This is a genomic window from Pseudomonas sp. 57B-090624, from assembly GCF_003234055.1.
Classification (GTDB): Bacteria; Pseudomonadota; Gammaproteobacteria; order Pseudomonadales; family Pseudomonadaceae; genus Metapseudomonas; species Metapseudomonas tohonis.
In genome coordinates this window covers 1-55897 of sequence record NZ_QKRU01000019.1, presented here as the reverse complement: position 1 = coordinate 55897, position 55897 = coordinate 1, and the positions used below count along the sequence as shown (strand labels likewise).

54 protein-coding genes, 1 other RNA gene, 1 pseudogene and 1 riboswitch (1 of these 57 cut by a window edge) are annotated in these 55897 nt (G+C 67.5%); of the genes and pseudogenes, 42 read left to right on the top strand and 14 right to left on the bottom strand.

The genetic code is table 11. The features are described 5' to 3' along the window. Together DMX10_RS11895 and DMX10_RS11890 are read left to right on the top strand one after the other, a co-directional pair. Positions 1-1141: the 3' end of a retention module-containing protein gene (locus DMX10_RS11895; protein ID WP_111261257.1), read on the top strand. Its footprint begins 14603 nt before the window's first position; only the last 1141 of its 15744 coding nucleotides appear in the window; its start codon lies beyond the left edge, outside the window; its stop codon occupies positions 1139-1141. Between the two features lie 133 nt (positions 1142-1274). Continuing rightward, positions 1275-1613, top strand: coding sequence for a tryptophan synthase subunit beta (locus tag DMX10_RS11890; RefSeq protein WP_111261256.1), 339 nt, complete (start codon positions 1275-1277; stop codon positions 1611-1613). Here DMX10_RS11890 and DMX10_RS11885 read toward each other — a convergent pair. The 6 genes from DMX10_RS11885 to DMX10_RS11860 form a co-directional block, all read right to left on the bottom strand. Continuing rightward, positions 1606-2625: an aldo/keto reductase gene (locus tag DMX10_RS11885; RefSeq protein WP_111261255.1), complete on the bottom strand. Its 1020-nt coding sequence runs from the start codon at positions 2623-2625 to the stop codon at positions 1606-1608. The genes DMX10_RS11890 and DMX10_RS11885 overlap by 8 nt on opposite strands. Before the next feature lie 111 nt (positions 2626-2736). Continuing rightward, positions 2737-4686 carry a cyclic di-GMP receptor LapD gene (lapD, locus tag DMX10_RS11880; RefSeq protein WP_111261254.1) on the bottom strand — a complete coding sequence of 650 codons (1950 nt, stop codon included), beginning with the start codon at positions 4684-4686 and terminating at the stop codon, positions 2737-2739. A gap of 10 nt (positions 4687-4696) precedes the next feature. Then, the gene (gene lapG / locus DMX10_RS11875) at positions 4697-5329 is read right to left on the bottom strand and encodes a cysteine protease LapG (protein WP_111261292.1); all 633 of its coding nucleotides are present in this window, start codon (positions 5327-5329) and stop codon (positions 4697-4699) included. Positions 5330-5886: 557 nt separating this feature from the next. Then, positions 5887-6132, bottom strand: a complete 246-nt coding sequence (locus DMX10_RS11870) for a DUF1145 domain-containing protein (RefSeq protein ID WP_111261253.1) — start codon at positions 6130-6132, stop codon at positions 5887-5889. A 97-nt stretch (positions 6133-6229) separates the two neighbouring features. Further along, positions 6230-7603, bottom strand: a complete 1374-nt coding sequence (locus tag DMX10_RS11865; protein ID WP_111261252.1) for a DUF1254 domain-containing protein — start codon at positions 7601-7603, stop codon at positions 6230-6232. A 48-nt stretch (positions 7604-7651) separates the two neighbouring features. Next, a complete protein-coding gene (locus DMX10_RS11860) occupies positions 7652-9439 on the bottom strand; it encodes an alkyl/aryl-sulfatase (RefSeq protein WP_111261251.1) in 1788 nt (595 codons plus the stop codon). Between the two features lie 96 nt (positions 9440-9535). On the opposite strand from DMX10_RS11860, the gene DMX10_RS11855 reads away from it, so the two are divergent. Beyond that, a complete protein-coding gene (locus DMX10_RS11855) occupies positions 9536-10441 on the top strand; it encodes a LysR family transcriptional regulator (protein ID WP_111261250.1) in 906 nt (301 codons plus the stop codon). 129 nt (positions 10442-10570) lie between these two features. Here DMX10_RS11855 and DMX10_RS11850 read toward each other — a convergent pair whose 3' ends face one another. Further along, positions 10571-11092 (bottom strand): hypothetical protein, encoded by a 522-nt coding sequence (locus DMX10_RS11850; protein WP_111261249.1) that lies wholly within the window; start codon positions 11090-11092, stop codon positions 10571-10573. A 320-nt stretch (positions 11093-11412) separates the two neighbouring features. After that, positions 11413-11512: riboswitch (guanidine-I (ykkC/yxkD leader) on the top strand. Positions 11513-11578: 66 nt separating this feature from the next. Here DMX10_RS11850 and DMX10_RS11845 point away from each other — a divergent pair. The 9 genes from DMX10_RS11845 (at position 11579) to DMX10_RS11800 (ending at position 23366) form a co-directional block, all read left to right on the top strand. Then, positions 11579-12646, top strand: coding sequence for a putative urea ABC transporter substrate-binding protein (locus DMX10_RS11845; protein ID WP_111261248.1), 1068 nt, complete (start codon positions 11579-11581; stop codon positions 12644-12646). A 108-nt stretch (positions 12647-12754) separates the two neighbouring features. Further along, entirely contained in the window at positions 12755-13570 is an 816-nt protein-coding gene (locus DMX10_RS11840) for an ABC transporter permease (RefSeq protein WP_111261247.1), read from the top strand. Beyond that, positions 13567-14367 carry an ABC transporter ATP-binding protein gene (locus DMX10_RS11835; RefSeq protein ID WP_111261246.1) on the top strand — a complete coding sequence of 267 codons (801 nt, stop codon included), beginning with the start codon at positions 13567-13569 and terminating at the stop codon, positions 14365-14367. Before DMX10_RS11840 ends, DMX10_RS11835 begins: the two co-directional genes overlap by 4 nt. A gap of 13 nt (positions 14368-14380) precedes the next feature. After that, complete coding sequence (locus DMX10_RS11830; protein ID WP_111261245.1) at positions 14381-15109, top strand: urea amidolyase associated protein UAAP1; 729 nt, start codon at positions 14381-14383, stop codon at positions 15107-15109. A 10-nt stretch (positions 15110-15119) separates the two neighbouring features. Continuing rightward, positions 15120-15755 carry an urea amidolyase associated protein UAAP2 gene (locus DMX10_RS11825; RefSeq protein WP_111261244.1) on the top strand — a complete coding sequence of 212 codons (636 nt, stop codon included), beginning with the start codon at positions 15120-15122 and terminating at the stop codon, positions 15753-15755. Between the two features lie 275 nt (positions 15756-16030). Continuing rightward, positions 16031-19672: an urea carboxylase gene (gene uca, locus DMX10_RS11815; RefSeq protein WP_111261242.1), complete on the top strand. Its 3642-nt coding sequence runs from the start codon at positions 16031-16033 to the stop codon at positions 19670-19672. A gap of 235 nt (positions 19673-19907) precedes the next feature. Then, entirely contained in the window at positions 19908-20981 is a 1074-nt protein-coding gene (locus DMX10_RS11810; protein ID WP_111261241.1) for a DUF2157 domain-containing protein, read from the top strand. Further along, entirely contained in the window at positions 20978-21802 is an 825-nt protein-coding gene (locus tag DMX10_RS11805) for a DUF4824 family protein (RefSeq protein ID WP_111261240.1), read from the top strand. The genes DMX10_RS11810 and DMX10_RS11805 overlap by 4 nt, the downstream gene beginning before the upstream one ends. A gap of 79 nt (positions 21803-21881) precedes the next feature. Beyond that, a complete protein-coding gene (locus tag DMX10_RS11800; RefSeq protein WP_111261239.1) occupies positions 21882-23366 on the top strand; it encodes a sensor domain-containing diguanylate cyclase in 1485 nt (494 codons plus the stop codon). 40 nt (positions 23367-23406) lie between these two features. Here the strand turns inward: DMX10_RS11800 and DMX10_RS11795 are convergent, their stop codons facing one another. The 4 genes from DMX10_RS11795 to DMX10_RS11780 all read right to left on the bottom strand — a co-directional run bounded on the left by DMX10_RS11795 (position 23407) and on the right by DMX10_RS11780 (position 30031). Next, a complete protein-coding gene (locus tag DMX10_RS11795) occupies positions 23407-23595 on the bottom strand; it encodes a YjfB family protein (protein WP_111261238.1) in 189 nt (62 codons plus the stop codon). 375 nt (positions 23596-23970) lie between these two features. Then, complete coding sequence (locus DMX10_RS11790; RefSeq protein WP_111261237.1) at positions 23971-27615, bottom strand: translocation/assembly module TamB domain-containing protein; 3645 nt, start codon at positions 27613-27615, stop codon at positions 23971-23973. Further along, a complete protein-coding gene (locus DMX10_RS11785; protein ID WP_111261236.1) occupies positions 27612-29342 on the bottom strand; it encodes an autotransporter assembly complex family protein in 1731 nt (576 codons plus the stop codon). The genes DMX10_RS11790 and DMX10_RS11785 overlap by 4 nt, the downstream gene beginning before the upstream one ends. Positions 29343-29377: 35 nt before the next feature. Then, positions 29378-30031 carry an N-acetyltransferase gene (locus DMX10_RS11780; RefSeq protein ID WP_111261235.1) on the bottom strand — a complete coding sequence of 218 codons (654 nt, stop codon included), beginning with the start codon at positions 30029-30031 and terminating at the stop codon, positions 29378-29380. A 134-nt stretch (positions 30032-30165) separates the two neighbouring features. Here DMX10_RS11780 and xthA point away from each other — a divergent pair, with 134 nt between their 5' ends. After that, the gene (gene xthA / locus DMX10_RS11775; RefSeq protein ID WP_111261234.1) at positions 30166-30978 is read left to right on the top strand and encodes an exodeoxyribonuclease III; all 813 of its coding nucleotides are present in this window, start codon (positions 30166-30168) and stop codon (positions 30976-30978) included. 67 nt (positions 30979-31045) lie between these two features. Here the strand turns inward: xthA and DMX10_RS11770 are convergent, their stop codons facing one another. Beyond that, a complete protein-coding gene (locus tag DMX10_RS11770; protein ID WP_111261233.1) occupies positions 31046-31372 on the bottom strand; it encodes a YegP family protein in 327 nt (108 codons plus the stop codon). Between the two features lie 294 nt (positions 31373-31666). Between DMX10_RS11770 and DMX10_RS11765 the strand changes: the two genes are divergently transcribed. From DMX10_RS11765 to DMX10_RS11750, 4 genes are all read left to right on the top strand, one after another. Beyond that, the gene (locus DMX10_RS11765; RefSeq protein ID WP_111261232.1) at positions 31667-33037 is read left to right on the top strand and encodes a substrate-binding domain-containing protein; all 1371 of its coding nucleotides are present in this window, start codon (positions 31667-31669) and stop codon (positions 33035-33037) included. Between the two features lie 465 nt (positions 33038-33502). Next, entirely contained in the window at positions 33503-34498 is a 996-nt protein-coding gene (locus tag DMX10_RS11760; protein WP_111261231.1) for a TerC family protein, read from the top strand. Between the two features lie 81 nt (positions 34499-34579). Further along, positions 34580-34711: a hypothetical protein gene (locus DMX10_RS33585; protein WP_276575295.1), complete on the top strand. Its 132-nt coding sequence runs from the start codon at positions 34580-34582 to the stop codon at positions 34709-34711. 74 nt (positions 34712-34785) lie between these two features. Next, positions 34786-35814, top strand: coding sequence for a MerR family transcriptional regulator (locus DMX10_RS11750; protein ID WP_111261229.1), 1029 nt, complete (start codon positions 34786-34788; stop codon positions 35812-35814). Between the two features lie 73 nt (positions 35815-35887). Here the strand turns inward: DMX10_RS11750 and DMX10_RS11745 are convergent, their stop codons facing one another. Beyond that, a complete protein-coding gene (locus tag DMX10_RS11745) occupies positions 35888-37117 on the bottom strand; it encodes an acyl-CoA dehydrogenase (protein ID WP_111261228.1) in 1230 nt (409 codons plus the stop codon). A 161-nt stretch (positions 37118-37278) separates the two neighbouring features. Between DMX10_RS11745 and DMX10_RS11740 the strand changes: the two genes are divergently transcribed. After that, the gene (locus tag DMX10_RS11740) at positions 37279-38214 is read left to right on the top strand and encodes a LysR family transcriptional regulator (protein ID WP_111261227.1); all 936 of its coding nucleotides are present in this window, start codon (positions 37279-37281) and stop codon (positions 38212-38214) included. A 22-nt stretch (positions 38215-38236) separates the two neighbouring features. Continuing rightward, positions 38237-40318, top strand: coding sequence for a TonB-dependent receptor (locus DMX10_RS11735; protein WP_111261226.1), 2082 nt, complete (start codon positions 38237-38239; stop codon positions 40316-40318). 570 nt (positions 40319-40888) lie between these two features. On the opposite strand, the gene DMX10_RS11730 is transcribed toward DMX10_RS11735, so the two are convergent. Beyond that, on the bottom strand, positions 40889-41551 hold the full coding sequence (locus DMX10_RS11730; RefSeq protein ID WP_111261225.1) for a helix-turn-helix transcriptional regulator: 663 nt from the start codon (positions 41549-41551) through the stop codon (positions 40889-40891). A gap of 232 nt (positions 41552-41783) precedes the next feature. Between DMX10_RS11730 and DMX10_RS11725 the strand changes: the two genes are divergently transcribed. The 23 genes and pseudogenes from DMX10_RS11725 to DMX10_RS11610 form a co-directional block, all read left to right on the top strand. Further along, positions 41784-42122, top strand: a complete 339-nt coding sequence (locus DMX10_RS11725) for a helix-turn-helix domain-containing protein (protein WP_111261224.1) — start codon at positions 41784-41786, stop codon at positions 42120-42122. A gap of 2 nt (positions 42123-42124) precedes the next feature. Continuing rightward, on the top strand, positions 42125-42565 hold the full coding sequence (locus DMX10_RS11720) for a hypothetical protein (RefSeq protein ID WP_111261223.1): 441 nt from the start codon (positions 42125-42127) through the stop codon (positions 42563-42565). Further along, on the top strand, positions 42552-44612 hold the full coding sequence (locus DMX10_RS11715) for a DNA-binding protein (protein ID WP_178082943.1): 2061 nt from the start codon (positions 42552-42554) through the stop codon (positions 44610-44612). The genes DMX10_RS11720 and DMX10_RS11715 overlap by 14 nt, the downstream gene beginning before the upstream one ends. A gap of 16 nt (positions 44613-44628) precedes the next feature. Further along, complete coding sequence (locus tag DMX10_RS11710) at positions 44629-45348, top strand: AAA family ATPase (RefSeq protein ID WP_069559785.1); 720 nt, start codon at positions 44629-44631, stop codon at positions 45346-45348. After that, positions 45348-46088, top strand: coding sequence for a hypothetical protein (locus DMX10_RS11705; protein ID WP_178082942.1), 741 nt, complete (start codon positions 45348-45350; stop codon positions 46086-46088). Before DMX10_RS11710 ends, DMX10_RS11705 begins: the two co-directional genes overlap by 1 nt. Beyond that, positions 46085-46465, top strand: coding sequence for a hypothetical protein (locus DMX10_RS11700; RefSeq protein ID WP_111261222.1), 381 nt, complete (start codon positions 46085-46087; stop codon positions 46463-46465). The genes DMX10_RS11705 and DMX10_RS11700 overlap by 4 nt, the downstream gene beginning before the upstream one ends. Then, positions 46452-46754, top strand: coding sequence for a hypothetical protein (locus DMX10_RS11695; RefSeq protein ID WP_111261221.1), 303 nt, complete (start codon positions 46452-46454; stop codon positions 46752-46754). Before DMX10_RS11700 ends, DMX10_RS11695 begins: the two co-directional genes overlap by 14 nt. Before the next feature lie 16 nt (positions 46755-46770). Next, on the top strand, positions 46771-47406 hold the full coding sequence (locus DMX10_RS11690) for a DUF3164 family protein (RefSeq protein ID WP_111261220.1): 636 nt from the start codon (positions 46771-46773) through the stop codon (positions 47404-47406). After that, positions 47406-47612: a hypothetical protein gene (locus DMX10_RS11685; RefSeq protein WP_111261219.1), complete on the top strand. Its 207-nt coding sequence runs from the start codon at positions 47406-47408 to the stop codon at positions 47610-47612. Before DMX10_RS11690 ends, DMX10_RS11685 begins: the two co-directional genes overlap by 1 nt. A 1-nt stretch (position 47613) precedes the next feature. Next, positions 47614-48024, top strand: a complete 411-nt coding sequence (locus tag DMX10_RS32945) for a hypothetical protein (protein ID WP_178082941.1) — start codon at positions 47614-47616, stop codon at positions 48022-48024. Continuing rightward, on the top strand, positions 48024-48500 hold the full coding sequence (locus tag DMX10_RS11675) for a hypothetical protein (RefSeq protein WP_111261218.1): 477 nt from the start codon (positions 48024-48026) through the stop codon (positions 48498-48500). Before DMX10_RS32945 ends, DMX10_RS11675 begins: the two co-directional genes overlap by 1 nt. An 11-nt stretch (positions 48501-48511) precedes the next feature. Then, positions 48512-48754, top strand: coding sequence for a hypothetical protein (locus DMX10_RS11670; protein WP_111261217.1), 243 nt, complete (start codon positions 48512-48514; stop codon positions 48752-48754). Then, an RNA gene (locus tag DMX10_RS11665) (hammerhead ribozyme type II) lies at positions 48753-48825 on the top strand. Before DMX10_RS11670 ends, DMX10_RS11665 begins: the two co-directional genes overlap by 2 nt. 15 nt (positions 48826-48840) lie before the next feature. Next, positions 48841-49260: a gp16 family protein gene (locus tag DMX10_RS11660; protein WP_111261216.1), complete on the top strand. Its 420-nt coding sequence runs from the start codon at positions 48841-48843 to the stop codon at positions 49258-49260. Continuing rightward, complete coding sequence (locus tag DMX10_RS11655; RefSeq protein ID WP_111261215.1) at positions 49257-49706, top strand: Mor transcription activator family protein; 450 nt, start codon at positions 49257-49259, stop codon at positions 49704-49706. Before DMX10_RS11660 ends, DMX10_RS11655 begins: the two co-directional genes overlap by 4 nt. A gap of 397 nt (positions 49707-50103) precedes the next feature. Beyond that, a complete protein-coding gene (locus DMX10_RS11645) occupies positions 50104-50607 on the top strand; it encodes a lysozyme (RefSeq protein ID WP_111261213.1) in 504 nt (167 codons plus the stop codon). Then, complete coding sequence (locus tag DMX10_RS11640) at positions 50604-51221, top strand: DNA-packaging protein (RefSeq protein ID WP_111261212.1); 618 nt, start codon at positions 50604-50606, stop codon at positions 51219-51221. The genes DMX10_RS11645 and DMX10_RS11640 overlap by 4 nt, the downstream gene beginning before the upstream one ends. Further along, complete coding sequence (locus DMX10_RS11635; RefSeq protein WP_256604794.1) at positions 51221-51541, top strand: hypothetical protein; 321 nt, start codon at positions 51221-51223, stop codon at positions 51539-51541. The genes DMX10_RS11640 and DMX10_RS11635 overlap by 1 nt, the downstream gene beginning before the upstream one ends. Then, positions 51534-51842, top strand: coding sequence for a hypothetical protein (locus DMX10_RS11630; protein WP_111261211.1), 309 nt, complete (start codon positions 51534-51536; stop codon positions 51840-51842). Before DMX10_RS11635 ends, DMX10_RS11630 begins: the two co-directional genes overlap by 8 nt. Before the next feature lie 4 nt (positions 51843-51846). Further along, complete coding sequence (locus DMX10_RS11625) at positions 51847-52359, top strand: DUF3486 family protein (protein ID WP_111261210.1); 513 nt, start codon at positions 51847-51849, stop codon at positions 52357-52359. Beyond that, positions 52356-53930, top strand: a complete 1575-nt coding sequence (locus DMX10_RS11620) for a hypothetical protein (protein ID WP_256604793.1) — start codon at positions 52356-52358, stop codon at positions 53928-53930. Before DMX10_RS11625 ends, DMX10_RS11620 begins: the two co-directional genes overlap by 4 nt. Continuing rightward, a complete protein-coding gene (locus DMX10_RS11615) occupies positions 53930-55498 on the top strand; it encodes a DUF935 domain-containing protein (RefSeq protein WP_111261209.1) in 1569 nt (522 codons plus the stop codon). Before DMX10_RS11620 ends, DMX10_RS11615 begins: the two co-directional genes overlap by 1 nt. Then, positions 55495-55897, top strand: a pseudogene (locus tag DMX10_RS11610) (phage head morphogenesis protein); the annotation flags it as partial. The gene DMX10_RS11615 and the pseudogene DMX10_RS11610, both read left to right, overlap by 4 nt.

Here is a 55897-nt window from a genome sequence, read left to right as displayed (position 1 = left end):
CAACAGCAGCCTGGTGGGTTCCAACACCAACGCGGCGAACGGCTCGGTCAATGCCACCTTCATCGCCAATGCCATCGACTACGGCCTGAAGAACGGCAGCCCGGTGTTCAGCGACGACCTGGGTGACAACCGCAACGTCAACAATGGCACCACCATCGGCACATCCAACAACAGCCAGAACAACCTGTACGACTTCCTCACGGCAGCCAGTACCGGCAACGTCTCCAGCCTCAAGGCCGGCGGGGCGAACCTGGGTGACACCAGCGACGCCATCATCCGCGCCCACGGCTTCATCGACGTCGGCAACGGCGGAACCTACGACATCCGCATCACCGCGGACGACGGGTACCGCCTGCTGATCGACGGCCAGGACGTCGCCAACGCCGACAAGATCCAGTCCACCACCACCGACACCTACAAGAACGTCAGCCTCACCGGCGGCTTGCAGGCGCTGGAACTGCTGTACTGGGACCAGGGCGGCTCCGCCACCCTGAAGATCGAGCTCAAGCCCAGCGGCAGTGATGACTCGGCGTACAAGACCCTCGGTACCGGCGATTACCAGCTGTTCCAGACCACCACCCTGTCCAGCGGCCAGGAATTCGTGGAAACCAGCACCGGCTGGGCGGTCCACACCATCCAGACCACCACCGGCACCGAAGCCAGCGACCTGATCAATGGCAGCAAGTACTCCGACATCATCAACGGCGGCAACGGCCACGACGTGCTCTATGGCAACGGTGGCCACGACCTGCTCAACGGTGGTGACGGCAACGACCTGCTGATCGGCGGCATCGGCAACGACACCCTCACCGGTGGCGCGGGCGCGGACGTCTTCATGTGGAAGGCGGGCGATGTCGGCAACGACGTGATCAAGGACTTCAACGCCTCCCAGGGCGACCGCATCGACCTCAGCGACCTGCTGCCCGATGCCGCGCACTCCGGCAACCTCCTCGATTACCTCAAGGTCGACACCGCCACCAGCACCCTGCAGGTGAGCACCACCGGCAACGTCAACAGCAGTGCCGATGTGACCATCAAGCTCGAAGGCGTGGACCTGACCCAGTACGGGTCCTCCTCCTCGCAGATCGTCAGCTCCCTGGTGGCCGGCTCCGATCCGCTGGTGAAGACCGAGCACCACTGATCCGCAGCCCCCCTCCCCGTCGCCGCGAACCGGCGGCGGGGAGGCGCTCGGATCGCCACTGCCATTTTCCCCGCCCGCCTGCGCGTGTAGATTGCGCAGGTCTGCTCATGTCCTCAAGAAAAGGGGGGTTCCCATGCTCTACGTGCAACAAGACGACCAGGGTCAACTGGTGCGTGTGGAAGCGGCCGAGTTCGAAGGCTCCACCGGCATGCTCCCCGCCGACGACCAGCGCGTGCTGGCCTGGTACTCCAACCAGACCGTCGAAGCCAGCCTGATGCAGCTCAAGCAGAGCGACCAGGAAATGATCCGCGTGCTGGAAGACCTCATCGGCCTGCTGATGACCAAGGGCGTGATCCGCATCACCGACCTGCCCCAGGCCGCGCAATCCAAGCTGCTCAGCCGCAACCAGGCCCGCGAGGCCCTGGGCGGCCTGAACCGCCTGATCAACGACGAGGAGTCCGGGGTCATCTGACCCGGTCCCCGCATCTCCCTTCGCAGCCGCTGCGCCGGTCCTGCACCGGCAACGGCACATCCGCGCCAACCAGCTCCTCCTCCCGTAGTGCCTGCCAGAACGCCCGAGGCACCTCGGCCTGCAGTTGCGCCATGTACTGCGCCGGGCGTGCCGGCGTCGCGGTGCCGGGAATCACCGACAGCACCGCCGGGTGGGCCAGGCAGAACTGCAGCGCCGCCGCCCGCGAATCGATGCCGAAGCGCGCGCACAGCGCCATCAGCCGCTGCGCACGGCCCCTCACCTCATCGGGAACGCGGTCGTACTCGTAGTGATCGCCCCCGGCCAGCACGCCGGAATTGAACGGCCCGCCGACGACGATGCCCACGCCGCGTTCGATACAGACAGGGAATAGCGTCTCCAGCGCCTCGCGGTGGTCCAGCAGGCTGTAGCGCCCGGCCAGCAGGAACAGGTCCGGGTCGGCCTGCTCCAGCGCCAGCCGGCAGGGCTCAACAAGGTTCACACCCAGCCCCCAGCCCCGGATCAGGCCCTCCTCGCGCATCGCCGTCAGCTCCTTCGCAGCCCCCGCCATCGCCTCGGCGAAGTACTCGCGCCAGCGCGGGCCATGCTGGTCCTCGGATACGTCATGGATGAACACCAGGTCGATGCGCTCCACCCCCATGCGCACCAGGCTGTCCTCCAGGGAGCGCCGCGCGCCGGCGGCGGAGTAATCGAGGATGCGCCGGTTGGGCAGCTCGTCGACGAAGGGCCGGGCGTTCTCCGGCGCGGCGGCGGGCTCCAGCACCCGACCCACCTTGGTGCTGAGCAGGTACTCGTTGCGTGGGCGGGAGCGCAGCAGCCGTCCGAAGCGCTCCTCCGCAAGGCCGGCGCCGTAGTGGGGAGAGGTGTCGAAATAGCGGAAACCGGCCTGCCAGGCCGCCACCAGCGTGGCGTCGGCCTGCTCCTCGGTGACCGGGTGGAACATGTTGCCGAGCGGCGCGCCGCCCAGCCCGATACGCGGCAGGTTGATACGCATGGGGCCCCCTGAAGTCCGTGATCCGGTGTACTTCAGGGGACCGGGTGAAACGCGGGATGGTTCAAGGCAACGGCCGGAAGGCGGGGCCGCGGCACCCGCCTCCGCCCGGGATCAGCGCCAGGGAGCGGGAGCGCCGAACAGCTGGCCCTGTACGCCCTGGATGCCCATTTCCTGCAGCACCCGCAGCTCGCCCTCGGTCTCGACGCGCTCGGCGATCAGCGGCAGGTCGATGCTGTGGGCGGCGCGCTGCATGGCCTCGATGAACAGGCGCTTGTCGTTCTCCGCATCGATGGCGCGGATGTGGCTGCCGTCCACCTTCAGGTACGCCAGGCCCAGGCGCGCCAGGTTGCCGATCATGCTGAAACGGCCACCGAAGTGCTGCAGGCTGAGGGCGAAGCCCAGCTCGCGCAGGCGCCGGGTCAGGTCCTCCAGCACCGCCTGCTCGGGCAACTGGTCTTCCTCCAGTTCCAGGGTCAGGCGCGGGCCCAGCTGCGGGTTCTGGCGCAGCAGGTCGAGGGCACGGTTCAGCGCCTTCTCGTCACGCAGCAGCGCGCCGGAGAGATTCAGCGCCAGCATCTGGTCGTGGCCGGCCATCTGCGCCAGCACCAGCTCCAGCATCACCAGGTCGAGGCGCGCGGACCAGCCGAAGCGCTCCAGCCAGGGCAGGAAGCGCCCGGCGGGAATGCTCGCGCCCTGCTCGTCCGGCAGGCGCGAGAGCACCTTGTAGTGCAGCACCCGCGAGGGGTCGCGACTGGCCACCACCGGCTGGAAGAACAGCTGGAAGCGACCCTGGGCCAGGGCCTTGTCCAGCAGCGCGTGCCAGGCGTGACGGTCATCGCCGACGCTGCCGGCGCGGGTCTGCTCGATGCACGCCCAGGCGCGATCGGCCTGGCGCTCGGCCTGGGCCAGGGCCTCGTCGGCGAGCATCATCAGGTCCTGCTGCGCTTCGCCCGGGGCGAAGGGCACCAGGCCCATATGCGCCACCGGATGGGTGTCGGTGGCGCCGGTGCTGGCCAGGCTGGCCAGGGCGCCATCGAGGCGGCTGGCCAGTTGCTCGGCCTCCTCGCGCACCAGGCCCGGCGCCAGCAGGATGAACTCGCCACCACGGCTGCGTGCCAGCAACTGGCCCGCGCCCTGCCCCGCGCTGTTGCGCACCAGTTGCTCGGCCACGGCCTTGAGCAACCGGTCGGTGCGCTGGCCACCCAGGCGCTGGTTGAGGCCGGCCAGGTCGTTGACCCGCAGCAGCAGCAGGTAGCCGCTGCTGGCCTGGTCCTCGGCGCTCAGGCGCGCGTGCAGCTGCATCTCGAAATAGCGGCGGTTGCCGAGGCCCGTGAGGCTGTCCTGGTAGGCCTCGTCGCGCAGGCGCTCGCTGCGCTCGGCCTGCTCCTGGAACAGCGCCTTGAGCTTCTCCACCATCTGGTTCATCGCCTGCACCACACGGCGCAGCTCCGGCGTGCGCGGCAGCTGCGGCAGGCTGAGGAACTCGCGGCGGGCGATGGCGTGGGACTGCTCCACCATGTAGTCCAGCGGGCGCAGCTGGCGGCGCAGCAGCACGGCACCGAGGCCGGCGCTGACCAGGCCGCAGAGCAGCAGCCAGCCGAGGCTGCCCAGGGCGCTCTGCCACAGCTTGGCGATGGCGAACATCGGGTGGCTCTGCACCTCGACCCGGGCCGCCTGGGTCCAGCCACGGCTGACGATGGCGTCGCCACCGGCCGACTCCAGGCCGATCAGCGAGACGAACCACTGGGGCACCTGGGCCGCCACCGCATCGGGCACGCCGGTACGCTCGACCATCACCTTGCCGGTGGCCATGTCGATCACGCGGATGCGCTCGAAATAGCCGCTGTCGAAGATCGAGCTGACCATCAGCTCGACCATCGCCGCATCGTCGATGTGCGGCGTCAGCGACAGGCCCAGCGCCGTCGCCGCATCCTGCGCATGGGAACGCAGCTGGTTGACGTACTGCTCGCGCGAGCTTTCCAGGCTGACCATGAAGCTGCCGCTGAAGGCGACGACCAGGAACAGGCAGATAGCGATCAACAACTGTTTGAACAGGGACATCTCGACTCCGCTATTCGCTCGTGGGAAAGCCTTCGGCTTTCATCTTTTTCAACAGGTCCTGCCAGCGGGACAGACGCTTGGCGTCGCCCACCTTCTTGCCGCCACCCTGGTTGCTCAGCCACAGGCCCTCGCCGTTGAAGGCGTAGACCGGCAACAGGTCACTGCGCTGGGAGGCCGGCAGGATGCTGCCGATCAGGTTGTCCAGCACCAGGGGCACCGCATCGGGCTTCTCGTAATAGGTCAGCACCATGTGCGCCTGGTTCAGGCGCAGCGCCTTGACGTAGGTGATGCGCAGCTTTTCCGCCGGCACCCCGAGGTGACGCAGGCTGATGTACTTGGCGATGGCGTAGTCCTCGCAATCGCCCGCGCCCCGGCGCAACGCCTCCACCGGCGTGGCCCAGTAGTCCACCTGATTCCACAGGGCGAGGTCGTCGGTGAAGCGCAGCTTGGCGTTGAAGAAGCGGTTGACCTCCTTCAACTGCTCCGCCTCGCTGGCCCCCACCTGGCTGGCCAGCAGGCGCTGCCAGTCATCGATGCGCTGCTTGCCATCGCCCAGGGGACCATAGAGGGATTCGGCGCGACGGCTGATCAGGGTGAAATCCCAATCCGCCTGCAGGGCTCCGGCCAGCAGGGTGAGCAGCAACAGCGAAACCGGGACCAGAACGCCCGGCGTACCGCCACTCCGCCATTTGCCGACACTGCTGAGCAAAATCCGATTTCCTGCCGATGGCGCCGCCACGCGGCCGCCGATAACGAGGCGCGAATGGTGCGGGCTGGAAGCGGAAAAAACAATGGCACAGTGCCCCTATCGGATCTGCGCCGTGCTCACCGCCATAGGGGTTTCAGTGCCATCGGAAAACACGGAGCCTCCGTAGGTTGGGTTGAGGTACGAAGCCCAACGCAGCAGGGTCGGGTGAGGCGATCGCCGGAAGAACGTGCAGGGTCGGGTGCACCGATTGGTGGAGGTAAAAAGCGACCTCCACCCTACGACATGCACAACACCGTGCCGGTGTAGGTCGGGTGCAACCCGACAAGGGCGTCGCACAACAACATCGCGGGCTTCACCCGCCCTACCGCCATATCCCAACCACCGTGCTGACCGGTGTGTAGGGTGGACGACGCTCTTTTCGTCCACCAGCGGTGCCACCGGGAGCACCCAGAGGTAGCCCGGGCTTCAGCCCGGGAACGGTGGAGGCAGAATCAGCGCAACCCGCGCAGGTGCAGGAAGCCGAACAGCAGCACCTGGGTGCGGTCCAGCCAGGGGAAGGGACGGGCCTTGAGCTTGCGGTTGAACAGCGCGGCTTCGGCGACGTGGGCCACCAGCATCACCCCGGCGACCAGCAGCAGCGGGCGATGCAGCGGCTCGCCGAAGGGGTAGATGACATTGAGGATCGCCACCAGCCAGAACATGGCCAGGGCGCCCTTGGCGAACGACAGGACGTGCATAGGGGTTCTCCATTGCATGGGTTGAGCCCCGCAGTGTGCCGACTCCGGCCGCGCTCGCCTTCCGCACTTTCGTTGGGCAGGCGGCGCTGCCGGGCGATCAGTCGCCCTGCACCTGGATCGGCGGCATGCGCCAGCGCCCGTCGAGAATCTCCGCCTTCGGCCAGTACAGTCGGCCGGTGACGCTGAACGCGCCCTGCCCGGGAATCGGCAGCCAGTTGCCCTGCAATGCGCCGTCGGGTGCATCGCTTTGCAGCAGGATGTCGAGGGAGCCGTCGGGGTTGAAGGCCAGCGCATCGCGATCCCCCAGGGCGAAGCGGTTCAACGGGTTGGCCACCAGGAAGCCGTCGCCGTCGTAGACGGTCAGCGACCAGAAGGCACGTACCGGAGGCAGCGCGTCGGCGGCGAAGTGCAGGCGGTAGCGCCTGCCGCCCTGCAACGCTTCGCCCCGGCCATCCTTCACCGCGTTGGGGTAGATGGCGTCCTCCGCCAGGTTGGCGCCGAAACCGCCCATCGCCACCGCCGCGCGCAGGCCATGGTCCTCGCCGTAGCGACCGACCTGCATCGGCGGCACGCGCCAGCCGTCCTGCAACTGGGTCGGGTTGGCCAGGGCGTCGCGCACGCGGCGCTCGGCCAGCCAGATACCCAGGTTCACCGCCTGGTGCCGCCACCAGGGCCACTCCGCCACCGGCTGGCCCGGCTCGACACCGAGTGCCTGCAACTGCCGGAGCATGGGTGCATCGGCAGCGGCCGGCGGGTTGTCGGCCATCAGCACCGCCAGGCGCTGGAAGAAGGCGCGGCCATCCAGCGCGCGCATCTGGAACAGCGGCGGCATCGACTTGCGCCCAGCGGCGGCCGGCGCCAGCGAGGCCTGTACCTGCCCGGGGCGCCATTGCGCCAGCGGCGTGAGGCTGATGCCGGCCTGGATCGCGTGGACGGTCGGGTAGTCCGCTACGCCGTTGGTCTGCACCCGGCCCAGCAACCAGGCCATGCGCGTGGGCGCACGCAGCAGGCTGAAGCCCTCCGGCACCTGGCCCTGCCAGCGTGGCCCCACCAGCAGGTAGCGGCCGGCGGCATTGCCGGTGGTACGCGGCCCGAGGGAAGCGAAGACGTTGGTCCAGGCATCGAGGAACTGCATGACGTTGTAGCGCCCGGTGGCCGGTAGTTCGAACACCAGCGGCCCCTGTTCCAGGTCCAGCCAGGCCACCGAATAGAGGGTGTCGACGTTGGGCCGGACGATCTCGCGGAAGCCCGCATCGGGAAAGCGCGGCACGTGCATCAGGCGGTTGATCGGCGCCATGTCGGCGGTGAAGTTGTCGCGGGTGATCTCGGTGAGCACCAGCGGGTAGCCGTACAGGTAGCCCTGGGCGGCGGTGCGGATCAGCTCGCGCTGGCTGAACAGCAGCAGCGCGGGCAGGACGATGAGCAGGGTCAGCGCCAACAGTGCGCGACGAAGCAACGGAGAGGTCTTCATGGCGATCTCGTGGGCGGCGCCTGGCACGGCGCCGCCGGGTCGGGTGGGTCAGCGCACCGTCAGGGCGATGGGGGCGTCCTCGAAGTCGAAGCAACCGAGGAAGGTCTTGATGTCCAGCAGGTTGCCGTCGACCTTCACATCGCCCAGCAGCGCGCCCTTGAGCAGGCCGTTCTCGCCGCTGATCACGGTGTCGAGGTAGGTCTTGTCGAAGGTCAGCTTCAGCGTGGTGCCCTCGGGGATGCCACGGTGCAGCTGGGCCACGCCACGGCGCACTTCCAGCGCCCACTCCTCGCCGATGTCGGGGAAGACGAAGCCCAGGGTGAGGTTCACGTCGGTGCTCTTCTCCGGGTCGATGCGGGTCACCCAGTTCTGCAGGAAGATGCGCGCCGGCAGGTTCTTCAGCATGTCCGGCGAGAGGAAGGCGTTGCGCAGGCCCTGGGACATCTGCAGCGCGGCATCGCCGTCGAGCTTGCCCTCCAGCTCCATGGCGCTCATCAGATACCAGTTGCGCCAGTTGATGTTCATGCTGGCGTAGCCCAGGCGACGGAAGCTGCGGGCCTTGATGTCGCGGGCGAGCGTGTCGTCGTGGTCGACGCGGATGGCGTAGCCGGCCAGCTCCGCCGCCCATTGCCAGTCCCCCTTCAGGTAGGCGTCGCCGGCGGCCAGCAGCAGCTTGTCGCGCCCGCCCATGAGGGCGATCAGGCGCTTGGCCTTCTCCGCCGGCGGGATCGGGTCGAGGTCCACCGGGTCGCCCTGGAACCAGCCCAGGTAGCCCTGGTAGATCTGCCGCACGCTGTGCTTCACGGTGCCGTAGTACTCGCGCAGGTAGGGCGTGTAGCCGGCCAGGTGCGGCGGCAGCTTGACCTTCTCCACCAGCTCGTCGGGGGTCAGGCCCTTGTTCATCCAGCGCACGGTCTGGTCATGGATGTAGGCGATGGCGTCGCGGGTCATGCGCAGCACCTCCTCCACCTTGTCGCGCCCGGACACCGGCTGGCCGTGCAGCGGCACCATGTAGTCGGCCTGGAAGGCGCGCAGCTTGTCGAGGCTCTGCACCCACACCACCGGGTCGCGGAACTTGGTGCCGCGCAGGGTGTGGACGTTGGGCAGGGTCGGGCCCTGGGTCACCTCGGCGCTGATCAGCACGCGGTTGTCTGGCAGGTAGAGGACGATCTCGTCCGGCGCCTCGCTGGGCACGTGGAGGAACTGCACCTTCAGCCCGGCGATGGTGGTATCGAGGGACTCCTTGAAGGTGATGGTCGGCGCGATGAAGGTGGAGGCGCCGCCGTGGGCCAGCGGGCCGAGGCCGGCGTTCATGTCCTTCTGGTCCGCCGGCGGCAGGGCCACGCCGAAGCTGTAGCCCGAGCGCATGCTGAGGATCGGGCCCACCAGCGCGCCCTGGGTCACCACGTTGTCCAGCAGAGTCTCCTGGGCGTAGATCTGCACCTCGCCGCTCCTGACCTGCTCCTCGCTGACGAAGCCCTTCACGCCGTTGATGTGGTCCGGGTGGAAGTGGGTGTAGACGATGGCCCTGATCGGCTTGGCGCTGATCTTGCGGAACTCCGCCAGCACCTTGCGCGACTGCTCGGCGGACTCGCCCGTATCGACGATGATCAGCCCCTCCGGCGCCTCGATCATCACGCTGTTGGCGAGGTTCCACCCCACCGCCGACCAGACGTTGTCGGCGATCTTGTAGACCTTCTCGTCGAAGTGGCGGGTGTGCTCGGCGAGCTCGGCGTTGATGCTCGGTTCCAGGGTCTCGTCGGGCAGCGCGGCGTCGGCGGCCCACGGCAGGGTGGCGGCCAGCAGCAGGCCGCCGAAGCGGGTGATGATGCGCATGGTGTCGGCTCGTTGTTGTTATGGGAGGCGACAGGCTGGCAGGCGCCGATCAATAATTCCAATGCATTCCCCTACCGGATTCGATGCGGAACACGCATGAACGACCTACGCCAGCTCCGCCACTTCGTCGCCCTCGCCGAACACGGCCACTTCGCCCGCGCGGCCGAGGCGGTCAACCTCAGCCAGCCGGCCCTGAGCCGCAGCATCCAGGCCCTGGAGGCCAGCCTCGGCTGCAGCCTGCTGGATCGCGGGCCACGGCAGATCACCCTCACCGCCCACGGCCGCCTGGTACTGGAGCACGCCCGGCGCCTGCTGGACGGCCGCCGGGCCCTGCACAGCGCCGTGGCCCAACTGGAGAACCTCGACAGCGGCGAGCTGCGCCTGGGTGCAGGCCCCTATCCCGCCGCGCGCCTGGTGCCGCGCGTGCTCGGCCGCTTCGCCGGGGCCCATCCGGGCGTGCAGGTGCAGTTGCGCATCGAGGACTGGCACGGCCTGCGCCACCAGTTGCTGGGGGACGCCATCGAGCTGTTCGTGGCGGATGTGCGCGAGTTCGAGGGCGACCCGCTGCTGCACATCACGCCCCTGCGGCGCCATGCCGGCACCCTCTTCTGCCGGCCGGGCCACCCGCTGCTGCGGCGGCCACGGCTAAGGGTCGAAGACCTGGCGGCCTACCCGCTGGCCGGCACCCAGCTGCCCGCAGAGGTGGCGCGGACCCTGGGCGCGCTGAACGACAAGGCGCAACCGCTGGGTATCGAGTGCAACAACTTCATGGTGCTCAAGGCGCTGGTGGCCGACAGCGAGGTGATCAGCATGGCGCCCTGGGACGTGCTCGCCGAAGACGTCGCCGCCGGCCGCCTGGCGGTTCTGCTGCCGGTGGACAACCAGGCCGCACGCTCGGCCTATGGCATCGTCAGCCACGCCGGGCGCAGCCTGTCGCCGGCGGCGCGGGCGATGGTGGAGTACCTGCTGGAAGAAGACGCCCAGCCCATTACCGGCTACTGACAACTCTCTGCGTTGCCATCGCTGCGTTGAAAACAGGCTCAAGACGCTCATCTACGGCTCGTAGACTCCGCTCTCTCACCTGTTTTCGCCTTGCGCTGACGGCCTCGCCGACGTTTCAGAGACCCCGCACTAGCGGCGGTTCTGCAGCGACCAGTCACTGCGGTGCGGGCGGATGGGGTTTTCGTGCGGGCGCACCTGGTAGGCCGGCGGCACGGCGTAGTTCGGGCGGCCGCCACCCTGGTTCCAGCCCTGCTGGGGCGGGCGGTTGCCGCCCCAGTTCTGCAGGCGCGGGGTGTAGTCGTGACGGCGCTCGTTCCAGTCCTGCCGGGGTTGGTTGCGGTTGTCCCAGCGACGCGAGTCGTGGCGGTCGTCATGGCGGTCGTAGCGATGGTCGTTGCGGCCGTCGTAGCGGCGGTCATGGCGCGGCGGCTGGTAGGGCTGCGGGCGCACCGGGTAGTAGCGCGGCTGATAGATGCGCTCGGTGCGGTAGTAGTAGGTCGGGGTGCCCTGGTAGTAGGTCGGCTGCTGCACCACATAGCCCCCACCGCCATAGCTGCGCGGATAGCCACGGTAATCGTCGTCGTAGTCGTAGACGGCACAACCACCCAGGGACAGGCCCAGCACAGCGATCAACATCGTTCGATAGGACATGGCGGCCTCCTTCGACCGCTGGGACGGTGCCAACGAATGTCGGCACCCGGGATTTCTCCCACAATCTTCGACACCGATTCCTACTGCCGGTGTGCATCCCTCCGTCGGCAAAATCCATTTCCAGTTATTACCGCGCACCAGCTTGAAGCGCCTCGCCCCAGAGGCGGGCACGCCAGGCGCCCGCAGATCACCCCATCTTCCCCCCGGCTCCCGCGCAGGCCCCGTCGCGCCTGGGCCTTCTGGTTTTGGCACGGCCTTCGCTAGGAGTCAGGCGTGCAAGAGCAACCCGGTGGAAGCCGGGGCACGCGGCACCACAATTTGCAATGGCTGGCTAGGGTTCCGGCTCGCGAAAGCGGGTGGCTGGTCCGAGAGCCGGCGACCTCCTCCGAGGTTACACGGCGGGACAAAAGCCCGGGAGAACGCGCCCCTGAATGCAGGGAAGTGCCGCGCCGCTCCTGCTGTCCCTAACCGAACTGGAGGTCATCCATGCGCAAGCCCCGTCTGTTCGCCGTACTCGCTGCCGGCCTAGCCGCCGCCATCAGCCTCACCTCCCACGCAGCGCAGAAGGACAGTTTCAACGTCTGCTGGACGATCTACGCCGGCTGGATGCCATGGGAATACGGTGCCACCCAGGGCATCGTCGACAAATGGGCGAAGAAGTACGGGATCGACATCAAGGTCACCCAGCTCAACGACTACGTCGAATCGATCAACCAGTACACCGCCGGCCAGTTCGACGGCTGCACCATGACCAACATGGATGCCCTGACCATCCCCGCCGCCGGTGGCGTTGACTCCACCGCGCTGATCGTCGGCGACTTCTCCAACGGCAACGACGGCCTGGTGATCAAGGGCGAGGGCAAGACCCTGGCCGACCTCAAGGGCATGTCGATCAACCTGGTGGAACTCTCGGTCTCCCACTACTTCCTGGCCCGCGCCCTGGAGCGCGCCGACCTCAGCGAGAAGGATGTGAAGGTGGTCAACACCTCCGACGCCGACATCGCCGCCGCCTTCGACACCGACGACGTCCAGGCCGTCGCCACCTGGAACCCGATGCTCGCCGACATCAAGGCCAAGCCGGGCAGCACCGAGGTCTTCGACTCCAGCAAGATCCCCGGCGAGATCATGGACATGATGGTGGTCAACAGCGAGACGCTGAAAGACAACCCCGCCCTGGGCAAGGCCCTGACCGGTGCCTGGTTCGAGATCATGGCGCTGATGTCCAGCGACAGCGCCGAGGGCCGTGCCGCCCTGGAGCACATGGCCAAGGCCTCCGGCACCGATCTCGCCGGCTACCGCTCGCAGCTCGCCACCACCCGCCTCTTCTACACCCCCAAGGACGCCCTGGAGTTCGCCACCAGCCCGAAACTGCCGGCGACCATGGACAAGGTGGCGCAGTTCTCCTTCAGCCACGGCCTGCTGGGTGAAGGCGCCAAGGATGCCGAGGCTGTCGGCATGAGCTTCGCCAAGGGCGTGGTCACCGGCGACAAGGGCAACGTCAAGCTGCGCTTCGACCCGACCTACGTGCAGATGGCCGCCGAAGGGAAGCTCTGAGCCACGTCGAACCGTAGGTTGGCGCAGAGCGCAGCGAAGCCCAACACCGCGATGTTGGGCCTCGTACCTCGGCCCAACCTACGACGCCCCACCGAACGAGACCTCGCCATGCGCCTGATCAACCGCCACCCCGACCGCGCCGGCCGGCTGATGCTGGTCCTGCTGCCCTTCGCCCTGCTGCTGTTCGCCTACTTCACCGGCTCGGCATCGCGTCTGGCGCAGAACCCCAACGACAAGCTGCTGCCCAGCGCCACGCAGATGGTCGAGGCGGTGCAGCGCCTGGCCTTCACCGAGGACAAGCGCTCCGGCGACTACCTGTTCTGGCAGGACAGCGCCTCCAGCCTCAAGCGCCTGGCCACGGGGCTGGCCATCGCCGCGCTGCTGGGCCTGTGCCTGGGCATCGCCGCCGGCACCCTGCCGCTGTTCGGCGCGCCGCTGTCGCCGCTGCTCACAGTGCTGTCGATGGTGCCGCCGCTGGCGATCCTGCCGATCCTGTTCATCGTCTTCGGCCTCGGCGAGCTGTCCAAGGTGATGCTGATCGTCATCGGCATCACCCCGGTACTGGCCCGCGACCTGGAGCAGCGCGCCCGGGAAATCCCCCGCGAACTGCTGATCAAGGCGCAGACCCTGGGCGCCAACACCTGGACCCTGGTGCTGCGCGTGGTGCTGCCGCAGCTGCTGCCGCGCCTGCTCATCTCCCTGCGCCTGGTGCTGGGCTCGGCCTGGTTGTTCCTCATCGCCGCCGAGGCCATCGCCTCCACCGACGGCCTCGGCTACCGCATCTTCCTGGTCCGCCGCTACCTGGCCATGGACGTGATCCTGCCGTACGTGGTGTGGATCACCCTGCTCGCCTGGCTGATGGACCTGGGCCTGCGCCAGCTCACCCGCCTGGCCTTCCCCTGGTACGAAGGAGCCAAGGCATGAGCGCCTTCATCGAAGTGAAGAACCTGTGGCAGGAATACGGCGACCAGGTGGTGCTGGAGAACCTCAGCCTGAGCGTCGCCGAAGGCGAGTTCTGCACCCTGGTCGGCGCCTCGGGCTGCGGCAAGTCCACCTTCCTGCGCATGCTGCTGGGCCAGGAAACGCCCAGCCGCGGCCAACTGCTGCTGGACGGCCAGCCCATGGTGGCCGAACCCGATGCCAGCCGCGGCGTGGTGTTCCAGCGCTACTCGGTGTTCCCCCACCTCTCGGTGCTGGACAACGTCGCCCTCGGCCTGGAGCTGCCCCGCGCACCGCTGTTCGGCCGCCTGTTCGGCGCAGCCAAGCGTGAGGCCCGCGAACAGGCCGCCGTGATGCTGGAGAAGGTCGGCCTCGGCCACGCCCTCGGCAAGTACCCCGCGCAGCTCTCCGGCGGCATGCAGCAACGCCTGGCCATCGCCCAGGCCCTGGTGATGAAGCCCCGCGTGCTGCTGCTCGACGAGCCCTTCGGCGCCCTCGACCCGGGCATCCGCAAGGACATGCACGACCTGCTGCTGGGCCTCTGGCAGGAAACCCGGCTGACCGTGTTCATGGTCACCCACGACCTGGCCGAAGGCTTCAGCCTCGGCACCCGGCTGATGGTCTTCGACAAGGTCCGCCACGACCCGCAGGCGCCCGGCGCCTATGGCGCGCGCATCACCTACGACATCCCCCTGAACAGCGACCGCCGCGCCGCGCGCGCCGCCGTCGAAGCCCTGCCGGAGCGCGTCACCCGTGCCCTGCAGCCCGCCCCGGCCCATTGAAAGGAGCCTGCCCATGACCGCATCCCTGGCCCTGCGCCCCACCCTCTATGAAGAAACCGTCCCCGGCGGCGGCCACACCTCCTTCGTCCTCAAGCGCGGCCAGCTGCTGCGCATCAGCGACATCGAGGGCGGCGCCAACGTCAGCCTGCTGCTGTTCAACGCCGCCGAGAAAAGCGAGCGCCTGAACCTGCCGGACAGCCTCAAGTGCCAACACACCGCCAAGCTCACCGCCGGCCATTGCCTGTACTCGGACATGGGCCGCGTGCTCGCCGCCATCACCGCCGACAGCTGCGGCTGGCACGACAGCTTCGGCGGCGTGCTCAACGCCGAGGAAGTGCGCGAGAAGTACGGCCAGGGCCGCTACCAGGAGTTGCGCAACGGCTTCTTCCGCAACGGCGTCGACAACCTGCTGGTGGAAATGGGCAAGTGGGACCTGAACCTGCAGGACCTGCTGATGTGCCTGAACCTGTTCAGCAAGGTCACCGTGGACGCCGACGGCGGCTTCCACTTCCAGCCCGGCCACTCGAAAGCCGGCGACCATGTCGAGCTGTACGCGCCGATGGACACCCTGGTGGTGCTCACCGCCCTGCAGCACCCCATGGACCCCGACCCCGTCTACGCGCCCAAGCCCGTGCAGCTGACCTGGCACAGGGTCGAGAGCGACGGCATCACCCTGCTCTGCCGCACCTCGCGCCCGGAAAACGGCCGTGGCTTCCACAACACCGAACGCCTGTACATCTGAGGGCCGCCCGATGAACCCGACTCCCAGCGACAAACACCCCGAAGCCGCCATCTACACCGCCGTGATCGCCGCCGGCGAACCCTTCATGACCGACGTGAAGGCCGGCCAGACCCTGCGTCTGCTCGACCTGGAGGGCAACCAGGCGGTGGACACCCTCTTCTACAGCGCGCGCAACCCCCGCGAGCGCTATGACGTGCAACGCACCCTGCGCAAGCAAAACCGCGTCTACCTCGGCCCCGGCAGCGTGCTCTATTCGAACCTCGGCAACCCCATGCTGAGCATCGTCGCCGACACCTGCGGCCGCCACGACACCCTCGGCGGCGCCTGCGCCCAGGAAAGCAACACCGTGCGCTACGCCCTCGGCACCCGCTACATGCACAGCTGCCGCGACAACTTCCTGCGCGCCAGCCTGCACGACGGCCGCCTGGCCAAGCGCGACATCAGCGCCAACATCAACTTCTTCATGAACGTGCCGGTCACCCCGGAAGGCGGCCTCACCTTCGAGGACGGCATCTCCGCCCCCGGCAAGTACGTCGAGCTGCTGGCGCACATGGACGTCATCGTCCTCATCTCCAACTGCCCGCAGCTCAACAACCCCTGCAACGGCTGGAACCCGACCCCGGCGCAGGTGTTGGTATGGGAGTGAAAGAGCAGCTGGAAGCGGGAAGCCGGAAGCGGGAAGCCTTTCGGCGCTGGCTGTTCCGCCTGTGCCAGAGCCGCTCAGGGCAATGCCTGCAAACACCGCCGAAAAAATCGGAGCCGACGCTCTAGCTTCTGGCTTCTGGCTTCTGGCTTCTGGCTTCTGGCTTCTGGCTTCTGGCTTCCAGCTTCCAGCTTCCAGCTTCCAACTGATGCTCCGCGGACGACCGTGGTGCAGACCCAATCCCGGCGGGACGGCCCGCCACCCATGAGGCCGACCTCATGTTCGAGAAATTGCTGATCGCCAACCGCGGCGCCATCGCCTGCCGCATCCTCCGCACCCTGCGCCAGCTCGACGTGCGCGGCGTCGCCGTGTACGCCGAGGCGGATGTCGCCAGCCTGCACGTCCAGCAGGCCGACGAGGCCCACAGCCTGGGCGACGGCCCGGCCGCCAGCACCTACCTGGTGGTGGAGAAGATCCTCGCCGTGGCCCGTGAGAGCGGCGCCCAGGCGATCCACCCGGGCTATGGCTTCCTCTCCGAGAACGCCGCCTTCGCCGAAGCCTGCGAGGCGGCCGGCATCGCCTTCGTCGGGCCGACGCCGGCGCAGCTGCGCGTGTTCGGCCTCAAGCACACCGCCCGTGCCCTGGCCAAGGCCGAGGGCGTGCCCATGCTCGAAGGCACCGAACTGCTGGAAAGCCTCGACGCGGCGCTGGTGGCCGGCGAGCAGGTGGGCTACCCGGTGATGCTGAAAAGCACCGCCGGCGGTGGCGGCATCGGCATGCGCGTATGCCGTTCGGCCAGCGAGTTGAGCGAAGCCTTCGAGGCGGTGAAGCGCCTGGGGCAGAACAACTTCAGCGACGCCGGGGTGTTCATCGAGAAGTACATCCAGCGCGCCCGCCACCTGGAAGTGCAGGTGTTCGGCGACGGCCGGGGCGAGGTGATCGCCCTCGGCGTGCGCGACTGCTCGGTGCAGCGGCGCAACCAGAAGGTGCTGGAGGAAACCCCCGCGCCCAACCTGCCCGCCGGCATGGCCGAGGACCTCTGCGCCGCCGCCATCCAGCTGGCCAAGGCGGTCGACTACCGCAGCGCCGGCACCGTGGAGTTCGTCTACGACAGCGAGGCCGAGCGCTTCTACTTCCTCGAAGTGAACACCCGCCTGCAGGTGGAGCACGGCGTCACCGAACAGGTCTGGGGCGTCGACCTGGTGCGCTGGATGGTCGAACTGGCCGCCGGCACCCTGCCCCCGCTCGCCGAGCTGGCGAAAGAGCTACGCCCCAGCGGCCACGCCATCCAGGCGCGCCTCTACGCCGAGGACCCGGGCCGCGACTTCCAGCCCAGCCCCGGGCTGCTCACCGCCGTGCGCTTCCCCGAGGCGGACGGCCGCGCCCTGCGCATCGACACCTGGGTGGAAGCCGGCTGCGAGATCCCGCCCTACTTCGACCCGATGATCGCCAAGCTGATCACCTGGGCACCGACCCGTGACGAGGCCAGCGCCACCCTCGACTGTGCCCTGGCCGACACGCTGCTCTACGGCGTGGAAAGCAACCGCGACTACCTGCGGCAGATCCTGGTCGACGCGCCTTTCGCCAGCGGCCAGCCCTGGACCCGCTGCCTGGAACACCTCGCCTACCGCGCCCACACCTTCGAAGTGCTCGGCGCCGGCACCCAAACCACGGTGCAGGACTACCCCGGCCGCCTCGGCTACTGGGCCGTGGGCGTGCCGCCATCCGGCCCCATGGACAGCCGCGCCCTGCGCCTGGGCAACCGCCTGCTGGGCAACGCGGAAGGCGCCGCCGCGCTGGAAATCACCATGAGCGGCCCCAGCCTGCGCTTCAACACCGACGCGGTGGTGGCCGTCACCGGCGCGTCGATCCCGCTCACCCTCGACGGTCAGCCGCAGCCTCTGAACACCGCGCTGCGGGTGCCAGCCGGTTCTATCTTGGCCCTCGGCACCATCGCCGGCGCCGGTGCGCGCAGCTACCTGTGCCTGCGCGGCGGCCTGCAGCTGCCGGACTACCTGGGCAGCAAGAGCACCTTCACCCTTGGCCAGTTCGGCGGCCATGGCGGCCGCGCCCTGCGCGCCGGCGACGTGCTGCACCTGCCGCCCCTGGCCGACCATGCAGCCGGCGCCAGCCTGCCCGAGGCCCTGTACCCACCGCTGCCCGAGGTGCGCCGCCTGCGCGTGATCTACGGCCCCCACGGCGCGCCGGAATACTTCACCCCGGCCTCGATCGAAACCTTCTTCGCCACCGCCTGGGAAGTGCACTTCAACTCCAGCCGCACCGGCGTGCGCCTGATCGGCCCGAAGCCGGAATGGGTACGCGAAAGCGGCGGCGAAGCCGGCCTGCACCCCTCCAATATCCACGACAACCCCTACGCCATCGGCGCGGTGGACTTCACCGGCGACATGCCGGTGATCCTCGGCCCGGACGGCCCCAGCCTGGGCGGCTTCGTCTGCCCGGTGACGGTGATCGAGGCCGACCTCTGGCAGCTCGGCCAGCTCAAGGCCGGCGACAAGGTGCGCTTCGAGCCGGTGGATGTCGCCACGGCGCGGGAGCTGGCCAAGGCAGGTGACCGCGAATGCACCACCCTCCGTGGGAGCGAATTCATTCGCGATGCGGGTAGCAGCCAAATCGCGGGTGAATCCGCTCCTACAAGTACGGCCAAGCTGTCGAGCCCCATCGTCCTCGACCTCGGCCAGGACGCCACACGCCTGGTCGCGCGCCTCTCCGGCGACACCCACCTGCTGTTGGAGATCGGCGCGGCGGAGCTGGACCTGGTGCTGCGCTTCCGGGGCCACGCGCTGATGCAGGCGCTGGAGGCCGAGGCGCTGCAAGGCGTCATCGACCTCACCCCCGGCATCCGCTCGCTGCAGGTGCACTACCAGCCGGAGACCCTGCCCCTGGAACGCCTGCTGCAAGTGGTCGCGGGGCTCTGGGACGGCGTCTGCGCCGCTGGCGACCTCACCGTGCCGTCGCGCATCGTCCACCTGCCGCTGTCCTGGGACGACCCGGCCTGCCAGCTGGCCATCGAGAAGTACATGACCACGGTGCGCAAGGACGCACCCTGGTGCCCGAGCAACCTGGAGTTCATCCGCCGCATCAACGACCTGCCCAACCTCGACGAAGTGCAGCGCACCGTGTTCGACGCCCGCTACCTGGTGATGGGCCTGGGCGACGTCTACCTCGGCGCACCGGTGGCCACGCCGCTGGACCCGCGCCACCGGCTGGTGACCACCAAGTACAACCCGGCGCGCACCTGGACGGCGGAGAACTCGGTGGGCATCGGCGGCGCCTACATGTGCGTGTATGGCATGGAAGGCCCCGGCGGCTACCAGTTCGTCGGCCGCACCCTGCAGATGTGGAACCGCTACCGCGAGGTGGCCGCCTTCGACGGCAAGCCCTGGCTGCTGCGCTTCTTCGACCAGATCCGCTTCTACCCGGTGAGCGCCGAGGAGCTGCTGCGCATCCGCCGCGATTTCCCCCTGGGCCGCTTCCCGCTACGCATCGAGCACAGCGAGCTGCGCCTGGCGGACTACCAGGCCTTCCTCGCCGCCGAGGCCGAGGGCATCGCCGCCTTCCGTGCCCAGCAGCAGGCGGCGTTCAACGCCGAGCGGGAACGCTGGATCGCCTCCGGCCAGGCGCATTTCGACAGCGAGGACCCGGCGCCGGAGCTGGGCGAGGACGCCCCGCTGGGCGCCGGCCAGCACGCCATCGAAAGCCATATCGCCGGCAACCTCTGGCAGGTGCAGGTGGAAGCCGGCGCCAGCGTGAAGGCCGGCGACGTGCTGGTGATCCTGGAGTCGATGAAGATGGAAATCCCCCTCACCGCCCCGCGCGATGGCGTCGTCCGCGAAGTCCGCGTGCAACCCGGTTCCCCGGTGCGCGCCGGCCAGCGGGTGGTGGTGATGGAAGAGGCGTAGGGGCCACACACGGCACGCCCCTCTCCATATTGTGGGAGCGAATTCATTCGCGATGGATCATCCGGCCGCTCGCAGCAAGGTGCCGGCGGCGGGTCTTTCGCGACTGAAGCCGCTCCTACAAGGCTGTGCCCGTTGCCATAAAGCGATCCATGTCGCGCGCCCGCACGCTGCGCATTGCCCATCCACCGCGACGGTTTTAGAGTGCGAGGCGGCAACGCACGCAAAAGGACCCGCCATGCAGCCGCAGAACCGCGATCAGGCGCAGCAACGCGCTGACGACATCCAGGCCTTCCAGCGTGAAGCGGAACGCCTGCGCCAGGAGCAGGCGCTGCCCCTGGACGACGCGCAGATGGCGCGCCTGGGCGAGCACCATCGCCGGGTGCTGGCCGACTTCCACGGCCGCTTCGATATCGACCCCGACAAGCAGGCCCGCCGCCTGTCCCTGAGCATGCGCATCGCCTCGCTGCTGGGTGCCCTGGCCCTGGGCGCCAGCCTGCTGTTCTTCTTCTACCAGTTCTGGGGCCTGCTGCCGGAGAGCGCGCAGGTGGTGATCCTGGTCGCTGCCCCGCTGATCGGCCTGGTGCTGACCTGGCAGGTGCGCCGTCGCGACCCGTCCGGCTACTTCAGCAAGCTGGCGGCGATGCTCACCTTCGTCGCCTTCGTGCTCAACCTGGTGATGCTCGGGCAGGTGTTCAACATCACGCCCTCCGACCGCGCCTTCCTGGCCTGGGGCGCCTTCGCCCTGCTGCTGGCCTACGGCTGCGATGCGCGCCTGCTGCTGGTGGCCGGGCTGATCTGCCTGATGGGCTTCATCTCCGCGCGGGTCGGCAGCTGGGGCGGCTGCTACTGGCTGCAGGTGGGTGAGCGCCCGGAAAACTTCCTCCCCGCCGCGCTGGCGGTGTTCCTGATCCCGCAGTTCGTCTCCCAGGCCGGCTACGCCGGTTTCGCCGCCACCTACCGCCTGGTGGGGCTGATCACCCTGTTCCTCACCCTGCTGGTCCTCGCCAACTGGGGCAGCGCCAGCTACCTGCCCGGCAGCCACGACCTGATCGAGGGCGGCTACCAGCTGGCCGGCTTCGTGCTCGCGGCCCTGGGCATCTGGCTGGGCACCCGCCGCGACTGGCCCGAAGTGGTCAACGGCGCCCTGACCTTCTTCATCATTTTCCTCTACACCAAGCTCTTCGACTGGTGGTGGGAGCTGATGCCCAAGTACCTGTTCTTCCTGCTGCTCGGCCTGATCGCCGTGCTCATCCTGCTGGTCCTGGGCCGCCTGCGCCGCAGCTGGCTGAAAGAGGAGGAACGCCCATGAGCGCCTTCGACCGCACCTACGCCCTGCCCGCCGCCCTGGCCCTGGTGCTGGCCACCAATGCCGTGGTGCTCGGCGGCGCCTGGTACAACCGCTCGGGCGAGCCCGAAAGCAGCCTGCGCCTGACCCAGCGGGAAGTGCACCGCGACTACAACGGTTTCGGCTGGGGCAACGACGAGAACAGCGGCCTGGCGCTGGACCTTGACTGGCGCGTGCTGCCCCTCGACGAGGAGACCGGGCGCTACCGCGGCGACTGGCTGGAGGCCGACCGCCTCGTCGAGCTCGGCTTCCCGCCCTACGCGGCGGGCGAGGAAATCGACCTGAACACCCGCGAAGCCTTCCTGGTCCTGGAGTTGGACGGCCCCGCCCACCAGCAGGCCCTGCGACGCGCCGAGGAGCAGCTGCGCGAGGCCGGCGAGGCCCTGGCCCGCGACCCCGGCGACGAGGAACGCCAGGAACGCGAAGCGGACGCCCGCCAGGCCCTGGAAGAAGAGCGCGAGACCGCCAGCCGGCTGTTCGTGGTGGACGTCGGCCTCGATGCCGAGGCGCTGCGCGCGCGCCACCCCGATCGCCAGCGCTATGCCGTGGTGCGTGGCGAGATCTACGCCTGGCTGCGTACCGACGGCAGCAAAACGCGCATGGTGGGCCAGGTCTCGCGGCTCGCAGTGCCGGCCGTGCAGGTGCCCCTGCGCTGGCGCGAGGCGCTGGAGAGCCAGGTGCGCGACAGCGCCTACCTGCCGTCCAAGGGGCCGCTGGAACTGCAGCTGAACTTCGGCAAGCGCCTGGAGCCGTGGATCAGCGAGGTGGTCGTACCCGCAGGATGAAAGACGGGGCACGCCGCCCGTGACGCGGCCCCGACGAGTGGATAGCATAGTGCCATTCGATCAGGGACCCCCTCGCCCGATGCCTTCCAGCCCCCGTTCCAGAAAGAGCCAGCACCTGCTGGTGGTGCTGCTCGTGCTGCTGCTCGCCAGCGGCTTCCTCGTCACCTCGCTGGTGAGCTACTACGCCTCCCTGGAGTCGATCCGCGACAGCATCGTCAACACCGAGCTGCCGCTGACCTCGGACAACGTCTACTCGGAGATCCAGAAGGACCTGGTACGGCCGATCCTCATCTCTTCGATGATGAGCCGCGACACCTTCCTGCGCGACTGGGCCATGCAGGGCGAGCAGGACCCGGGGCAGATGACCCGCTACCTGCGCGAGGTGCAGGAACACTACGGGGCCTTCACCAGCTTCTACATCTCCGAGCGCACCCAGACCTACTACCAGGCCAAGGGCGTGCTGAAGAAGGTGCGCGAGGACGAGCCACGCGACGTCTGGTACTACCGCGTGCGTGACATGAAGGAGCCCTACGAGATCAATGTCGACGTCGACATGGCCAACCAGGATCGCCTGACCATCTTCATCAACTACAAGGTGCTGGACTACGACGGTCGCTTCATCGGCGCCACCGGCGTAGGCCTGACGGTGGATGCGGTGGTCAAGCTGATCGATGCCTACCAGGAACGCTACGAGCGCTCCATCTACTTCGTCGACACCAGCGGCAAGCTGGTGCTGACCAGTGCCCAGGGCGGGCCGATGGGCGCGCAGGTCGGGCAGAACCTGGCGGATATCGATGGCATGCGCGACCTGGTGGCCAAGTTGCCGCGCCCCCAGGGCGGCGACTTCACCTGGAGCGAAAAGGGCGACAGCCACTACCTGAACGTGCGCTTCATTCCCGAACTGGACTGGTACCTGTTCGTCGACAAGGCCGAGGAAGGCGCCCTGTCGCACATCCGCAACACGCTCTACCTCAACCTGCTCATCTGCCTGGCGGTCACCACTGTGGTGCTGATCCTGCTCAACCTGCTGGTGCGCCGCTACCAGCTGCGCATCGCCGCGCTGGCCACCACCGACGTGCTCACCGGCCTGCCCAACCGCCGGGGCTTCGACATCCTCGCCGGCCAGGCACTGCAGGAGGCACGCCGCGAGCAGCGCCCGCTCACCGCCCTGCTGCTGGACCTCGACCACTTCAAACTGCTCAACGACAGCCACGGCCACCTGGCCGGCGACCAGGTGCTGCAGGGTTTCGCGCAGAACCTGAAAAGCGGCCTGCGCCAGTCGGACATCATCTGCCGCTGGGGTGGCGAGGAATTCATCCTGCTGCTCAAGGACACCGGCACCGCCACGGCCTTCGAACTGGCGGAGAAGCTCCGCGAGCAGGTGCAAGCGCAGCGCTACCGCTTCGAGGGCAAGGAATTTCAGGTGACGGTGAGCATCGGCCTGGCCGAGATGCACCCGGACGACAGCCTGCACAGCCTGATCGGCCACGCCGACCGCGCGCTCTATCGAGCCAAGCAGGCAGGACGCAACCGCGTGTGCAGCGAACCGGGCGGCGGGGAGTGACGGAAGGCGGAACGGCTGGCGACGGTGAGCGCGCAGCGGCTCAGGCCATCACATCAATGGTATTGCCGAGATTCGGCGGGTTGCTGGAGACCGGCGAAGGCACCGCCTCCAGCAGCGCCAGGGCGCTTTGCGACTGAATGTCCATCGACTGCTTGAGCACGGCGATCTGCACCTTCATGGCGAGCTGGGCGGCGCTGGCGTCGGAGATGGAAGCGGCGGATACGTCCACGCTTTTCGAGTCCCGGGGCGGTGTGTTCGGAGTGGATTCTGAGGCCCATGGCCGCCCCTGAAAAGCACCGTCAGTCGCCTGGAACCCGCGCCGTTGCGCTTGCGGCAGCCTTCCCAAAGCACAGAACCGTAGGATGGGTAGAGCGAAGCGAAACCCATGCGGATCGGCACGGCCCATGATGGGTTTCGCGGGGCTCTACCCATCCTACGTGCTGTGGGATTCGCGAAATTCTCGCGCACCGTGCCTTCGCGGTTGAAAGCGCTCCCACAAAGGGCTCGCGGGTTTCACCCGGCCTACGGGTCCAGCCTCGACCGGAGGATGGGTAGAGCCTGGCGAAACCCATGCGGAGGCCAACGTGGGAGCCGTGCCGCCCGATCAGAAATCCCGCTTGTAGAACAAGTCCAGGGAGCTGGCGAGGCCGCTGGCGGCTTCGATGTACAGGCGCTTGGTGAGTTCGTAGCGCAACGCGACGACGCTGGTGGGTTCGAGCACGCCGAGGCCGTAGCGGATGCTGAGGCGGTCGGTGAGCACGCCGGTGGCGCCGTCGTCGCCGATCTGGAAGTCCTTGAGGCCGAGCTTCTGCGCCAGCTCCGAGGTCAGCGGCGCACTGCCGGACAGGCCCAGCGCCAGTGCCGCCTGGCCCAGTGCGTTGCCGTCGCTGCCGCGCTCCAGCGGACGGCCCAGCACCAGGTAGGACAGTGCCTGCTCCTGGCTCATGGCCGGGGTGGAGAAGACCTGGGTGGTGGGCTCGTCGGCGCGGCCGTTGAGGCGGATGCCGGCGGTGACGTCACCGATCTTGCGCACCGCCTCGACGTCCAGGTAGGGCTGGTCCAGCGGCCCGGCGAACAGCAGGCGCGCCCGGCGCAGGTCGAGGCGCTGGCCGTAGGCGCGGTAGCGGCCGTTCTTCAGGTTGAGCTCGCCGCGCCCGGCCAGGTTGTCGCCCACCTTGAGGTGGCCGACGAGGTCGGCGGTGAGGCCGAAGCCGCTGAAGGACAGGCGCTCCTGGCCCACCTCGACGTCGACGTCCATGGCCAGTTGCAGCGGTGCCTGCTCGTCCTCCTGCTCACCCACCAGGTGCGCGTCCGGCGAGACCTTGACCGCCTGGGGCGGCAGCTCGCGGATCTTGATCTGCCCCCGGGGCACCCGCACCTTGCCGGTCAGTGCCAGGCGCTGGTCGGCCAGGCGCACCCGCAGGTCGGGGTCCACGTCCAGGTTGGCGTAGGGCTCGACCACCACCGGCAATGAACTGCCGCGGAGCGCCAGGTCCATGTCCAGGCCCTGGCTCCAGGCCAGGGTGCCGGAGAGGGTGCCGTTGCCTTTCTCGCCGCTGCGCCAGGCGCCGCTCAGTTCCAGGCTCTCGCCGGCGATGCGGGCATCCAGGTTCAGGTCTTCGATGCGGGTGGGCAGGTCGCCGCCGGCCAGCTTGCCGCCGTGCAGGCGCACCTGGCCCAGCACGTTGGGCGCCAGCAGGGTGCCGCCGAGGGTGCCGGCACCGTCCAGCTGGCCTTCCAGTTCCTCGACACCGGCGACGAAGGGGCGCAGCACGGCGAGGTCCAGCCCTTCAAGGCGGAAGTCACCGGACAGCGGCTTGCGCAGCGGACGCGGGTCGAGCCGGGCGTCGACCTGCAGGCGGCCGAGGCGCTCGCCCTGGAACAGCAGGCGACTGTCGATGCTCTGCGGGCGCAGGGTGCTTTCCAGGCGCATGGCCTGGTAGGGGAAGTCGACCCATTTGCCGTCCTTGCCCTCCTCGCGCAGGCGCAGCACGCCGTTGCTGGCGTCCAGCTGCACGCGGCCGCTGGGGCCACGCGCGGGCAATTCGAGCTGCACATCGCCGTCGAGCGTGCCGTGCCAGGCGAAGTCGTCCGGCAGCCATTCGGCCAGGCTGTCGAGGGGGAAGTCGCGCAGGCGGTAGTCGAGCTTGGGCTCGGGGAGCAGGCGCTGGTCGCCGCCACAGAGGCTGGCGGGGCCGGAGCGCCAGCAATGGGCGCCCAGTTCCAGGTGACCGTCGGCCAGGCGTTGCAGCTTCGCGGGTTGCTCCAGGCGCCAGTCCTGGCCGCCGCTTTGCAACTCGCCCCGGCTCAGGCGGCCGCGCCAGTCGCCTTTGTCCAGCACACCGTCGAGGGCCAGTTGCAGGTCGAGCAAGGGGCCTTGCAGGCGTGTTTCCAGCTGCTGCCGCTGTTTGTCGCCCGAGGCCTTGAGGCTGAGGTCGCCCAGGGCCTTGTCGCCGGCCTGGAGCTGGCTGGCGTCCAGCTGCAGGGTGGCGTTCTGCCGTTCATCCAGCCGCGCCTGCAGGGTCAGCTGGCGCAGGCGCTGGTCGCCCATGCCCAGGCGATCGCCCTTGAGGTCCAGCTGCCCCTGGGGTGCGTCGGCGCTGCCGGCCACCACCAGCTTGCCGGTGAGCCCGCCGAACAGGCCGGGCCAGAGCTGGCCCAGGCGACCCAGGGCAATGTCCAGCTGGCCGTCCAGGCGCTGGCCGAGGCGGCCCTTGCCATCGATACGGTTGTCGCCCAGGCGGACCTGCAGCTGGCCCAGGTCCCAGCGCTGGCCGGCGCCCTCGGCCACGGCCTTGAGCAGCGCCGGCTGGCCGCGCAGCTGGCCCTTGAGATCGAGGTCGGCCTTGAGTTCGAGCTGCTGGCGGAAGCGGCCCTTGCTCGCCAGGGTGCCGGCCAGGCGGCCCGGCAATTCGGCCAGCCAGTAGGCCGGGTCGAGGTCGCTCAGGGTCAGTTCGCTGTCCCAGTCGACGCCGTCAGCGAAGCCCAGCAGCAGGCGGCCCCGGGCCTTGCCCTGCCCGGCCTTCAGTTGCAGGTCGGGCAGCTCGACGCGGGCCAGGTCACCCTGCAGCGGGCTGGCCAGGCTGAAGTCGCCTTCCGGCCCTTTGAGCGCGGCGTCGAAGCGGCCCTGGTAGCGGCCCTCGCTGAAATGCACCTCGCCGTCCAGGCGTTGCAGGGCCACGGGGGGCTCCTGCTCCTGGGGGTAGAGGCGCTGCCAGGGAAAATCGCGCCAGGCCAGCTGGGCGTCGATGGCCAGGGCCTGCTGCCAGTCGATGCGCCCCTGCAGCTGCACGCTCTGTTCGGCGGCGGCGCTGAGCAGCAGGCGCTGGATCTCGGCCCCGGCGGCGGTGACCTTGCCGGCCAGGTCGAGAGCGACATCACCGCCCTGCCCCGGCAGGTTGGCGCGGCCCTGCACCGTGTAGCCCTGTTGCAGGTCGCCCTTGGCGTCCAGCTCCACGCGTTGCAGGGTGAGGGTGTCCGGCAGCCCGGCCTGGGCCTTGAAGGCGGCAGCGCGGATGCGCGCGCTGGCGGGAAGGTGCGGCGCCAGGGGCTGCAGCTGGCCGTCGAGGGTGGCGGCCAGGTAGCCGCTGCTGGTCGCCTGGGCCGTGAGGGTGCCTTGCAGGTCGCCTTTCGCCTCCAGGGCCAGGGACCAGCTCTGGCCGTCGACGGCGGGCAATTGCAGGCTGCCGCTGGCCTCGAGCGGCCAGCCGTCGCGGGGTTGCAGCGTGCCCTGGAGTGCCAGGGCGAGATCACCCAGGCGCAGGCCGGCTTCCTCTATATGCAGGCCGTCGCCCAGCCATTGGGCACGCAGGTGCAGGCTGCTGAGCTCGCTGCCGTCCAGTTCGAAGCGCTGCACACGCACCTCGCCCAGGCGGATCGCCAGGGGCAGGTCCAGGGCAGGCAGTTGCAGCGGCTCGTCGGAAGGCTCGCCGCCCGGGGCCAGGTTCAGGGCCACGTCGTCGGCCGCAAGCGTGTCGATGCACAGGGTCAGCTGGAGCAGGCACCCAGGCGACCACTCCAGTACCGGGGCCGTGATCGACAGCCTGTCGCCGTCCTGCTGCCAGGCCAGGTGCTCGGCGCTCCAGCGCCCACCAAGCGTGCCCTTGAAGCCCTCCACCGTGAGACCGGGCACCCGCGCCAGCAGCCAGCGGCCTCCGGCTTCGCTGAACAGCAGCGCAGCGACGCCCGCCAGCGACAGGGCGAGAGCGCCGACTACCGCGAGCAGGCCGAGCCTGAGCCCGCGCCTCACAGTTCGGGCCCCATGGAGAAGTGGATGCGGAAGCCGCCGGGGTCATCCAGCGCCTTGGCCAGGTCGAGGCGGATCGGCCCCACCGGCGATACCCAGCGCACACCGATGCCGGCACCGGTCTTCATCGCCGCGTTGAGCGAGTCCATGGCGTTGCCGCGGTCGACGAAGGCGGCGATGCGCCAGCGCTCGGCCACCGGGTACTGGTATTCGGCGCTGCCCACCACCAGGTAGCGACCGCCGACCTTGTTGCCCTGGCGGTCCTCGGGGGACAGGGTCTGGTAGTCGTAGCCGCGCACGCTCTGGTCGCCGCCGGCGAAGAAACGCAGCGAGGGCGGGATGGCGCCGAAGTCGGTGGTGGCGATGCCGCCGAGCTGCACCCGCGCCAGCACCCGGTGCCCGCCAGGCAGGGTGTAGAGCCCCTTGGCCAGGGCGCTGGCGTAGGTCATGTCGGCATCGGAAAGGATGCCTTCCTTGGCGGCGCGCAGGTCCGCCTGCAGGTGGTAGCCCTGGCTGGGGTCGAGGCGGTTGTCGCTGCGGGTGACGCTGTAGCCGATGCCGGGGATGAGGAAGCTGCTGCGACCGTCCGGGCTGCCGTCGCCGAAGTCGTAGCTTTCCTGCTCCCAGCGCAGGGAGACGACGCGCTGCCAGTCGTCCGGCAGTTTCGATTGCCACTGGGTGCCGAGGGTGAAGCGGCGGCTCTCGACGTCCACCAGTTCCTCGCGCTGGAAGCCGCTGGTGAAACGCAGGCTGTCGGTCAGCGGCGGGTCGAGGGGGATTTCGTACCAGGCACCGACGTTCTGCCGCGCCGCGGACACTTCGGTCTCGGCGCCCAGGCGATGGCCCTGGGGGTTGACCCAGTGGCGCGTCCAGTTGGCCCGCGCACGTGGCCCGACGTCGGTGGAGAAACCGACCCCGAGCCCCATGGTGCGCGGCTTGACCGCACCGAGCTGGACCTTGACCGGTATCCGCCGGCCCTCCCCCGGGTCGGGCAGCGCATCCACCCGCACCTCGTCGAAATAGCCGCTGGCCTGCAGGTTCTGGCTGAGCTTGGCCACCAGGTCGGCGTCATAGGGGGTGTTGGGAGGGAAGGGAACGAGTCGCGCCAGCAGCGCGTCGTCGAAGGGCGTATCGCCCTGGAAGCTGACCCGGCCCAGGTCGTAGCGCGGGCCACTGGCGTACACCAGCTCGATGTCGGCGACGCCGGCACGGGGATCGATATCGAGGCGCTGGGACGTGAACCTGCCATCGAAGAAGCCGTAGCGCAGGGCCTGGTTCTGGATGAGTTTCTTGGCGTCCTCGTAGGCGCCGTGGTTGAGCGGCTGGCCAGGCTTCAGCGCCTTGCTCTCGGGTACACGGAAGGCCTTGAGGGCGCGGGCCTCGCCGTCGACGCGCACGTTCACGTTGCGCAGGCGCACCGGCTCGCCGGGCACGACGACCAGCTGCAGCCTGGGGTCGTCGCCCGGGAGTACGCGGCTGTCGATGTCCGCCTGGTAGTAACCGAGAGCCTGCACGGCCTGCCGCGCCTGCTCCTCGGCGGCACGGCGATAACGACGCAGGGCGATTTCGTCACGGTCACCGAGGCTGCCGATGAAGGCCTCGATATTGGCCTTCACCGCAGCATTGGCGGGGGTCACCTTGACGTCCAGCGAGGCCTTGGCCAGCGCGGTCGAACAGAGGCACGACAATCCGAGCGCGAGCAGCCCACGCAATCCTTGGAACACATTCATGCGCGGGATGCTAGCACGGCTTGCCGGAAGTCTTCCTAGGCGTTCGCCTGCAGCGCCGGCGTCGGGTTGGGATGGAAGAACACGTGCTCCCGCACCGGCCCGAGGGCCACTTCGCCGATCTCCTCGTAGCCCTGGCGCTTGTAGAAATCCAGGTAGCGCGCGTTGCCGGTATCGAGCACCACGCCCTGGGAGCCGGCGTCCTCGGCGCACCAGTCATGCAACGCCTGCAGCAGCTTCTCGCCCAGGTGCTTGCCCTGGAACTGCGGGTGGATGCCCAGCAGCGGCAGCACGTGGTAGGGCCCGGGCGGCAGGCAGGCGAGCACGGCGTCGTGGTACTCCAGGTAGCGCTTGGTGCAGCGGAAACCGGTGGTCATCAGCATGCGCAGCCGCCAGCCCCAGCTTTCGGTGATGTCCAGCCGGCGCTGCGGCGGCGCGATCAGGGCGATACCCACCAGGCGATCCTCGATCAGCAGGCCGATGGCCGGCAGGTCCTCGAGGAAATGCTGCTGCACCAGCTCGCGCACCGTGGCACGCACGCGCTGGTCATAGCCGGCGCGCTCGGCCTCGAAGAGGTAGGCGAAGGTGGGTTCGTGGCGGTAGGCGTGGTAGAGCAGCGAGCGGGCCTCGCGGGCATAGCCGCCGTCGAGCATGCGGACTTCAACCGGCGCGGTGGGTACGTATCCGGGCATTCACGGTGACCTCGTTTGTTATGTGGTTATCAGGCCCACAGGCAAGGTAGCACCGCCCCCAGGGCCTCGCCACACGGGTGGCAGGGCGTGCCGACGATGGGCTAGGATCGGCGTTTTTCCAGGGTGGCTCAGTCATGAAGATCGTTTCCTTCAATATCAACGGCCTGCGTGCCCGTCCTCACCAGCTCGAAGCGCTGATCGCCAAGCACCAGCCGGACGTGATCGGCCTGCAGGAAACCAAGGTCGCCGACGACCAGTTCCCCGAGGCGGACATCCGCAAGCTCGGCTACCACGTGCACTACCACGGCCAGAAGGGCCACTACGGCGTCGCCCTGCTCTCGCGCCAGGAGCCGCTGGCCCTGCACAAGGGCTTCCCCAACGATGGCGAGGATTCCCAGCGCCGCTTCATCTACGGCACCTTCGCCGATGCCCAGGGCAACCCGGTGACGGTGATGAACGGCTACTTCCCCCAGGGCGAGAGCCGCGACCATCCGATCAAGTTCCCCGCCAAGCAGCGCTTCTACGCCGACCTGCAGGAACTGCTGCAGGGCCGCTTCCAGCCGGACCAGCCGCTGGTGGTGATGGGCGACATCAATATCTCGCCGGAAGACTGCGACATCGGCATCGGTGAGGAGAACCGCAAGCGCTGGCTGAAGACCGGCAAGTGCAGCTTCCTCCCCGAGGAGCGCGAATGGCTGGCGACCCTCAAGAACTGGGGCCTGGTGGACAGCTTCCGCCACCTCCACCCCGAGGTGAACGACCGCTTCAGCTGGTTCGACTACCGCAGCCGCGGCTTCGAGGACGACCCCAAGCGCGGCCTGCGCATCGACGTGATCCTGGCCACCAGCCCGCTGCAGGCACGCATCCGGGACGCCGGCATCGACTACGAGCTGCGCGGCATGGAGAAACCCTCCGACCACGCACCGATCTGGCTGGAGCTGAGCTGACCCCGCCCGGGTTCCGGCAGGCACAAAAAAGCCCATCTCACGATGGGCTTTTTCATTTGCGCCGCACTCAGACCCGTTCGATCTTCGGCGTGGTGCCGAGGGTCATGATGTTCTCGATGGCCGCTTCCAGGGTCGGCTCGGAATCATAGAGGTGGCTTTCGAGGATCACCTCGCGCCCGGCCTTGAGGCGGAAATAGTTCTTGCCGCCGGTGGCCATGCGGCGCTCGTAGCGGTCTTCGTTGGCGCAATGGTTGCGGAACAGCGCGATGGCGTTCTCGGCGCTGTCCCGGCAGGGGTAGCGGCCGCTCTGCAGCACGACCTGCGCCTCCCGGGTCTTCAGGCGGAAGCGATACTCACCATTGCCATACTTCTTCAGCTCGAACCAACTAGCCATTTCCAACTCCTTAGCTACGCGTGGATGCACCCCAAAAACGAGGCCTGGTGCCTGGCACGGGCGAGCGAGGGACGCTTGAGCTTCCTTGCCTGCCGCCCGGCCAGACAAAGTTGCGAACCATACCGATGTCACCGCGAGCGGTATGCCGGCCGAGCGGGGCACCCGGCGTAGGCCCTGGTCCATGCAGGGGCCGGAAAGAGCCCAGGGCAGAGCGCCCTGTCATATCTTCGTCACCTCGCTGACTTAATCTCGCGGCATTTCCCAGCCACCCCTAGCGATAAGGCCCGCCGCACGATGCGCGACCTCTGTGAACGTGATATCTGGAGCCGGACCCTCAGCCTGCTGCTGCTCGGTTTCGTCTGCTACGCCCTGCCCTGGTCGGTGTTCGCCGCCCTGCCCCTGCCCGCCGACAAGAGCCCGGTGCTGCGCATCCAGGGCTCCAACACCATCGGCGCCAAGCTCGGCCCGGCCCTGGTGCGCGGCCTCATGGAGGAGGAAGGCCTGGGCGGCATCCGCCAGGAGCCCGGCACCCAGGAGAACGAAGTGCAACTGGTGGGCAGCGCGCCCAACGGCCGGGAAGTGCGGATCACCGTGGCCGCCCACGGCTCGGGCACCGGCTTCGTCGCCATCAAGGACGGCAGTGCCGATCTCGCCGCGTCCTCGCGCCCGATCAAGGATGCCGAGGCCGGCGATCTCTCGGTATTCGGCGACCTGAAGAGCCGCTACGGCGAGCATGTGATCGCCATCGACGGGCTGGCCATCGTCGTCAACCCGGGCAACACCCTGACCAGCCTGAGCACCGAGGAGCTGGCACGCGTCTTCGCCGGCGAGGTGAAGACCTGGGAAGAGATCGGCGGCAAGGGCGGTGCCATCCACCTGTACGCCCGCGACGACAAGTCCGGCACCTTCGACACCTTCAAGGAACTGGTGCTGGCCGCCCACGGCAAGAGCCTCGCCGCCAGTGCCAAGCGCTTCGAATCCAACGACAAGCTCTCCGAAGCCGTCAGCGCCGATGCCGCCGGCATCGGCTTCGTCGGCCTCGCCTCGGTGGGCAAGTCCCGCGCCGCCGCCATCGCCGATGGCGAGTCCCAGGCCATGGCGCCGTCGGTGACGCAGATCGCCACCGAGGACTACCCGCTCTCGCGCCGCCTGTTCTTCTATATGAAGCCCGGCGAGAAGAACCCCTGGGCCCAGGCCCTGGTGCGCTTCGCCCAGGGCCCGCGCGGCCAGGCGATCGTCGCCCAGACCGGCTTCGTCGCGCAGACGGTGCAGGCGGTCAAGGTCGCCGCCCAGCCCGACATGCCCAGGGCCTACCAGCAGCTGGCCCGCGATGCCCAGCGCCTGTCGGTGAACTTCCGCTTCCAGGAGGGCAGCGCCAACCTCGACAACAAGGCCCTGCGCGATGTCGAGCGCGTGCTGGACTACCTCAAGGAGAACGGCAAGCTGAGCAACCAGGTGACCCTGGTGGGCTTCGGCGACCCCAAGGCCGACCCGGGCCGCGCCGCCCTCCTCTCCAAGCTGCGCGCCATGGCCGTGCGCCGCGAGCTGGCCAAGGCCGGCGTGTCCTTCCGCGAGATCACCGGCCTGGGCGATGAGCTGCCGGTGGCGGCCAACAGCGAGGAAGGCCGCATCAAGAATCGCCGGGTGGAAGTCTGGGTCTACTGATCGATCCGACCTCCCGCGTCATCGTCGCCCCTGCCCGGTTCGCTCCGTACAGGGGCGATTCTTTCTGGGGATTGCCGGCTGCTTCGCGAGCAGAGCTCGCTCCTACAAGGCGCGCAGCCCGACACCGAGCATGACCGTTGCGTAGGGTGGAGGTCGCTCTTTACCTCCACCAGGCGGAGCCGATTTTGGAGAAAGCCGGAGCGGTGGGCTGAAGCGGAACGCCGCCCGGCCCACTACGGTGATGAAGTCGCCCCGTCGGAGCCAGCACCGAATTCCCTTCGCACTCCCCGCCCCTTGCGCAGTCGAAAACCTTGACCGCGCGCAATGAAATGAAACCTTGCCGGTTTTCCGGATTCCATCGCTGCGCTAGCCTTCCCTCATGTGACGCCGGGCCCCTCTGACGGTTTGCACCCGCCATGTCGGAGTCACTGTTGAGCATTCAACACGACAAGCAAGGAGGGGCTCATGTCAGCTCTGCACACGTTCCTGTTCGCCGATTTCCTCGGCACCGCCACCTGGCTGTGGCTGGTGTTCATGGCCATCGTCCTCGGCCTGCTGGTGTTCGACCTCGGCGTCCTGCACCGCGACCAGCATGAAATCGAGATGCGCGAGAGCCTGCTGCTCTACAGCGGCTACTTCTGCGTGGGCGTCGCCTTCGGCGGCTGGGTCTGGTACGAGCTGGGCGCCCAGGCGGCGCTGGAGTTCTACACCGGCTTCCTGGTGGAGCAATCGCTGTCGATGGACAACGTGTTCGTCATGGCGATGATCTTCGGCTTCTTCGCCATCCCCCGCCGCTACCAGCACCGCGTGCTGTTCTGGGGCATCCTCGGGGTGATCGTGCTGCGCGCGCTGATGATCGGCCTGGGCACCGCGCTGGTGAAGGAGTTCGACTGGATCCTCTACATCTTCGGCGCCTTCCTGCTGTTCACCGGGGTGAAGATGCTGTTCGCCCGCGAAGAGGCCGAGCGCGACCTGTCGCAGAACCGCGTGCTGCAGTTCGTGCGCCGGCACATGCGGGTCACCGACGAGATACATGGCGCGCACTTCTTCGTGCGCCTGAAGGACGCCTCCGGCCGCACCCTGCTCTGGGCCACCCCGCTGTTCCTCGCCCTGGTGCTGATCGAACTGGCTGACCTGGTGTTCGCCGTCGACAGCGTGCCGGCGATCTTCTCCATCACCCAGGACCCCTTCATCGTCTACACCTCCAACATCTTCGCCATCCTCGGCCTGCGCTCGCTGTACTTCGCCCTGGCCGCGCTGATGCACCGCTTCGTCTACCTCAAGTACGCCCTCGCCCTGGTGCTGATCTTCATCGGCGGCAAGATCTTCCTGCACGGCTTCATCGGCAAGATTCCCGCGCTGCTCTCTCTTGGCGTAACCTTTGGCCTGCTTGCCGGTGGCGTGCTGCTGTCCCTGTTCAAGACGCGCAACCGCCCGCAGGCCTCTTCAGCCGGAGACTGAGAATCGATGCGAAACGTGCAGATCGTAGTGCTCGAACAACGGGGTCGAGTGATCTGGCAGGTAAAGATGGGACAACGCGGGGTGAGCTTCCACGAAGAGCTCGCCGCGCGTACCTTCGCCGCCCAGCTGCACATGCGCCTGGAGTGGCTGCGACAGCAGCGCGACGCCGCCAACGCCGTTTCCCAGGAGCCCTCCCACCCCCACCAGGATTGACTCCAGGGCGCGCTTGACCCTCACGCGACGTCAGGCCCGAGGATGCCGCCAGGCACGCGAGGAGAGACAAGGACATGCCTTTGAAAGTCGGTGAACTGGCCAAGCGCTGCGGGCTGACCGTGCGCACCCTGCACCATTACGACCAGATCGGCCTGCTCCGCCCTTCCGCGCGCTCGGGTTCCGGTTACCGCCTCTACGGCCGCGCGGATATCGCCCGCCTCCACCAGATCCAGGTCCTGCGCAAGCTGGGCCTGTCCCTGGGCGAGATCGGCACGTGGCTGGACGAGGCGCCGGCGTCGCTGTCCCCGCTCATCGAGCAGCAGATCCGCCAGCTCGACCGGGAGATCGCCCACCGCCAGCGCCTGCGCGAACGCCTGGCCACCCTCGGTGGCCAGTTGCAGAGCGGCCAGGAACCGGAGCTCTCCGAATGGCTCGGCACTCTGGAGTTGATGAACATGTACGACAGCTATTTTTCCCACGGGGAACTGAAGGAACTGCGCCTGTACGCGGACGAAGCGCGGCGGCGTGAATGGGCCGCGCTCGTGGCCCGGGTCCAGGCGCTGATCGCCAAGGGCGTGCCACCCCAGGCCGAGGAGGCGCAGGCGCTTTCGCGTACCTGGATGACCATGCTGGAAGCGGATACCGGCGCCAACCCGGTGCTGTTCGCCAAGCTCAACGCCATGCACGAGGCGGAGCCGGCGCTGCGCGAGGAAACCGGCATCACCCCACAGACCATGGCCTATGTGGTCCAGGCCTTCAGCGAGACCAAGCTGGCCATCTACCAGCGCTACCTCACGCCCGAGGAGTTCGCCTTCCTCAAGGCCAACTACGGCACGCGCATGCACGAGTGGCCGCCGCTGATCGCCGAGGTGCATCGGCAGATGGAGTCCGGCGCCCCGGCCTCGTCCCCCGCCACCCTGGCCCTTGCCCGGCGCTGGCTGGAGCTGTTCCGCTCCTATGCGGGGGATGACCCGGCCACCCAGCAGAAGATCCGCCAGGCGCTGGTGAGCGAGCAGGAACTGCGCCACGGCTCCTGGGCCAGCGACGCGCTGCTGCATTACCTGCGCCAGGCCATGGGGCACCTGATGGCCGCCCGCGCCTGAGGCCTTCCGCCGCCTGAAACGAAAGAGGCCCGCACGGTTTCCCGTGCGGGCCTCTTCGTTACTGCGCGGGCGATCAGTGGCCGCTGCGCAGCATTTCCTTCGGTACGTACTTGCCGATCTCGAACTTGCCGATGGCCGCGCGGTGCACTTCGTCCGGGCCGTCGGCCAGGCGCAGGGTGCGCTGCATGGCGTACATGTAGGCCAGCGGGAAGTCGTTGGAGACACCGGCGCCGCCGTGGATCTGGATGGCGCGGTCGATCACCCGCAGGGCGACGTTGGGCGCCACGACCTTGATCTGGGCGATCTCGCTCTTGGCCACCTTGTTGCCCACGGTGTCCATCATGTAGGCCGCCTTCAGGGTCAGCAGGCGGGCCATGTCGATCTCCATCCGCGAGTCGGCGATCTTGTCGATGTTGCCACCCAGGCGGGCCAGCGGCTTGCCGAAGGCGGTGCGGCTGACGGCGCGCTTGCACATCAGCTCCAGCGCGCGCTCGGCCATGCCGATGGAGCGCATGCAGTGGTGGATGCGGCCTGGGCCGAGGCGACCCTGGGCGATCTCGAAGCCACGGCCCTCACCCAGCAGCACGTTCTCGTAGGGCACGCGCACGTCTTCGAACAGCACCTCGGCGTGGCCGTGCGGGGCGTCGTCGTAGCCGAACACCGGCAGCGGACGGAGGATCTTCACCCCGGGGGTGTCCACCGGCACGAGGATCATCGAGTGCTGCTGGTGGCGCGGCGCGTCCGGGTTGGACAGGCCCATGAACACGAGGATCTTGCAGCGCGGGTCGCAGGCGCCGGAGGTCCACCACTTGCGGCCGTTGATCACCCACTCGTCACCCTGGCGCACGGCGCGGGCTTCCATGTTGGTGGCATCGGAGGAGGCCACGCCCGGCTCGGTCATGGCGAAGGCGGAGCGGATCTCGCCGCGCAGCAGCGGCTCCAGCCATTGCTTCTTCTGCTCTTCGTTGGCGTAGCGCACCAGCACTTCCATGTTGCCGGTATCCGGCGCGGAGCAGTTGAACGGCTCCGGGCCCAGCAGCGAGCGGCCCATGATCTCGGCCAGCGGTGCGTATTCCATGTTGGTCAGGCCGGCGCCGAGTTCGGACTCGGGCAGGAACAGGTTCCACAGGCCTTCGGCGCGGGCCTTGGCCTTGAGCTCTTCCATGATCGCGGTGGGCTGCCAGCGATCACCCTCTGCGACCTGTTGCTCGAATACCGGCTCGGCCGGATAGACGTAGGTGTCCATGAACGCGGTGACGCGTTCACGCAGTTCCTGAACCTTGGGGGAGTAGGCGAAATCCATGCGGAGCTACCTTCTGACGGATGTTTTCTGGGTACGGGTGAGGTGTGGAAATGATGCTAGAACAGCGATTAAGATTTATCTAACCTATTTTCGCCGTGTATAAACATTCATCACCGATATATGATCCGCCGATAAAAACAGCCTACGGAGTGCGCTCGAAAATGAATCTGAACAAGGTCGATCTCAACCTCTTCATCGTCTTCGACGCCATCTACACCGAGGCCAACCTGACCCGCGCCGGGCAGATCGTGGGCATCACCCAGCCCGCCGTTTCCAACGCCCTCGCCCGCCTGCGCGAGACCTTCAACGACCCGCTCTTCGTGCGCACCGCCCAGGGCATGGTGCCCACGCCCATGGCGCAGAACATCATCGGCCCGGTGCGCAACGCCCTGCAGCAACTGCGCATCTCGGTCCAGGAAAGCCGCACCTTCAACCCGGGCCAGGCCAACAAGACCTACCGCATCAGCATGACCGACCTCACCGAGACGGTGATCCTGCCGCCGCTGTTCCAGCGCCTGCGTCGTCTCGCCCCCAACGTGCAGATCGAGAGCTTCCTGGCCAAGCGCCGCGAGACCACCAAGGAGTTGGCCGCCGGGCGTCTGGACTTCGCCGTCGACGCCCCGCTGAACACCGACCCGCAGGTGCGCCACGTCAAGCTGATGGAAGACCGCTACGTCTGCGCCATGCGCCGTGGCCACCCGCTGGCGAAGGAAAAGATCAGCCTCGACGAATACCTGTCGCTGACCCACATCCATATCTCCAGCCGCCGCAGCGGCCTCGGCTACATCGACCTGTCCCTCGGCAAGATGGGCATCCAGCGCAAGATCGCCCTGCGCTCCCAGCACTACCTGATGGCCTCCACCGTGATGCAGAACACCGACATGGCGATGACCGTGCCCGAGCGCTTCGCCCGTCGCCACGAACTGCACTACGTCGAGCTGCCGGTGAACGACGTGCCCTCCCTGGAAACCCACCTCTATTGGCACGAGAGCACCGACCAAGACCCGGCCAACCGCTGGATGCGCGAGCAGATGATCGAGATCTGCCAGCAGGTCACCGCCCAGGAACAGCGCGCCGAAAAAGCCGAGAAGGCCTGACCCGCCACGCAAGGACGCCCCCATGCCGACTCATCGATCCGCCTGGGCGCTGTCCCTGGCGCTCGCCCCGCTGGCCCAGGCCGAAACGCTGCAGGTCGAGCCGCTGGTGATCACCGGCAGCCGCTACCCGGCCAGCGGCTTCGACCTGCCCTTCTCCGTCGATCGCATCGAGCGCGAGCAGGCCAGCCTCGGGCAACCCGGGGTCAACCTCTCCGAAGCGCTCAACGCGGTGCCCGGCCTGGTGGTGCAGAACCGCCAGAACCAGGCCCAGGACCTGCAGGTTTCCTCGCGCGGCTTCGGTGCCCGCTCGGCCTTCGGCATCCGCGGCATCAAGCTGATCGCCGACGGCATCCCCGCCTCCAACCCGGACGGCCAGGGCCAGGCCGCCACCTTCGACCTCGACACCCTCGACCACATCGAAGTGCTGCGCGGCCCCTTCGCCAGCATCTATGGCAGCAACGCCGGCGGGGTGATCCAGGTGTTCTCCCGCGACGGCCAGGGCGCGCCCAAGGTCTCCAGCGAAACCTCCCAGGGTGCCTGGGGCACCTCCCGCACCCGCCTCACCGCCGAGGGCGGCAACGACCAGGGCGGCTTCCTGGTCAACCAGTCCCATTACGAGAGCGACGGCTACCGCAAGCACAGCGCCGCCACCCTGGACAAGAGCTTCGCCAAGCTCACCCTCTACCCGGACGGCGAAAGCAAGCTGGCGCTGACCTTCAGCCAGCTGAACCAGAACGGCACCCAGGACCCGCTCGGCCTGACCTGGGCCGGCTACCAGGCCGACCCGCGCGGCGTCGCCGATGCGGCGCTGAACTACGACACGCGCAAGACCATCGACCACCGCCAGGCCGGCCTCAACTACGAGCGCGCCTTCGCCGCCGGCACCTGGCAGGCCACCCTCTATGGCGGCACGCGGCGGGTGATCCAGTACCAGGCGATCCCCTCGTCCGCCCAGGCCAGCCCGCGCAGCGCAGGCGGCGTGATCGATTTCGAGCGCAGCTTCCACGGCGCCAGCACCCGCTGGCTGCAGGACTTCGACCCGGGCCTGGGCAACCTCACCCTCACCACCGGGGTGGACTACGACCAGTCCAGCGACGACCGCCAGGGCTACGAGAACTTCGTCGGCACCCAGCTGGGCGTGCACGGCAACCTGCGCCGGGACGAGCGCGACGAAGTCAGCAGCATCGCCCCCTACCTGCAGCTGGGCTGGCGCCTGGGGGATTTCAACCTGCAGGGCGGCCTGCGCTACAACGAAGTGGCCTTCGACGTGGACGACCACTACATCCGCCCTGGCAACGGCGACGACAGCGGCTCGGTCACCTACCGCGACCTGACCCCGACCCTGGGCGCCAGCTACGCGCTGACGCCCGAGCTGAACCTCTACGCCAGCTGGGGCAAGGGTTTCGAGACGCCGACGCTCAACGAGCTGTCCTACTCAGGGCCCGGCGACAGCTTCGGTTTCGACCTGGGTGCGGCCACCAGCCGGCAATACGAAGTGGGCCTCAAGAGCCTGGTAGGCGAGGCCACCCGCCTCAACCTGGCGCTGTTCCGCATCGACACCGAGGACGAGCTGGTGGTGGATGCCGCCAGCGGTGGCCGCACCCGCTACCAGAACGCCGCGCGCACCCGGCGCCAGGGCCTGGAGCTGTCCGTGGACAGCGCGCTCGGCGAAACCCTGCACACCCGCCTGGCCTACACCCGCCTCAGCGCCACCTACGACCAGGGCTTCACCAGCGGCGGCCGCGACATCCCCGCCGGCCGCCACCTGCCCGGCGTGCCCGCCACCAGCCTCTGGGGCGAACTGGAATGGCGCCCGCGCGAGGGCATCAGCACCGCGCTGGAGGGTCTCTACCGCAGCAAGCTCTATGTGGAAGACAGCAACAGCGCCCGCCCGGCGCCCGGCTACGCCCTGCTCAACTGGCGCGCCCGCTTCGAGCAGAAACTCGAGCGCCTGACCTTCAGCCAGACCCTGCGCCTGGACAACCTGCTGGACCGCCGCTACATCGGCTCGGTCATCGTCGGCGACGGCAACCAGCGCTACTACGAGCCCGGCCCGGGGCGGGCCTGGTATGTCGCAGCGGGTGTGGAATACGCGTTCGATTGAAGGGTCCGCGAACCCGTCGGGTTGCATCCGACCTACGGCCCAAGAAAATCCCACCCGTAGGAGCGAGCTCTGCTCGCGCCCCCCGTGCCCCGTAGCCCGGGCTTCAGCCCGGGGCGCTCCCCCTCGGCTACGGCTCAGGGCATGAGCGCGTGCTGGTCCCGGCTCCGCCTGGTGGAGGTAAAAAGCGACCTCCACCCTACGCCCGTTGATAGTCGGTGCCACGGCAAGGGCGGGCGAATGAATTGGTGCTGTCTGCATTAGCTGTTGTGGTTTTAATGCAAGCGCTCAAGCACGGTGCTTTCCGGGCGCCCGAGGGTTTGTGCCACCTCCACCGCATGGGTTTCGCTTCGCTCGCGGAACGCCGCCCGACCCATCCTACGAAAGCCTGTTGTGAGGGGGTTAGGGATATGGCACAGGGTGAGGGGTGCCGGAAGAAGCCGGGGAATGCCGGAAGAGCCCGGACGGCGCGGGCTCAGGTAGGAGGTACGGTGCCAAACCGCCGCGAGATAGAAACAGGGCGATTTAACTAGCCCTGTTCATCTCGCGCAAACCGTTTGGCACAACCTGCCGTCAGACCATCCAGCCGCCGGCCCAGACTACGCGCCCGATGATCTGCAACTCGCCCAGGCGCTCCTTGGGCACCACGATTTCCCGATACTCCCGGTTATGGCTGATGATGCGGACTGAGCCGTCGAAGTCCCGCTGTAGGCGCTTGGCGTACAGGTGGTCATCCAGCATCACAACGTAGACACCCTCACCCTCCAGGGCGTTGCGGCACAGATCGATCATGACCGTGTCCCCATCCTCCAGGAGGCCGGTCATTGAGTCCCCATCCACACGCAGACACGCCAGATCAGAGGGCGCTAGCCCCTTCTTCCGTAGGCTGTAATGCGTAAACGACAGGTTGACCAGCACCTGGCTGCGCTCGTTCCAGGCACCGTGCCCCGCACTGCAACGGGCGTCATATAGCGGCACGTATGCATAAAGGTCGTTACCGCTCTGCGCCGGCTGCTGTGCCTTTGGCTTCGGCTCGCCTTCGCCTGTTGCAAGCCAACCGATATCGACCCCCACTGCTTTAGCAATATCCACGCACCTAGAGACCTTCGGCTCGCTCTGCCCCGTCAGGTAGTACTCCAGGGTCCTCCTTGGAATAGACGAAAGTCGCGCCAACTCATCGCCACTTCCGGCCATGTCTGCGCATAGGCGTATCCGAGCAGCAATACCTTCGCTCATTTCGCTTTACCTCGCAGGCCAAACGAAACGCAGCCGGGAGACAAAGCGAAATTTCGCTTTGTAAGCAAAGCTATATAGATCAATGGGTTAGCTATTTTCAGCATTCGCAAGGCCACTTATGGAAAGCGAAAAGCCATTTTTCGCTTTACCTCATAGTTGATAGTGGCTATGTTTATCCGTAACAGGCTGTTAGACGGCCTAAAAAAACCACCCGCCAAGATGGTTGTTACTGATGAACATCGCCGACATGCCACTCGACACAGCCAAGCGCTGGGAGTGGATCAAGTACCAGTTACGCGTCCATGACTGTCCGCCCGCAGAGCTAGCACGCCAACTCGACGTGACCGACCGGGCCGTCCGTGCAGTTAAGCATTCGCCGTACCCACGCATAGAGCGCGCCATCGCTGCAAAGCTCGGCGTGAAGCCGATAGAGCTTTGGCCCGAGCGTTGGAACGCAGATGGCACCCCTAGCCGGAAACGACCAAACCGCGCGGAGAGTTTCCCGCGAAGTGGCGTCAAGGATAGCCGTTACTCTCCTGTTTCGCACCGTACAGCGGTCGGGAGAGCCTAAACATGCGTCACAAAGATGACCGCACCCTCGACCTCTTCGAAATTCCCCAGCCGGTTCTGGCTATCCCTGGCCAGGGCAATTACTCGGTCCAGGTCAGCGAGCTAGTCGGCGAGATGCTCAAGGCCGCCGGGATCGACCGCTACGAAGTGGCGGCCCGCATGTCGCGTCTTAGTGGCGATGACGTTAGTAAGGCCATGCTCGATGCCTGGGCCAGCCCCGCCCGTACAGACCATAACCTCCCTTTCTATCGAGCCGCGTTGCTTGAGGAGGTTTGCGCTAGCCACCTGTTGACCAACTGGCTCGTCACCCAGCGTGGCGGCCGCGTGGCTTACGGCCGCGATGCCCTGCTAGCCGAGTTGGGGCGCCTTGAACGTGCCCGAGACGAGGCAGGCCGCCAGGCCCGCGAGCTTAAGCGCCGTATCGGGGGGGATGACCGTGCGTAAGTGGTTCACTTCCCGCGAACTGGCGGGCCTGCCTGGAATGCCCGGTACTGAGCGTGCGATTCAGATTCGCGCCAAGCGGGAGCGTTGGGAGGGCCAGGGCCGCCTGGGCTCCAAGGCCATCGAGTACCCGTTTGCAGTTCTCCCCACCGAGACTCAAGCGGCACTTTTGGCACGACTGGTTACGACCGATCAGCAGCAGGCCGCCGAGGCTCCAGCCCAAGACGTAGCTCTGCGTAATGACATATCGGTGTCACGCCTGACCGATGAGCAGCGCGCCGTCATGACAGCCCGCCTTGCCTTCGTGCGAGAGATTGAGCGCATGAGCCAGGTTGTCAGCCAGCAGAAGGCCATAACGACGCTCGTCCAAGCGGCTCGTGATGGCATGCTCAGCAAGTACCTGGAGGACCGCGCGGCGCGCGCCAACGACCGCAAAACAGCAGACCGCACTCTGAGCGAGCGCACCCTAAAGCGGTGGCTGGCCAGCTATCGCGCCGATGGTGAAATCGGCCTGGCACCGGAGCGCCGCAAAGCCGACCTCGGCATTCCCGATTGGGCGCCCGACTTCCTGCGCTGCTACCAGCGACCGACCAAGCCGGCAGTTGAGCGTGCCTATGCCGAGTTCGCGGAGAAGTACCAGGGCGACCGCCCCAGTATCCACCAGGTGCGCCGCTTCCTTGCCAAGCTGAGCCCCGAGGCCCGCGAGCGTGGTCGCTACAGCCCTCAGGAACTGAAAGCATTCAAGCCGTTCCGCCGCCGCTCGACCAAAAACCTGATGCCGGGAGACGTGTACACGGCGGACGGCCACAAATTCGACGCCGAGGTAATCAACCCGCGCACCGGCAAACCGTTCCGACCAGAGGTCACCACCACCATGGACGTAGCGACCCGGCGCATCCTGGGGGTATCTGTCGGCGAATCGGAGAACAGCATCGACGTCATGCACTCCCTGCGTGACGCCATCGAGCGCGGCGGCATGTTCGCCCTGTTCTACGTCGACAACGGCAGCGGGTTTGCCAATGACGCAGTGCGCGAAGTGGTCGACCGCCTGGGCGGGGAAATGGTGCATGCGCTGCCCTACAACAGCCAGGCCCGTGGCCTGATCGAGCGCGCCCATAAAACCGTGTGGGTGGCAGCGGCCAAGAGACTGGTTAGCTACATCGGCGCCGACATGGACAAGCACGCCGGTACCCGCGTTCACCGCATCAGCCGCCAACAGCTACGCGACCACGGCACCACCCGCCTTATCCCGACCCTGAGCGAGTTCATGGACGTCGCGTCGGTCGAGATCGAGGACTACAACAACCGGCCGCACCGGGCGCTGGCAAAAATTCGCGACCCGCAGACCGGCCGCTTGCGCCACATGAGCCCTAACGAAGCTTGGGAGGCCGCTCGCTCCAGCGGCTGGGAGCCGATGCTGGCGCCGCCGGACTTGGTGAGCGACCTCATGCGGCCGCAGGTGGTACGGCGCACCCTGCGCGGCGAAATCGCCTGGGACGGTAATCGCTACTTCCTGGACGAACTGCGCAACCTGCACGGCGAAGACGTCCGCATCGCCTACGACGTCCACGACGCCAGCCGCATTTGGGTGCGCACCCTGGCCGGCGAGCTGATCGGCGAGGCGCTGATCGACGGGAACGCCGAGGACTACCAGCCACTGAACCGCATTCAGAAGGCCCGCGAGCGACTGGCTCAAGGGCAGCTGAAGCGCGGCATCGAGAAGATTGAGAGAGCAAGCGGCCAACGTCTGGAGCTGGTGCCAAAGGCTATTGGCCCCAGTTCCAACCTGCTCCCGGAACAAAAGCAGGCGGCCCTGGAATACGCCGAGCAGGTCGTTGGGCACCAGGCCATACAGGCCGACGCCTTCCAGGTGCCCGGCGACTCAATGGCCCGTTACCGCCTGTGGAAGCGCCTCGACGCCCGCGTCGCGTCCGGCGAGCTGCTGGACGACGAGGCCAGCCGCTGGCACCGCAGCTACCCCGACACCCCCGAATACCTCGACATCCTCGACATGTACGAATTCACGGCCGCCTCAACGGCCCACGCTTGACCAGGAGTAACGCACGATGACTACCAAAATCGCCCCCCTTACCAACGTCGGCCTGCTCACCAGCGCCATCAACCGCGCCATGCTGCGCCCCGCTGGACTGCCTGGTCTGGTCGTCATGTACGGCCCCACCGGCTACGGCAAGAGCATCGCCGCCTCGTTTGCCGCCAACCGCCACCGCGCCTACTACGTTGAATGCCGCGAGGCCTGGACCCGCAAGGCCTTCCTGCTGGGCGTCCTACGCGAGATGGCCATCACCCCGGCCCGCACCCTGTCGGAGATGGTCGACCAGATCGCCGAGCAGCTCAGCCGCAGCGGCCGCCCGCTGATCGTGGATGACGTCCAGTACCTGGTAGACAAAGCGGCGGCCAACATCCTCACCGACCTCTACAACGCCAGCCAGGGCACCATCGTCCTGATCGGCGAGGAACGTGTACCCGCCAGCCTGGCCCGCCTGGAGCGCCTGCACAACCGGGTCCTGGAATGGGTGCCGGCCCAGCCCGCCGCACTGGAGGACCTGCGCGAGCTGGCCGAGACCACCTATCCCAACCTCACCCTGGCCGACGACCTGCTGGACGACCTCAACCGCCAGGTGCGCGGATGCCTGCGCCGGGCGGTCGTGAACCTGTACCAGGTCCACACCCAGGCACAGGCCGCAGGCGTCACCACCATGGACCTGGCGGCCTGGGGCAAACGTGGCTGGTTCACTGGCGAGGCCCCGGCCCGGAGGATCGCCTGATGCGTACCGGCAAGACGCCCGTCCATCTGTCCATGGCCGGCGGCCTGCTGCCCCGGCAGCACATGTGGCAGGCCATCCGCACCCTGGCCCGCAGCGACGTGGCACTCACCACCTACAACGTATCCCGCCGCAGTGGCCAGGATGACGAAGCCGTACGCGACTACCTGCGGGCGCTGTGCAAAGCCGGCATCGTCAGCCAGGTGCGCGCCATGGGACGCGACGCCCTGTGGGAGCTGCTCCAGGATGAAGGTGCCGAAGCGCCGCGCGTGAACCGTCGCGGCGAGCGCCAGCCCCCCGAGGCCGTCGAATGCATTTGGCGTGCGCTGCGCATCCTGGGCGAGCTGAGCGCAGCCGAGGCAGCAGCACAGGCCCAGGTGGGCGGCGCCGCCATCACCGAAGGGGCGGCCCGCGTGTACCTCCAGGGCCTGACCCTGGCCGGCTACGTCACCCGCGACGGCGGCACCCCAGGCAACCCCGCGCGCTATCGGTTGATGCCTGGCCGTAACACCGGCCCACTGCACCCCATCTACCAACGCAGTACCTATGAGCAGGTCTACGACCCGAACCTCGACCAGGTGGTGTGGGCCAAGGGGCAGGACAGCCTGGCGGCTTTGCGTGCCGAGAACCGGCGCATGCGCGAGCTGCTGGCGATGGTCGCAGGTCGGGGGCTGTCCCCCACGCTGACGGAAGGCGAGTTGGCCGACATCGAGGCCGTCCTTGCACAGGGGGACCGCCCATGAGCAGCGCTGCCCGCGTCGACCTGTCCGCCTGGGGCGAGGCGCCCCCGCAGTGGATCGCGCTGCTCGCCCGCGAGGTGGAGCGCAGTACCCGCAGCCGCGTGGCCGAGCGTGTCGGCATCAGCCGCACGGCGGTGACCCTGGCCCTGCAAAACCGCTACCCGTCCCCCAGCACGGCGCGCATCGAGCGCCGCGTCCTGAAAGCCCTTGGTCGCATCGAGTGCGTCGCCCTGGGCGGGGTCATCGACAGCGCGCAGTGCCAAAGCTACCGCGAGCGCCCAGCACCGACTCACAACCCACCCGCCATGCATCACTGGCGGGCATGCCAGCACTGCCCACACAACCCCAACTGTACGGAGAAGAGCCATGGCCGCCACTGAGCCCCGTCCCCTTGTCGTGCTGACCAGCGCCCTGCGGGCCAGCCTCGCCGCGTTCAACAGCGCCGCCCGTGAGTTGCAGCGGCTGGGGGTGCGCATCGCCGCGTTCCACCCGGTCGAGAACCGCCTGGAGGTGGGCCCGGCCGACGGCCGCTGGCTCCTGGAGCAACGGCTGATCGACGGCGGCTTTCATCGGCACCCCAGCGCCGGCAGTACCCGATACAGCGTGCTGTTCCGGGGCGTAACCCTGGAATGGCGCGAGCCCATTAGCTACCGCGACACCATGCATTGAGCAGGAGAGACACACGATGCAATCCCCCGAAATTCAACCCGGCCTGTGGCGCGACGCCCAAGGCCGTCTAGTCCCCATCGAGATGATCAAACCCATCGACCAGGAGCGTGACCGACTGGTGCGCCAACTGGTGGGCCGCGCCTACGAACTCAACCAGGAGCTGGCCCACTTCAAGGCCTCCGCGTTCGGCGATGTCGACGCGTTCGTCGACCTGAGCGCGGAGCAGTACGACGTTCACCTGGGCGGCAAAAAGGGCAATGTCACGCTGGTGACCTTTGACGGCCGTTACAAGGTCATCCGGGCCAAGGCCGACAGCATCGTCTTTGACGAACGCCTGCAAGCGGCCCGCGCCCTGATCGATGAATGCCTGGCTGACTGGACCGAGGGCGCCCGCCCCGAGGTCACGCTGCTGATCAACGACGCATTCCGTACCGACACGAAGGGTGAGATTCGCACCGCTAGCGTCCTGGCTCTGCGCCGCTTGGCCATCGACGACGAGCGCTGGAAACGCGCCATGACCGCGATTGGCGAGGCGTGCCAGGTGGCCAGCACCACCTCCTATCTGCGCCTCTACGAGCGCGTAGGCGATACCGACCAGTACGTCCCCATCAGCCTGGACATCGCCAAGATCAATCCGCAGGAGGTGCACTGATGGGCCTTCTCAGCCACATGAAGTGGAAAACGACCACCGTCCTGGACTTGGTGGAGGACGCCGAATCGACCGACGCCGAAGCGCTCGATGTCGTGCACCTGGAGTTGGACAGCGGCAAAGACTTCGTGGTCGCCGTGGTGACGGGGGAGCGCGCGGCCAAGGCTGCGGAGCTGTTAGAGCGACTGCGCTTAGGCGAGGAGCTGTGACATGCAAATCATCCACTTTGAAGACAAGGGCCAGGACTTCCTGGAGTGGGACGTGGACCAGAACGGCATGGTGGTCGACTCCCGGCCCTACCAGGCGGCCGTCTGGCGTGGCTGCGAAGTGTCCGGGCTGGCCATTGGCGTGTGCCCCATGGTGAAGGTCCCGGACGGCGGGCCGGCTCGCATGCTGCGTTACGTGGTCACCGCGATGGAACTGATCAACCCGTTCAACCAACCGGGGCGCACGTATGGCGCAGTCGACGTGACAAGCCGCCTGCACGCCCTGGAGCACTTCACCCTGGCCCAATGCCGGGCGGCCCTGGAGGTTCCCGGCGTGCAGCAAGCGGTGGTTACCAAGCTGCGCAGCCGCATCCGTCGACTCGAAAAGGCGGCTGCTGTCGCTGGGGAGGCCTGATGCAACGCTATCACGACACCTCGGCCGACCCGCTTCCGCTGAAGTCGTCGCACCTGGACGCCGAGCGCGAACGCATCGAGCAGGCGACCGCCGAGTTTTTGGCAAAGGGCGGCCGCATCGAACGCGTCGGCTACCAGATGAAGGACCACCAGCCGTGGGTCATCAACCCCAAGCGCACGCCGGTCTATTCGCACCTGTTCCAGCGGCCTGACCCCATCCCCCAGGCCCAGCCGACACCCGAACCCGAAACCGTACTGGAGATGGTTCCGGTGCCAGCCGTGCTGCCCGCCCCGGCGCGGCCGCAGGCAAAGCGCCGGGCCGCCGACGTACCCGCCGCACAGCTTGCCGCGCGGCTCATGGTCCAGGCCGCACTGGGGGCGTCGCCTGCGGTCGCCGCCAAGGCGGTCGGCATCACCGAGAAAGACGCGCGCCAGGTGGCACGCGATTTCCGCATCACATTCAAGCGCCAGCGCTAGGAGGCAAAGCCATGGCCCAACACACCCTCACCATCACCGACGAAGACGACGGCCTGACTATCAAGCTGGCCAGCACCGCCACCCTCAACAGCACCCCGGCCGGCACCGTTGCAGCGAGCCTGCTCGGCGTCCTGGCCGAGGCTGTCGCCACGGCCCGCAGCGCGGCGGGTGAATGCCCATGCCCGAAGTGCAAGGCCCGCCGGGAGGCAGAAAGCGAAGCACTACCAGTGCCCGCCAATCGCACCCTGCACTGAGCGAAACCACCCCGGCCTGGCCGGGGATGGTCTGCCGGGCGTGGTGGCCCGGTACTGATGAGCAGCCCGAACCCGAGGAAGAGACAATGGCGAAACGCCCCGGACTGACACTGATTCAAATCGCCCGGCGCCAGCTGGACATGGACGATGACGCCTACCGCGCCATGCTGATGCGCACGGCGGGCGTCGAGTCGTCCAAAGCGTTGACTCCCCGGCAGATCGGCCGCGTACTGGCCGAGCTGGAGCGCCTGGGCTTCAAGTCCACCAGCGCCAAGGCTGCGCCCGCAAAGAGGCGCCAGACCGCAGAGCCCGCACCCGAGCGTGCCGCCCTAATCGGCAAGATCAACGCACAGCTTGCCGAGGCCGAGCGCTCCATCGCCTACGCCGACGGAATCGCGCGGCGCATGTTCCAGGTCGAGCGCGTGGAGTGGTGCAACCCTGACCAACTACGCCGCCTGGTAGCCGCCCTGGCCTACGACGCACAACGCCACGGGAGGACCCGGTGAACATCGAGAGCGCCCGCGACCTGCTGCCGTCGGCTGTCCAGCGCATCGCCGATGCGGTGGGCCTGGCTGCCGCGCTGCGCCTGGTCGAGCAACTGGGCGGGACGAGTTGGTATTTTGCCCAGGGCCATGGCCGCCACGGCCAGGCTCGCGTCGCAGCCCTGGAGGAAATCGTCGGCGAAGACGCGGCCCGCCGGCTCACGTTCCTGATGAATGAGCGGGAGGTCGTCTACATCCCTAAATGCGACAAGGCCATCCGCCGCTTGCGCGATGCCGAGATTCACCGCCAATTCGACCAGGCAGTGCGAGAGGGTGTGAGCACCAATACCGTGGTCAACGAGCTGGCCCGCACCTACGAAATGAGCGACCGCCACGTCTGGCGCATCCTGAAAACCCCGCCGCTCGACATCTACGACGAGCACCCGGTAACGCCCGATCTATTCAACTAGAACGGGCAGTTACTGACACCGGTCAGCTAATGCCGCCGGGACGCTGCCGCCCACCATAGCGGCATGATCAAAACAACTCCCCCCACCCGTCTGTGTTCCCCTCGCGACTACGCGGCCGCCATCCTGGCGGAGCCGTCGCGGGAGCGGCGTATCCAGCTCCTGGAGCGCTGCCCGCCCGAATGGCGCGAGCAGGCAGAGACACACGTTAAAGACGCCTGGGCGCGCATGCAGGCGTACCGCCGCCACCGCGAAGAGCGACACGCCGCCGCCAACGAGCGGCCGCCGCGTGCATCCCGCCCCTCTGATCGACACACCAACATCACCAATCACCCCCGCTCAGAGCCCGAGGTGGGCAACCGCCACCTGGCCGCTCTGCGCGCACTGGTAGGAGACTCCCATGGGAATTAAGGCCCGCGTGCTCGCGGCCGCAATCGCTATTGCTACCCCATTCGTTGGGTACTACGAAGGCCGCAATCTGCTGGCCTACCGGGACCCCATCGGCAAACCCACGATCTGCGACGGCTGGACCCGAGGCGTCCGGCTCGGCGACAAGGCCACCGATGCCCAGTGCGACGCCTACACCCGCAAGGGCCTGGAGGAAGCGGCCGAGGTCTTCGCCCGTTGGGTGCCCGACCAGGTCGCCGACACACTGTCGGCCAAGACCTTGGCCGCCTTCCTGTCGTTCATCTACAACACCGGCCCCGGCGCCCCTGGCGTCAAGGACGGTTTCGTGTGGCTCAAGAACGGCCGCCATTCCACGATGCTGCTGCACCTGCAGGCCGGCCGGGTGGCTGAGGCGTGCGCCCAGCTCAGCAACTGGACCAGCGCGGCGGGCCGCCAGCTGGGCGGCCTGGTTAAGCGTCGGGCGGCTGAACGCCAGCTGTGCGAGGGCGGGCTATGAGCGCCTTCAGCTCCCCGTGGTTCAAGGTTCCCTTTGTGGCGGGCCTGCTGATGATCGCCCTATGGGCCTTTCTCACTGCGCTACATGACGCCCACGACACCGGCTATGCACTGGCCGAGGCGAAGGGCCAGGCCGCCCTGGAACAGCTCCGCATGGAGCACGCCAACGCTGACGCTGCCCGCGCCCTGCAGGCGGCCGCCGATGCCAAAGCCGCCGCGAACGCACTACGCGAGCAGACCCAGCGCGCCGACCAGGTTGCCGCCAGGCTCGCCGACCAGCAACGCCAGTACCGCCAAAACACCGACCGACTCACCGGAGAGATAGCCCGTGTTAACGACCTCTACCGGGCGGCGCTCGATGCGCCGCCTGTGCCTCTGCCTGACTGCCGTTTCACTCGTGGCTTTGTCCGCGTGTGGGACGAAGCAACCGGTGCCGCAATGCCCGCCCATTCCGGCGGAGCTGCTGCGACGTCCGCCGACGCCGGAGCCGCTGACCAGCTCGACGCCGGCATCGGCCGCGCCGACCTGCTGCGCCATCACATCCGCTACGCCGAGCAGTGCCGCACCACAGCCGCACAGCTCGACGCCCTAATCGACGTCCTGGAGGACCACTGATGCAAATGGACTTCACCCAGGCCGTGACCTGGGCCATCTCGCTGGTAGGGGTCGCCTGCACCGTCTTTCTGTTCCTGGTGAAGCAACTGCTTGGCCAGATGGAAAAGCGGCTCGGCGAGCGCTTCGCCGGTATGGATAGGGAACTGGCCCGGATCGCGCAGCTAGAGCGCGAACTGCTGCGATTCCAAGCAGAAATGCCCATGCAGTACGTGCACCGCCAGGACTACGTGCGCAACCAAACAGTAATCGAAGCCAAGCTAGACGGGCTGCGGGACAAGCTCGAAGTCGTCCAGCTGAAAGGAGCAAAGCAAAATGAGTGATATCGACCTGGAGAAGGTCCGCCGCGAATCGATGCGCTGGTACATCCTCCGAACCCTAGACAACACGCGGCCCGTTGATCCGCACGAATCCCTGGTGCTTAACACCATCCAGGCAATTTGGCCCGACGCCACCCAGCTGGAGGTGCGCCGCCAACTGGATTACCTGCTGGACCGTCGCCTTGTCACCCTGGACAAGCGCCCGGACGGCCAATGGATTTGCGGTCTAACCCATTTCGGCGTGGACGTTGTCGAGTACTCCACAGACTGCCGCCCTGGCATCGCTCGCCCTTTGCGAGGCTGACCCCATGCCGCCGCGCAGCAAAGTGGCCGCCCTGCCGGCCGAGGTGAAATCCTGGCTCGACCAGGTGCTAGTGGAAAGCAACTTCAGCGGATACGAAGCCCTGTCGGCCGAACTGGCCGACCGTGGCTACAGCATCGGCAAAAGCGCGCTGCACGCCTACGGGCAGACGTTCGAAGATCGTCTGTCCCGTCTGCGCATGGCCAGCGAGCAGGCCAAGGCGGTCGTTACCGCTGCCCCGGATGAAGAGGGGGCCGTCAACGAAGCGCTGATGCGCCTGGTCCAGGAACAGCTGTTCAATATGCTGATGGCCGCAGATGGCAAGGTCGACCTGCCCAAGGTGGCTAAGGCCGTGGCCGAGCTGGGGCGTGCATCTGTGGTCCAGAAGAAATGGCAAGCTGAGGTCCGCGAGCGGGCCGAGAGTGCCGCCGCGAAGGTCGAGAAAATCGCCCGCAAGGGAGGTTTGACGGCCGAGACCGTGGACGCCATCCGCCGGGAAATCCTGGGGGTTGCGGCATGAGTGCCAAGGCCAACGATCCGCTCTATGGCATGGTGTCCAACACGGCAAAGGCCAGTGCGCCGCCCGTGCTGCTGGGCTATCAGCAACGCTGGATTGGCATCCGCGCCCCGCTGAAGGTCGGCGAGAAGAGCCGCCGTATCGGCCTGACCTGGGCGGAGGCGGCGGATAACGTCCTAGTCGCCGCCGCATCCAAAGCGGCCGGCGGGCAGACGGTCTATTACCTCGGCTACAACCAGGATATGACCGTTGAATACATCCAGGCATGCGCCATGTGGGCACGGGCATTCGACTACGCCGCCGGCGAGGTCGAGGAAGGCATCTGGCCCGACGAGACCGCCGACAAGAACATCAAGACGTACACCATCACCTTTCCTGCAGGGCACCGCATCGTTGCGTTGACCAGTCGCCCCAGCAACCTGCGGGGTCGCCAGGGCATCGTTGTGATTGATGAGGCCGCATTCCATGCCGACCTGGCGGCGCTACTCAAGGCCGCCTTGGCGTTACTGATCTGGGGTGGTGAGGTGCACATCATCAGCACCCACGACGGCACCGACAACGCGTTCAACGAGCTGATCGAGGAGATTCGTGCCGGCAAGCGCAAGGGCGAGCTGTTCCGCTGCACGTTCCAGGAGGCGGTGGATGACGGGCTCTATCACCGCGTTTGTCTGCGCAAGGGTATTCCCTGGGTCAAGGACGAACAGCACGAGTGGGTCAAGGACGTGTACGCCTTCTATGGCGATGACGCCGAGGAAGAACTCGACTGCATCCCGTCCCAGGGCGGCGGCACTTACCTGAGTCTGGCCATCCTGGAGCAGCGCAGCCGCATCGGCGTGCCCGTTCTGCGCCTGGCCTATAAGCCCGGCTATGAAGTCATCAGCGAGCCACTGCGCCTGGCTGATTCGCTCGCCTGGTGCGAGCGCGAACTCGCACCGCTTTTGGCACAGCTCCCGAAGGACCTATGGAGCTTTTACGGGATGGACTTTGCGCGCAACCGCGACCTGTCCGTGATCGTGCCCCTTGTCCAGGAGCAAAGCGGGAGGAAGCGCCCACCCTTCCTGGTCGAGCTAAGGAACGTACCGTTCAAGCAGCAGGAACAGATTCTGTTCTACATCGTCAGCCGCCTGCCCAACTTCATGGCCGGCGCCAACGATGCTGGCGGCAACGGCGCGGCCCTGGCCGAGGCCGCCGCTGTCGAGTACGGGCACAACCGAATCAGCCAAGTGAAGCTAAGTGAAGGCTGGTATCGCGACAACATGCCCGGCCTCAAGGCCGATCTGGAGGACGGCACGCTCTACGACCTGCCCGCTGACCGGGACGTTATCGGCGACCTGCGGGCGTTCAAGCTGGTCAAGGGCGTGGCGAGGATTCCCGACACCCGCACACAAGAGGAAGGCGGTAGCGGCAAGCGGCACGGCGACGCCGGTATAGCCATCGCCCTGGCCAGGTTCGCCAGCCGCATGGACATCGAGCTTTACGCCTACACACCGGTTCGCCTTACCGCGCCGGCCACCAATGGCTTCGATTACGACGATGACCCGGCGTCAGGCTGGGGCATTAGAGGAATGCTCTGATGAACGAATCCACGATCCTGGACCAGCACGGCCGCCCGATGCGCCGCGCTGATCTGCTCCAGGAGGTTATCCACGCCACCGCCATGGGCGCGCATATGGCGTACAACACCGACACCATTGCCACCGCTCTGGACCCCAGCCGCTTGCGTTCCATCCTGCAGGCGGCCGCCACGGGGGACGCCCGCGATTACCTGACGCTGGCCGAGGAGATGGAGGAGAAAGACCCGCACTATGCGTCCGTGCTGGGCACGCGCAAGCGTGCGGTGGCAGGGCTGCCCATTGCCGTCGAGGCGGCAAGCACCGATGCGCGCGACGAGGAAATCGCCGAAGCGGTGCGCCGCCTTGTAGAGGCGCCGGAGTTTGGCGACATGCTCGACGACCTACTCGACGCCATCGGCAAAGGCTATTCGGTCGTTGAGCCGATCTGGCAATACCGGGATGGCCAGCTGTGGCCGAGCGGGTATGAGCACCGCGACCCTCGGTGGTTCCAGTTCGACCGATTGACGGGCAAACGGCTGCAGCTCCTGGACAACACCGGCCAGGGTCAGGAGCTGCCCAAAGACCGACTGATCATCCACACGCCGCGCCTCAAGTCCGGCTTGCCGATCCGGGGCGGCGTCGCCCGCCTGGTCGCTGTCGCGGTCATGTGCAAATCGTTCTCGCTGAAGGACTGGATGCGCTACGGCGAGCTTTTCGGCATGCCGTTGCGGATTGGCCGTTATGGTCCTGGAGCGAAGCCCGACGACATTGCCGTGCTGCGCCGGGCCGTCACCCAGTTGGCCAGCGACGCCGCCGCCATCATGCCGGACAGCATGCGGGTGGAGTTCCAGGAGATCGCCAACGCGGCCGGTGGCGCCGAGCTGTTCGAACGCCTAGCCGAGTGGCTGGATCGCCAGGTGTCCAAAGCCGTCTTAGGCCAGACGATGACGACCGACAACGGGTCGAGCCAGAGCCAGGCCAACGTGCACAACGAAGTGCGCCGCGACATCCTGAAGGCCGACGCCAAGCAGGTGATGACGACGATTAACCGCGACCTGGTGCGCGTGTTCGTCGACCTGAACTACGGGCCGCAGAAGGCTTACCCGACCGCAGCCCTGCAGGTGACCGAGCCAGAGGACCTCAAGGCGCTGGCTGACGCGCTGACCCCCTTCATTGATCGCGGGTTGCAAGTGGAGTCCTCGGCGATCCTGGACCGATTCGGCTTGGCAGCACCAGAGAAAGGTGCGGCGACCCTGCGCCCTGCCGGAGCAGTCACGCAACTGCCGGCAATGAACCAGCAGAAACCCTGTGCCTGTGGCGCGTGTGGCAGCCAGCGAGTTGCCCTGAATGCCGAGGAGCAGAGAGACGCCATCGACGACCTAGTCAGGGAGGAGCTGAGCGAGTGGCAACCGCTGGTGCGTCCGGTGCTCGATCCGCTGCAGCAGCTGGCCCAGCGCTCGACCACGTTTGAAGAGTTCCGCGCCGGCCTGGCCGACCTCCTGGACGAGATGGACGACACCCAGCTAGTCGAGGCGTTGGCCCTGGCGGCGTTCAAGGGGCGGGCTATGGGTGATGGGGGCCGTCAGTGACTACGACCGTCGAGACGCCGGGGCCGGTGCCCCAGGAGGCCCTGGACTATCTACGAGCGAAGGGCTACCGGGTCGGCTTCGACCATCGGGACGTGTGGCGGGAAGAGCACGCCATCGCCTGGACGGTGGCCAAGGCCATGCGCCTGGACATCCTGGAAGCGATCCGCGCGGCCGTGGACGAAGCGGTCCAGGAAGGCCAGGCATTCGGCGAGTTTCGCGGCAACCTGCAACCGCTCCTGGAGCGATTGGGCTGGTGGGGCCGTGCGACGTTGCGAGATCCGTTGACCGGTGAAGATCGCGACGTCCAGCTCGGCAGCCCGCGACGCCTGCAGGTCATCTATGACGTGAACCTGCGGACCGCCCAAGCGGCTGGCCAATGGGACCGAATCCAGCGCACCA

Excerpts from the sequence above, each read along its gene's own strand:
- DMX10_RS11630 (WP_111261211.1), top strand. The coding sequence starts at position 51,534 with ATGAGTGATATCGACCTGGAGAAGGTCCGCCGCGAATCGATGCGCTGG.
- DMX10_RS11740 (WP_111261227.1), top strand. The coding sequence starts at position 37,279 with ATGAATCTGAACAAGGTCGATCTCAACCTCTTCATCGTCTTCGACGCC.
- DMX10_RS11615 (WP_111261209.1), top strand. The coding sequence starts at position 53,930 with ATGAACGAATCCACGATCCTGGACCAGCACGGCCGCCCGATGCGCCGC.
- DMX10_RS11800 (WP_111261239.1), top strand. The coding sequence starts at position 21,882 with ATGCCTTCCAGCCCCCGTTCCAGAAAGAGCCAGCACCTGCTGGTGGTG.
- DMX10_RS11620 (WP_256604793.1), top strand. The coding sequence starts at position 52,356 with ATGAGTGCCAAGGCCAACGATCCGCTCTATGGCATGGTGTCCAACACG.
- DMX10_RS11730 (WP_111261225.1), bottom strand. The coding sequence starts at position 41,551 with ATGAGCGAAGGTATTGCTGCTCGGATACGCCTATGCGCAGACATGGCC.
- DMX10_RS11670 (WP_111261217.1), top strand. The coding sequence starts at position 48,512 with ATGGCCCAACACACCCTCACCATCACCGACGAAGACGACGGCCTGACT.
- DMX10_RS11830 (WP_111261245.1), top strand. The coding sequence starts at position 14,381 with ATGACCGCATCCCTGGCCCTGCGCCCCACCCTCTATGAAGAAACCGTC.
- DMX10_RS11720 (WP_111261223.1), top strand. The coding sequence starts at position 42,125 with ATGCGTCACAAAGATGACCGCACCCTCGACCTCTTCGAAATTCCCCAG.
- DMX10_RS11685 (WP_111261219.1), top strand. The coding sequence starts at position 47,406 with ATGGGCCTTCTCAGCCACATGAAGTGGAAAACGACCACCGTCCTGGAC.
- uca (WP_111261242.1), top strand. The coding sequence starts at position 16,031 with ATGTTCGAGAAATTGCTGATCGCCAACCGCGGCGCCATCGCCTGCCGC.
- DMX10_RS11885 (WP_111261255.1), bottom strand. The coding sequence starts at position 2,625 with ATGCGTATCAACCTGCCGCGTATCGGGCTGGGCGGCGCGCCGCTCGGC.
- DMX10_RS11865 (WP_111261252.1), bottom strand. The coding sequence starts at position 7,603 with ATGAAGACCTCTCCGTTGCTTCGTCGCGCACTGTTGGCGCTGACCCTG.
- DMX10_RS11890 (WP_111261256.1), top strand. The coding sequence starts at position 1,275 with ATGCTCTACGTGCAACAAGACGACCAGGGTCAACTGGTGCGTGTGGAA.
- DMX10_RS11645 (WP_111261213.1), top strand. The coding sequence starts at position 50,104 with ATGGGAATTAAGGCCCGCGTGCTCGCGGCCGCAATCGCTATTGCTACC.
- DMX10_RS11765 (WP_111261232.1), top strand. The coding sequence starts at position 31,667 with ATGCGCGACCTCTGTGAACGTGATATCTGGAGCCGGACCCTCAGCCTG.
- DMX10_RS11745 (WP_111261228.1), bottom strand. The coding sequence starts at position 37,117 with ATGGATTTCGCCTACTCCCCCAAGGTTCAGGAACTGCGTGAACGCGTC.
- DMX10_RS11675 (WP_111261218.1), top strand. The coding sequence starts at position 48,024 with ATGCAACGCTATCACGACACCTCGGCCGACCCGCTTCCGCTGAAGTCG.
- DMX10_RS11860 (WP_111261251.1), bottom strand. The coding sequence starts at position 9,439 with ATGCGCATCATCACCCGCTTCGGCGGCCTGCTGCTGGCCGCCACCCTG.
- DMX10_RS11715 (WP_178082943.1), top strand. The coding sequence starts at position 42,552 with ATGACCGTGCGTAAGTGGTTCACTTCCCGCGAACTGGCGGGCCTGCCT.
- DMX10_RS11690 (WP_111261220.1), top strand. The coding sequence starts at position 46,771 with ATGCAATCCCCCGAAATTCAACCCGGCCTGTGGCGCGACGCCCAAGGC.
- DMX10_RS11825 (WP_111261244.1), top strand. The coding sequence starts at position 15,120 with ATGAACCCGACTCCCAGCGACAAACACCCCGAAGCCGCCATCTACACC.
- lapD (WP_111261254.1), bottom strand. The coding sequence starts at position 4,686 with ATGTCCCTGTTCAAACAGTTGTTGATCGCTATCTGCCTGTTCCTGGTC.
- DMX10_RS11780 (WP_111261235.1), bottom strand. The coding sequence starts at position 30,031 with ATGCCCGGATACGTACCCACCGCGCCGGTTGAAGTCCGCATGCTCGAC.
- DMX10_RS11700 (WP_111261222.1), top strand. The coding sequence starts at position 46,085 with ATGAGCAGCGCTGCCCGCGTCGACCTGTCCGCCTGGGGCGAGGCGCCC.
- DMX10_RS11695 (WP_111261221.1), top strand. The coding sequence starts at position 46,452 with ATGGCCGCCACTGAGCCCCGTCCCCTTGTCGTGCTGACCAGCGCCCTG.
- DMX10_RS32945 (WP_178082941.1), top strand. The coding sequence starts at position 47,614 with ATGCAAATCATCCACTTTGAAGACAAGGGCCAGGACTTCCTGGAGTGG.
- DMX10_RS11785 (WP_111261236.1), bottom strand. The coding sequence starts at position 29,342 with ATGAATGTGTTCCAAGGATTGCGTGGGCTGCTCGCGCTCGGATTGTCG.
- DMX10_RS11760 (WP_111261231.1), top strand. The coding sequence starts at position 33,503 with ATGTCAGCTCTGCACACGTTCCTGTTCGCCGATTTCCTCGGCACCGCC.
- DMX10_RS11855 (WP_111261250.1), top strand. The coding sequence starts at position 9,536 with ATGAACGACCTACGCCAGCTCCGCCACTTCGTCGCCCTCGCCGAACAC.
- DMX10_RS11835 (WP_111261246.1), top strand. The coding sequence starts at position 13,567 with ATGAGCGCCTTCATCGAAGTGAAGAACCTGTGGCAGGAATACGGCGAC.
- DMX10_RS11710 (WP_069559785.1), top strand. The coding sequence starts at position 44,629 with ATGACTACCAAAATCGCCCCCCTTACCAACGTCGGCCTGCTCACCAGC.
- DMX10_RS11735 (WP_111261226.1), top strand. The coding sequence starts at position 38,237 with ATGCCGACTCATCGATCCGCCTGGGCGCTGTCCCTGGCGCTCGCCCCG.
- DMX10_RS11660 (WP_111261216.1), top strand. The coding sequence starts at position 48,841 with ATGGCGAAACGCCCCGGACTGACACTGATTCAAATCGCCCGGCGCCAG.
- DMX10_RS11640 (WP_111261212.1), top strand. The coding sequence starts at position 50,604 with ATGAGCGCCTTCAGCTCCCCGTGGTTCAAGGTTCCCTTTGTGGCGGGC.
- DMX10_RS11810 (WP_111261241.1), top strand. The coding sequence starts at position 19,908 with ATGCAGCCGCAGAACCGCGATCAGGCGCAGCAACGCGCTGACGACATC.
- DMX10_RS11840 (WP_111261247.1), top strand. The coding sequence starts at position 12,755 with ATGCGCCTGATCAACCGCCACCCCGACCGCGCCGGCCGGCTGATGCTG.
- DMX10_RS11625 (WP_111261210.1), top strand. The coding sequence starts at position 51,847 with ATGCCGCCGCGCAGCAAAGTGGCCGCCCTGCCGGCCGAGGTGAAATCC.
- DMX10_RS11850 (WP_111261249.1), bottom strand. The coding sequence starts at position 11,092 with ATGTCCTATCGAACGATGTTGATCGCTGTGCTGGGCCTGTCCCTGGGT.
- DMX10_RS11635 (WP_256604794.1), top strand. The coding sequence starts at position 51,221 with ATGCAAATGGACTTCACCCAGGCCGTGACCTGGGCCATCTCGCTGGTA.
- DMX10_RS11725 (WP_111261224.1), top strand. The coding sequence starts at position 41,784 with ATGAACATCGCCGACATGCCACTCGACACAGCCAAGCGCTGGGAGTGG.
- DMX10_RS11845 (WP_111261248.1), top strand. The coding sequence starts at position 11,579 with ATGCGCAAGCCCCGTCTGTTCGCCGTACTCGCTGCCGGCCTAGCCGCC.
- DMX10_RS11705 (WP_178082942.1), top strand. The coding sequence starts at position 45,348 with ATGCGTACCGGCAAGACGCCCGTCCATCTGTCCATGGCCGGCGGCCTG.
- DMX10_RS11750 (WP_111261229.1), top strand. The coding sequence starts at position 34,786 with ATGCCTTTGAAAGTCGGTGAACTGGCCAAGCGCTGCGGGCTGACCGTG.
- DMX10_RS11805 (WP_111261240.1), top strand. The coding sequence starts at position 20,978 with ATGAGCGCCTTCGACCGCACCTACGCCCTGCCCGCCGCCCTGGCCCTG.
- DMX10_RS11870 (WP_111261253.1), bottom strand. The coding sequence starts at position 6,132 with ATGCACGTCCTGTCGTTCGCCAAGGGCGCCCTGGCCATGTTCTGGCTG.
- DMX10_RS11770 (WP_111261233.1), bottom strand. The coding sequence starts at position 31,372 with ATGGCTAGTTGGTTCGAGCTGAAGAAGTATGGCAATGGTGAGTATCGC.
- xthA (WP_111261234.1), top strand. The coding sequence starts at position 30,166 with ATGAAGATCGTTTCCTTCAATATCAACGGCCTGCGTGCCCGTCCTCAC.